The 57,671-nt window shown below is 52.6% G+C and carries 52 protein-coding genes and 1 pseudogene (1 of these 53 running past the window's edge); 21 read left to right on the top strand and 32 right to left on the bottom strand.

Annotated elements, in window-relative coordinates:
• The 7 genes in view from BCF46_RS18990 to BCF46_RS18960 are tightly spaced (at most 46 nt apart) and all read right to left on the bottom strand, a layout consistent with a single transcriptional unit that may run on beyond the window.
• Positions 1-176, bottom strand: the 5' portion of a protein-coding gene (locus tag BCF46_RS18990; RefSeq protein WP_121028237.1) for a lytic transglycosylase domain-containing protein. It extends 970 nt beyond the left edge of the window; the window shows 176 of its 1,146 coding nt (coding positions 1-176); its start codon is at positions 174-176; its stop codon lies beyond the left edge, outside the window.
• Positions 176-427, bottom strand: coding sequence for a hypothetical protein (locus tag BCF46_RS18985; protein ID WP_121028235.1), 252 nt, complete (start codon positions 425-427; stop codon positions 176-178). Before BCF46_RS18985 ends, BCF46_RS18990 begins: the two co-directional genes overlap by 1 nt.
• Entirely contained in the window at positions 424-2,787 is a 2,364-nt protein-coding gene (locus BCF46_RS18980; protein WP_121028233.1) for a VirB4 family type IV secretion/conjugal transfer ATPase, read from the bottom strand. Before BCF46_RS18980 ends, BCF46_RS18985 begins: the two co-directional genes overlap by 4 nt.
• A complete protein-coding gene (locus tag BCF46_RS18975) occupies positions 2,777-3,055 on the bottom strand; it encodes a VirB3 family type IV secretion system protein (RefSeq protein WP_121028231.1) in 279 nt (92 codons plus the stop codon). The genes BCF46_RS18980 and BCF46_RS18975 overlap by 11 nt, the downstream gene beginning before the upstream one ends.
• A 12-nt stretch (positions 3,056-3,067) precedes the next feature.
• The gene (locus tag BCF46_RS18970) at positions 3,068-3,358 is read right to left on the bottom strand and encodes a TrbC/VirB2 family protein (protein WP_121028229.1); all 291 of its coding nucleotides are present in this window, start codon (positions 3,356-3,358) and stop codon (positions 3,068-3,070) included.
• On the bottom strand, positions 3,355-3,987 hold the full coding sequence (locus BCF46_RS18965) for a lytic transglycosylase domain-containing protein (protein ID WP_121028227.1): 633 nt from the start codon (positions 3,985-3,987) through the stop codon (positions 3,355-3,357). Before BCF46_RS18965 ends, BCF46_RS18970 begins: the two co-directional genes overlap by 4 nt.
• A 46-nt stretch (positions 3,988-4,033) precedes the next feature.
• The gene (locus BCF46_RS18960; protein WP_121028225.1) at positions 4,034-4,402 is read right to left on the bottom strand and encodes a hypothetical protein; all 369 of its coding nucleotides are present in this window, start codon (positions 4,400-4,402) and stop codon (positions 4,034-4,036) included.
• 172 nt (positions 4,403-4,574) lie between these two features.
• Here BCF46_RS18960 and BCF46_RS18955 point away from each other — a divergent pair, with 172 nt between their 5' ends.
• Positions 4,575-4,859 (top strand): hypothetical protein, encoded by a 285-nt coding sequence (locus BCF46_RS18955; RefSeq protein WP_245990285.1) that lies wholly within the window; start codon positions 4,575-4,577, stop codon positions 4,857-4,859.
• A gap of 525 nt (positions 4,860-5,384) precedes the next feature.
• On the opposite strand, the gene BCF46_RS18950 is transcribed toward BCF46_RS18955, so the two are convergent.
• The 9 genes from BCF46_RS18950 to BCF46_RS18910 all read right to left on the bottom strand — a co-directional run bounded on the left by BCF46_RS18950 (position 5,385) and on the right by BCF46_RS18910 (position 14,893).
• On the bottom strand, positions 5,385-6,677 hold the full coding sequence (locus BCF46_RS18950; protein WP_121028223.1) for an MgtC/SapB family protein: 1,293 nt from the start codon (positions 6,675-6,677) through the stop codon (positions 5,385-5,387).
• A 325-nt stretch (positions 6,678-7,002) separates the two neighbouring features.
• A complete protein-coding gene (gene mnhG / locus BCF46_RS18945; protein WP_121028221.1) occupies positions 7,003-7,392 on the bottom strand; it encodes a monovalent cation/H(+) antiporter subunit G in 390 nt (129 codons plus the stop codon).
• A complete protein-coding gene (locus tag BCF46_RS18940; RefSeq protein ID WP_121028219.1) occupies positions 7,389-7,676 on the bottom strand; it encodes a K+/H+ antiporter subunit F in 288 nt (95 codons plus the stop codon). Before BCF46_RS18940 ends, mnhG begins: the two co-directional genes overlap by 4 nt.
• On the bottom strand, positions 7,673-8,173 hold the full coding sequence (locus BCF46_RS18935) for a Na+/H+ antiporter subunit E (RefSeq protein ID WP_121028217.1): 501 nt from the start codon (positions 8,171-8,173) through the stop codon (positions 7,673-7,675). The genes BCF46_RS18940 and BCF46_RS18935 overlap by 4 nt, the downstream gene beginning before the upstream one ends.
• A gap of 1 nt (position 8,174) precedes the next feature.
• Complete coding sequence (locus BCF46_RS18930; protein WP_121028215.1) at positions 8,175-9,719, bottom strand: monovalent cation/H+ antiporter subunit D; 1,545 nt, start codon at positions 9,717-9,719, stop codon at positions 8,175-8,177.
• Entirely contained in the window at positions 9,716-10,072 is a 357-nt protein-coding gene (locus tag BCF46_RS18925) for a Na+/H+ antiporter subunit C (protein WP_121028213.1), read from the bottom strand. The genes BCF46_RS18930 and BCF46_RS18925 overlap by 4 nt, the downstream gene beginning before the upstream one ends.
• Position 10,073: 1 nt before the next feature.
• On the bottom strand, positions 10,074-12,953 hold the full coding sequence (locus BCF46_RS18920; RefSeq protein ID WP_121028211.1) for a monovalent cation/H+ antiporter subunit A: 2,880 nt from the start codon (positions 12,951-12,953) through the stop codon (positions 10,074-10,076).
• Positions 12,954-13,188: 235 nt separating this feature from the next.
• Positions 13,189-14,285, bottom strand: a protein-coding gene (locus BCF46_RS18915; protein ID WP_121028209.1) for an IS3 family transposase whose coding sequence is annotated in 2 segments (ribosomal slippage) — positions 13,189-14,039 and positions 14,039-14,285 — 1,098 coding nt in all. Because the reading frame shifts where the segments join, the coding sequence is not laid out codon by codon here.
• Between the two features lie 383 nt (positions 14,286-14,668).
• A complete protein-coding gene (locus tag BCF46_RS18910) occupies positions 14,669-14,893 on the bottom strand; it encodes a hypothetical protein (RefSeq protein ID WP_121028207.1) in 225 nt (74 codons plus the stop codon).
• A 151-nt stretch (positions 14,894-15,044) separates the two neighbouring features.
• On the opposite strand from BCF46_RS18910, the gene BCF46_RS18905 reads away from it, so the two are divergent.
• Together BCF46_RS18905 and BCF46_RS18900 are read left to right on the top strand one after the other, a co-directional pair.
• The gene (locus BCF46_RS18905; protein ID WP_245990280.1) at positions 15,045-16,607 is read left to right on the top strand and encodes an RcgA family putative transporter; all 1,563 of its coding nucleotides are present in this window, start codon (positions 15,045-15,047) and stop codon (positions 16,605-16,607) included.
• Positions 16,597-17,604: an RcgR family putative quorum lactone hydrolase gene (locus tag BCF46_RS18900; RefSeq protein WP_121028205.1), complete on the top strand. Its 1,008-nt coding sequence runs from the start codon at positions 16,597-16,599 to the stop codon at positions 17,602-17,604. Before BCF46_RS18905 ends, BCF46_RS18900 begins: the two co-directional genes overlap by 11 nt.
• 330 nt (positions 17,605-17,934) lie before the next feature.
• Here the strand turns inward: BCF46_RS18900 and BCF46_RS18895 are convergent, their stop codons facing one another.
• Genes BCF46_RS18895 through BCF46_RS18880 form a run of 4 tightly spaced genes read right to left on the bottom strand, consistent with a single transcriptional unit; the run spans position 17,935 to position 27,361 of the window.
• The gene (locus BCF46_RS18895; protein WP_121028203.1) at positions 17,935-20,721 is read right to left on the bottom strand and encodes a phospholipase D-like domain-containing anti-phage protein; all 2,787 of its coding nucleotides are present in this window, start codon (positions 20,719-20,721) and stop codon (positions 17,935-17,937) included.
• A gap of 16 nt (positions 20,722-20,737) precedes the next feature.
• A complete protein-coding gene (locus BCF46_RS18890; RefSeq protein WP_121028201.1) occupies positions 20,738-23,674 on the bottom strand; it encodes an anti-phage-associated DUF1156 domain-containing protein in 2,937 nt (978 codons plus the stop codon).
• Positions 23,675-23,684: 10 nt separating this feature from the next.
• Positions 23,685-24,257, bottom strand: coding sequence for an anti-phage-associated DUF3780 domain-containing protein (locus BCF46_RS18885; RefSeq protein WP_121028199.1), 573 nt, complete (start codon positions 24,255-24,257; stop codon positions 23,685-23,687).
• A complete protein-coding gene (locus tag BCF46_RS18880; protein WP_121028197.1) occupies positions 24,257-27,361 on the bottom strand; it encodes an anti-phage-associated DUF499 domain-containing protein in 3,105 nt (1,034 codons plus the stop codon). The genes BCF46_RS18885 and BCF46_RS18880 overlap by 1 nt, the downstream gene beginning before the upstream one ends.
• A 321-nt stretch (positions 27,362-27,682) precedes the next feature.
• Here BCF46_RS18880 and BCF46_RS19645 point away from each other — a divergent pair, with 321 nt between their 5' ends.
• The 12 genes from BCF46_RS19645 to BCF46_RS18810 all read left to right on the top strand — a co-directional run bounded on the left by BCF46_RS19645 (position 27,683) and on the right by BCF46_RS18810 (position 38,617).
• On the top strand, positions 27,683-28,990 hold the full coding sequence (locus BCF46_RS19645) for a hypothetical protein (RefSeq protein ID WP_170157990.1): 1,308 nt from the start codon (positions 27,683-27,685) through the stop codon (positions 28,988-28,990).
• 586 nt (positions 28,991-29,576) lie between these two features.
• Positions 29,577-30,302 carry a hypothetical protein gene (locus BCF46_RS18865; RefSeq protein WP_425454436.1) on the top strand — a complete coding sequence of 242 codons (726 nt, stop codon included), beginning with the start codon at positions 29,577-29,579 and terminating at the stop codon, positions 30,300-30,302.
• Between the two features lie 609 nt (positions 30,303-30,911).
• The gene (repC, locus tag BCF46_RS18860) at positions 30,912-32,150 is read left to right on the top strand and encodes a replication initiation protein RepC (protein WP_170157989.1); all 1,239 of its coding nucleotides are present in this window, start codon (positions 30,912-30,914) and stop codon (positions 32,148-32,150) included.
• A 1,262-nt stretch (positions 32,151-33,412) separates the two neighbouring features.
• Entirely contained in the window at positions 33,413-33,619 is a 207-nt protein-coding gene (locus BCF46_RS18850) for a hypothetical protein (RefSeq protein WP_121028185.1), read from the top strand.
• A 72-nt stretch (positions 33,620-33,691) separates the two neighbouring features.
• Positions 33,692-34,090, top strand: a complete 399-nt coding sequence (locus tag BCF46_RS18845; RefSeq protein ID WP_121028182.1) for a DUF3768 domain-containing protein — start codon at positions 33,692-33,694, stop codon at positions 34,088-34,090.
• A 61-nt stretch (positions 34,091-34,151) separates the two neighbouring features.
• The gene (locus BCF46_RS18840) at positions 34,152-35,990 is read left to right on the top strand and encodes a ParB/RepB/Spo0J family partition protein (protein ID WP_121028180.1); all 1,839 of its coding nucleotides are present in this window, start codon (positions 34,152-34,154) and stop codon (positions 35,988-35,990) included.
• Between the two features lie 149 nt (positions 35,991-36,139).
• On the top strand, positions 36,140-36,694 hold the full coding sequence (locus BCF46_RS18835) for a YcbK family protein (RefSeq protein ID WP_121028179.1): 555 nt from the start codon (positions 36,140-36,142) through the stop codon (positions 36,692-36,694).
• Positions 36,695-36,705: 11 nt separating this feature from the next.
• The gene (locus tag BCF46_RS18830) at positions 36,706-36,981 is read left to right on the top strand and encodes a hypothetical protein (RefSeq protein ID WP_121028177.1); all 276 of its coding nucleotides are present in this window, start codon (positions 36,706-36,708) and stop codon (positions 36,979-36,981) included.
• 136 nt (positions 36,982-37,117) lie between these two features.
• Positions 37,118-37,507: a type II toxin-antitoxin system RelE/ParE family toxin gene (locus BCF46_RS18825; RefSeq protein WP_121028175.1), complete on the top strand. Its 390-nt coding sequence runs from the start codon at positions 37,118-37,120 to the stop codon at positions 37,505-37,507.
• Complete coding sequence (nadS, locus tag BCF46_RS18820) at positions 37,504-37,791, top strand: NadS family protein (protein WP_121028173.1); 288 nt, start codon at positions 37,504-37,506, stop codon at positions 37,789-37,791. The genes BCF46_RS18825 and nadS overlap by 4 nt, the downstream gene beginning before the upstream one ends.
• 131 nt (positions 37,792-37,922) lie before the next feature.
• A complete protein-coding gene (locus tag BCF46_RS18815) occupies positions 37,923-38,294 on the top strand; it encodes a hypothetical protein (protein ID WP_121028171.1) in 372 nt (123 codons plus the stop codon).
• An 11-nt stretch (positions 38,295-38,305) separates the two neighbouring features.
• The gene (locus BCF46_RS18810; protein ID WP_121028169.1) at positions 38,306-38,617 is read left to right on the top strand and encodes a hypothetical protein; all 312 of its coding nucleotides are present in this window, start codon (positions 38,306-38,308) and stop codon (positions 38,615-38,617) included.
• A gap of 78 nt (positions 38,618-38,695) precedes the next feature.
• Here BCF46_RS18810 and BCF46_RS18805 read toward each other — a convergent pair whose 3' ends face one another.
• Positions 38,696-39,166 (bottom strand): thermonuclease family protein, encoded by a 471-nt coding sequence (locus tag BCF46_RS18805; RefSeq protein WP_211332849.1) that lies wholly within the window; start codon positions 39,164-39,166, stop codon positions 38,696-38,698.
• 469 nt (positions 39,167-39,635) lie between these two features.
• Here BCF46_RS18805 and BCF46_RS18800 point away from each other — a divergent pair, with 469 nt between their 5' ends.
• Positions 39,636-39,989 (top strand): single-stranded DNA-binding protein, encoded by a 354-nt coding sequence (locus BCF46_RS18800; RefSeq protein WP_121028165.1) that lies wholly within the window; start codon positions 39,636-39,638, stop codon positions 39,987-39,989.
• Between the two features lie 240 nt (positions 39,990-40,229).
• Here BCF46_RS18800 and BCF46_RS18795 read toward each other — a convergent pair whose 3' ends face one another.
• The 5 genes from BCF46_RS18795 to BCF46_RS18775 all read right to left on the bottom strand — a co-directional run bounded on the left by BCF46_RS18795 (position 40,230) and on the right by BCF46_RS18775 (position 46,352).
• The gene (locus BCF46_RS18795; RefSeq protein ID WP_121028163.1) at positions 40,230-41,690 is read right to left on the bottom strand and encodes an argonaute/piwi family protein; all 1,461 of its coding nucleotides are present in this window, start codon (positions 41,688-41,690) and stop codon (positions 40,230-40,232) included.
• A complete protein-coding gene (locus BCF46_RS18790) occupies positions 41,687-43,150 on the bottom strand; it encodes a DUF4365 domain-containing protein (RefSeq protein WP_211332848.1) in 1,464 nt (487 codons plus the stop codon). Before BCF46_RS18790 ends, BCF46_RS18795 begins: the two co-directional genes overlap by 4 nt.
• Positions 43,048-44,103, bottom strand: coding sequence for a replication initiator protein A (locus BCF46_RS18785; RefSeq protein WP_121028159.1), 1,056 nt, complete (start codon positions 44,101-44,103; stop codon positions 43,048-43,050). The genes BCF46_RS18790 and BCF46_RS18785 overlap by 103 nt, the downstream gene beginning before the upstream one ends.
• A 546-nt stretch (positions 44,104-44,649) precedes the next feature.
• Positions 44,650-45,921, bottom strand: a complete 1,272-nt coding sequence (locus BCF46_RS18780) for a Y-family DNA polymerase (protein WP_121028157.1) — start codon at positions 45,919-45,921, stop codon at positions 44,650-44,652.
• On the bottom strand, positions 45,918-46,352 hold the full coding sequence (locus BCF46_RS18775; protein WP_121028155.1) for a LexA family protein: 435 nt from the start codon (positions 46,350-46,352) through the stop codon (positions 45,918-45,920). Before BCF46_RS18775 ends, BCF46_RS18780 begins: the two co-directional genes overlap by 4 nt.
• A gap of 271 nt (positions 46,353-46,623) precedes the next feature.
• On the opposite strand from BCF46_RS18775, the gene BCF46_RS19640 reads away from it, so the two are divergent.
• A complete protein-coding gene (locus BCF46_RS19640) occupies positions 46,624-46,956 on the top strand; it encodes a hypothetical protein (protein WP_147436024.1) in 333 nt (110 codons plus the stop codon).
• Between the two features lie 650 nt (positions 46,957-47,606).
• The gene (locus BCF46_RS18770; protein WP_121028153.1) at positions 47,607-48,515 is read left to right on the top strand and encodes an ArdC family protein; all 909 of its coding nucleotides are present in this window, start codon (positions 47,607-47,609) and stop codon (positions 48,513-48,515) included.
• Positions 48,516-48,681: 166 nt separating this feature from the next.
• Here the strand turns inward: BCF46_RS18770 and BCF46_RS18765 are convergent, their stop codons facing one another.
• The 5 genes from BCF46_RS18765 to BCF46_RS18750 all read right to left on the bottom strand — a co-directional run bounded on the left by BCF46_RS18765 (position 48,682) and on the right by BCF46_RS18750 (position 51,126).
• On the bottom strand, positions 48,682-49,098 hold the full coding sequence (locus BCF46_RS18765) for a hypothetical protein (protein ID WP_147436023.1): 417 nt from the start codon (positions 49,096-49,098) through the stop codon (positions 48,682-48,684).
• A 53-nt stretch (positions 49,099-49,151) separates the two neighbouring features.
• The gene (locus BCF46_RS18760; RefSeq protein ID WP_121028149.1) at positions 49,152-49,361 is read right to left on the bottom strand and encodes a hypothetical protein; all 210 of its coding nucleotides are present in this window, start codon (positions 49,359-49,361) and stop codon (positions 49,152-49,154) included.
• A 4-nt stretch (positions 49,362-49,365) separates the two neighbouring features.
• Complete coding sequence (locus BCF46_RS19845; protein WP_170157987.1) at positions 49,366-49,518, bottom strand: hypothetical protein; 153 nt, start codon at positions 49,516-49,518, stop codon at positions 49,366-49,368.
• A gap of 253 nt (positions 49,519-49,771) precedes the next feature.
• Positions 49,772-50,374, bottom strand: a complete 603-nt coding sequence (locus BCF46_RS18755; protein WP_121028147.1) for a hypothetical protein — start codon at positions 50,372-50,374, stop codon at positions 49,772-49,774.
• Positions 50,374-51,126 carry a ParA family protein gene (locus BCF46_RS18750; RefSeq protein ID WP_121028145.1) on the bottom strand — a complete coding sequence of 251 codons (753 nt, stop codon included), beginning with the start codon at positions 51,124-51,126 and terminating at the stop codon, positions 50,374-50,376. The genes BCF46_RS18755 and BCF46_RS18750 overlap by 1 nt, the downstream gene beginning before the upstream one ends.
• A gap of 645 nt (positions 51,127-51,771) precedes the next feature.
• Between BCF46_RS18750 and BCF46_RS18745 the strand changes: the two genes are divergently transcribed.
• Genes BCF46_RS18745 through BCF46_RS18735 form a run of 3 tightly spaced genes read left to right on the top strand, consistent with a single transcriptional unit; the run spans position 51,772 to position 57,194 of the window.
• Positions 51,772-52,347: a helix-turn-helix domain-containing protein gene (locus tag BCF46_RS18745; protein ID WP_121028143.1), complete on the top strand. Its 576-nt coding sequence runs from the start codon at positions 51,772-51,774 to the stop codon at positions 52,345-52,347.
• Positions 52,334-55,063, top strand: a complete 2,730-nt coding sequence (locus BCF46_RS18740; protein ID WP_121028141.1) for a relaxase/mobilization nuclease domain-containing protein — start codon at positions 52,334-52,336, stop codon at positions 55,061-55,063. Before BCF46_RS18745 ends, BCF46_RS18740 begins: the two co-directional genes overlap by 14 nt.
• Entirely contained in the window at positions 55,056-57,194 is a 2,139-nt protein-coding gene (locus tag BCF46_RS18735; RefSeq protein ID WP_121028139.1) for a type IV secretory system conjugative DNA transfer family protein, read from the top strand. Before BCF46_RS18740 ends, BCF46_RS18735 begins: the two co-directional genes overlap by 8 nt.
• A gap of 56 nt (positions 57,195-57,250) precedes the next feature.
• Here the strand turns inward: BCF46_RS18735 and BCF46_RS18730 are convergent.
• Positions 57,251-57,671 (bottom strand): annotated as a pseudogene (locus BCF46_RS18730) (TrbL/VirB6 family protein); the annotation flags it as partial.

Raw genomic sequence — 57,671 nt, 5'->3', positions numbered from 1 at the left:
GCGATAGCTTCCGCCGTCGATAGTCTTTGTGCCTGTTGCGCTAAGTCAGCTTCACGGCGGAGGTTTGCGGCTTCATTCCTAATTATCAGGCCCCTGTCCACCGTTGGCACACCTTGGCCGAGCGACGACGTTGCCCAGATCAAGCCAATCGCCGTCAATGAAAGGGTTGAGCGCATTATTCGCCCCCCGCGCCACCGGGACCGCCAAGAGCGGTGAACGTGCAGTCAGAGACAGGCGCAGTGGACGTTGAAACCCGATCACCGCTCTGCGGGAGGAAATTTAAGCTGTTGTTTGCCGAACGGGTAACGACATCTGTGTTGTTTGAGGCGTTATTCCCACCGTCAAAACAATTCGCTTGCAGCCCTTGATAGTCGCCGCAGGCAGTAAGGCCGAGCGCGGCCAAGAACATTAATGAAGTCAGTTTCATTCTACTCTCCAAAAATCTGGGCGTTGGCGGTAATCGGCACCCACCAACTGTTCACCTTTATCCATCCCACCGAGGATGGTTAGTAATGACCCAAGGGCGCTTAGGTCGGCGTTGACGACAACGGACCCTTGATCGTCCCGCACAAGTCCCAGACGTGAGTTGGTGGCGGTATTCAGCAGCACGTCGAGTTCTTTATCTTGCAGGTTGAGCATGTCGAAATCCGATGCTTTGGCCTTGATGTTAGGCAGCAAGACTTGTGTCGGGACGGCTTCAACAATCGTCTTGCCTGTCCGCGTTTTCTCAAGCTGACTTGCAAATTGCGTCATCATAACAACGACTGCATTTTGCTTACGGACTGAGAACAACCAACTTGCGAGTTTGGCCTCGAAATAGTGATTGTCCAAAGCTTTCCACGTCTCATCAACGATGATCAGTGTGGGCTTTCTGTCTTCGAGAACCCGCTCAATCCGGCGGAACAGATACGACAGGACGGCCATGCGCTCAGTCTCGCCTGCGTTGTCCAAAATGCCCGTCAGATCAAAGCCAATGAAATCACCTTCAAGCGAGAACGAGTCTTCGAGCGTTTGGCCGAAAATCCATCCATAACGGCCATCCGCCGCCCATTCGAGCGCACGTTGCTGCAAGTCGCCGTCATCATCCGTAGAGGCAAAGAGGGATGCGACACTTTTCCAATTCCGCAAGGAAGGGTCAGCCGCTTCACTATTCTGGCGAATGACGTCTTGCAGTTTTGAACGTTGAAGGGGTGTTAGCGGTTTGTCTGGACGAAGAAATAGCGATTCAATCCATTCATTGAGCCATGCTTGCCCTGAGACGTCAGTTTCCGTCCATAGCGGGTTCAGACCCGTTGGCTCACCCGCTTTGATGGATGAATATGACCCACCGTTGGCTCGCACAGCCATTTCCATCCCAAGACGGTAGTCAAGGCAAAATACCCGAACACCGGCGCGACGGGCTTGGGTTGCGAAAAATGCTGATATAACTGATTTACCAGAACCTTGACGGCCCAAGAGCAAAGTGTGTCCATTGGTTGGCTCCGCATCTGGTGACCCTTGTTCGTGATAATTGAACAAGAAGCCGGAGCGTTCAGGTGTTGGCAACATAGTGATCGGCTTGCCCCATGGAACTTGATGCCCGCGCTTACCCATAGGTGTCCGATGGAACGCCGCGAAGTCAGCGAAGTTGATGTTGGTAACAGCGGCCTTTCGGCTTCGTTTTGGAGCATTGCCGGGGTGCTGTGCAAAGTAGTGAGTGCGGGCAGCAAAGCCTTCGTTCACCAGCTTGACGCCCTGTGTAGCCGCGCTGTTACGAATTTCACCCGATAGATCATCTAAGTCAGCAGCGGTGTTTGCAAACACCGTCACGGTCATATGATGATCACCAAAGCTAAGGCGTCGGCTTTCAAGATCATCGCGAGCAAACGCAAGGTTTTCCAACAATGAAATTGCGCCATCGTCAGCAGCACGCATTAGACGTTGTTGCTTTTTGATGCGCTCCGACATGATGTTGCTGTTGATCGGTGTGAACGAGTGCGTAATGACCATATCAACCGGCAAGTTGAGCTCATCGAACATCGTGCATGTTGTCTTCTCTGGGTAGTTCTTTACTGCAAAGGTCGTACCGAGACGCTTGCCCGCATTCCCATCAGAAAGTTCGAAATTTGCCCCTTTGAATGTGACGCGGGTATTGGCGACGTCCTGCGACAGATAACCATATTTTGAGCCTTGATAGAGCGGCAATTCTTGACCGGTGTTAAGACCGCCGAGGAAGCCCAAGAGTTCGCCACTGGACGCTTCAAGCAATCGTGGCGACATATCCGCAAACGTCGATTTGATAAATCCAACGACTTCACCGAGCGCACGAAGGCGCTTTTCTGTTCGCTTTGCCAGTTGTTCGATAGATTTTTTCCGCTTGAAAGGAATTTTAGAACCAGCAGGAGGACGGTTGATGACAGTCAAGGTGAGGGTTTTATCCCGCATCCCATATCCCTCAAGTGAAGCTCTCCATTTTGCATCGACAGCGGCGGCGAAGTCGTCCCCCTCCACAGGTGGCAAATTGTGGTTAATCGCCTTAGAAACCTTGTGGACATAGAACGCAAAGTCTTGCCCGATCTGAGCTACAATCGCAGCAAACAGACGGCGCACCTTGTCGAGTTCTTCATCATCCTTGGTAAAGCTGTTGATGCCACCAAGACGGATACACTGGAACAACTCATTGCCCCGTGTCCGTATCGTCTGGTCATTTACAAGACTGACATATGGCAGCATGTGTGCGAGGTCTTTTTCTTTCGCGACCCATGTTGGCAGCAGTGAAAGCGGATCAAGGCCATTTTCAAGAGGCATAGCTATCACCCCCATGAATTTTGCGGTTCGCTGTTGGCGGTGTCTCTTGGAGTGTGGTCGCTACAACGTCGAGAAAATTCGGGTCCCAATCGGCGGCTTTCCACAGCATTGGGTAGGCGATCACGCCAGCGAGCGCGATCGCCCAATGTTGCACCCATAGGAACACCAGAACAGTGCCAAATAACCAGACCATCGCATACATGATGGGCAAGCCCAGCAGTTTGGGAGGTCGTATGAGGCCCAGAAAAAGTGGTGACTGTTCTGACATTCGTAGAGTTCCTTACGTGGTCCAGATTGCAGCTACGATTGTTGGTGCAGCAGCGATGCCCGCGATCCCGATAATGACCCAAAGGGCCTGACGGAAATCGAGGATGCCAAAGAGCCACGACAGAAACACGCCGATCAAAGCGAGTGTGCCGATCACGATGCCGAGCGGGCCGGTAATCGCGTCAACGATGCCTTGGAGGACGTTTTGTACTGGCGACAGGTCGATGGATTGTGCCAACGCCGGTTGTGCCAGCATCAGGAACACACCGCAGAGTGTCACCGTATTGGTCGTTGTTGGCTTCATGAGTTTTCTCCCTCTAGCCTGTTGAAAACAGCCAGCACACGGCTGACGTGGTTTTGGGTTTCCCTGTAGGGAGGAATACCCGCGTACTGCTCCACGGCATTGGGGCCAGCGTTGTAAGCTGCCAATGCAAGTTGAGCATCCCCGAACTGGACCAGCATCATCAGAAGATACCGAGCCGAGCCGTCGAGATTTTGTTGCCAGTTGTGGGGATCAACATTCAGATCACGCGCTGTTTCTGGCATAAGCTGCCCCAACCCAATCGCACCGACAGAACTGCGGACGTTGGTGTTGTAACCACTTTCAATTTCAATGTTTGAGCGGAACAACAGCCGCCATTCTGTAACCGAAAGACCAGCCCGCCGGAGGGCAGGGTGGCTTGCATACCGCATGGCGGTTGCGTCGATTGCTTGGAGAATTTCAGGGCGAGGAACGGCACCTCTTGGGGCAACAGTCGCTACACGAAAACCATCGGCGTTTGAGGCCTGATCCGGTTCATCTACCTGTTGGCCGAAGAGCTGCAACCCGTCGGCAGCAGAGCCTTGCCCCACGCCATCGTTGTAGTTTCGAGTGAAATTTTCTTGGGAAGCCGATTCTGAAAGTGAACCGTCGCCATTCATTACCAGCACCATACTTTGCGAGAAGGCTGGGGTGCTGGCGAGGGTTAGAGCAGCAACACTAGCTGTTGCGACCCTCCAAAAGCTCGTCCGGTAAGACGTGTGTAGTTCGACCGCCTTCAACCATCGGAATGTTGATTTGCGGGAAGCCCATGCTCTCAAGGAAGGAGATAAGGCCGTTAGCTGTCTTGAAGGTACGAACGGCAATTTCGTCGTCGTCACCCAATTTCTTACGGGCGGGAACAAGCAGCTTTTCGTAGGTTCGTTCTTTGTTAACGACGCGGATAATCCAAATGCCGTACCACACCGCTGCCTTCTTGGTTGCGGTTGTCCTGCAAACAACCTCCGCTTGATACCCACTGTGCATGAGGGTCTTGAAGTGAATTTCTGTGACCACATTCGGAGCTTCTTTGGTTATATCTTTCTCCACTTCTGCGGCCTTCCTTAGATAGCAGCAGCGGAACCCTTCTCAGGCTCCACTGCATTACAATATTATAAAGAGTGCATCAAGTTATAATATTGTAACCTGACGAACTTCTTTGTATAAAACATCAATACGCATTGAATTGGATTTTTCCAAGCTGCTTAGGGGTGCTAGCATCATGTCAACGTCACGGAACATCAGATACGTTCTTATAGTATGGTTTGTTTTTGTGGCGTCATCGGTGCAGGCAGAGACCTGTTTGGCACCATCCAGACCTTTTGTTCCAAGCGATTCAGCCGCTGCGAAAGAGTACGAAGACCTGATCCGCCAAGATTTTGAAACATACATTTCTGATGTTCAGGACTATTTCCGTTGCATGGAAGGTGAGCGCGCGCGAGCGTTCACCGAGGCCCAAGAGGTCAGTCAGGAGTACGGTCGTTTCGTTCAGCAAATGGCAAATTGAAGAAATAACCGCTCGTTGATACTGTGATTACTCAGGGTAGATTGATCTATTCACCGCATTGCGCCGATGGGGCGCTCGAAAAAACGCGCCACGCGCAAGTATCCGATGTACCAAAATTTTCAATGTCGAAGTCCTTAAATGATGAAACTGGGGCAAGGGCCATAGCCGACCTTCGCTGCGGCACGCCTGAACTCACACAACGCTGGACGAAACGGACTTGTGCAGTTGCGGCTAGTGCTGACGCAGCATTTCTTCGCATTTGCAGCGCGTACAACGCCACGATGCAGCTTCTGTCGTCGAATCGGCCATTCAAAGCTACTGATCTCGACGAACTTCAAACCGACCTTTCGTTGCGTCGTGTTCGAAATCAACAAACTCAAGACTAAGTGAGCTTTCGCTGCGTTTGCGACGATGATCGTTATGAGTGTTCTTGAGGCGGGTTTGTGATTGATTGCAGTTTCCTGGTAAGCGGATACTGAGCTTTGCGAGACGACTGACTTTTGGATGTCCACTTTGGGGCATCTATTAGGAAATGATCGCGGACAAATCAGCAAACCATTCGCGAAGGAATTCAGCCAGCCTCCAGACCAACCAAATTGTTGCCAGCTGGAGTAAGAGGCCAAGTGCGACGATTCTTTTAAAAGTCACGTTCTTTCCGCGCCATGCGATCACGAGCCGAATGAGTGTGTTAGTGGTCAACGCAGCAGCCAGCGGAAGCACTCCGTCTACGGCCGAGATTTGTCCGGCTGCTACGAGCGATGCAAGAGCGACCGATGCGGAATTCGTGCTGACCAGACCAGCGAGCGCAACGGTCGCGAGTACAGCTGTGTTCCCGAACACGTCATTGAGCGTTGCAGAGATCAACATGACAATCGCAACGACGAGCGCGAAACTAAGTGCCCCTTTGACCGAAAAGACCTGCGATGGCAGCTCCAGTTCCGCGGGCTCCACTTTGTGGCGCAACGCCAAAAAGAAGATTGCAGCCCCGTGCAATGCGGCTGCGAGGCCTGCGGCAAACAGGATGGGAAGGCCCGCGGTGAACATGGCAGGGCTCAATGCCAGCAGGATGATTCCGATTTGGACGAGTGAAGACACCGAGGAAAGTGTCGCCCCGGCAGCGGCGCTTTTTGCGTCTTCTGGCTTTTCGGCGGCGCGCTGACCAAGTGCTAGAATTGTTGACGTACTCGACACAAAGCCAGACAAAAAACCACTTATAGGCAATCCAAATCGCGCGCCGATGATCCTTGTTGCTATATGACCCGCTGCACTGATCAACATGATAACCACAACGATGATAAAGAGGGCCCGCGGATTCAGCGCTCCGCCAGGACCGACCTCTAGGTTTGGAAGAATAGGTAGGATCACCAGGATCGAAACACCAAGGATAAGGCCGTCGCGTAGCTCCACTGCTGTCAGAACCGAACGGCTGAACCCGTGCAGCATTTCCCGCGCGGCAAGCAACGACGCGATGACCACAGCGACGCCAGCCGCAAGCAAGGCAGTTTCCGTCGCCAAGCCACCCAGGAGTACGACTGAAACGAGCGCCAGACTGGTTGTAAGGCCAATATTTGGATCGGTCTGTTGCGCAACGGAAACGATCCGGGCGATTGCAACCACAACAACTGCAACCATTAACAACGGAACGCCACCAGTCATCACGCTGATAGCGCCAATCAGCGACGCCAAAGTAAAGGTGCGGATACCCGATGATGCACCCTCGCTTGGCGTGTGCGTGCTACGTTCGCGTTCAATCCCGATCAGGAGCCCAATCCCAAGGGCCTCAATCAATGCGTAGAATGCTTCCGGTTCTGTTTCCATCCAGCGACCCTAATTGTTGTTTCCCTGAGCTACAATTCTTGCAGCGATCGTTTTCTGACGGCAAATGAGTTTCCTGAAGTGTTTGTACGTCAGCACTAGAATACTAAATATACGACCACAACAGACAGCCCTTGGTTCGGTGATTTCCTTGTGGTGCAACGATGGTCCGCTCACGCAATGTATGCACTTCGCCAATCCTGTTTTAAGGGCGCTTCAGTCGGAGTTAACTTACCGAGCATCTTGCAAGCAGACATTCGCAGCAATATGGCAAATTGGTTAGATGCGCCCTAAGCGGCCTGCCGATCTGAGCAAAATCGCCGCTATCCTATTCTTGGACGGTGCTTTCGCTCTTCCGGTCTGCCTCTGGTGCACTGAGGGTTGACCATGTGTCATCGCGAGGTGGCGCTGGTGGTGTATCGCAGGAGCGGCGGTGAATGCTGACTTTTGCAATAAAATGTGCTGATATCGGTGCAGTTACAAACAAAAACGCCATGATTAGAATCTCGTGCACCGATGTTTCGCCCAAGACGAATGAATGGATCATTGAGGCCAGCAGCAACATACCGATGCCAATGGTCCCCACCTTTGTCGGCGCATGCAAACGAGTCATGGGATCATTGAACTTCAAAAGGCCGATGACGCCCACGATTATGAACCCTGAACCGATCAGCAAACACAATGCAGTCGCAACGGTTCCGAGGATTTCGCCACTCATTCGATGATGTCCCCCCGCAACAAGAACCGCGCCAACGCGACGGTTGAGACAAATCCCAACATCGCGATCAGCAGGGAAACTTCGAAGTAAATTTGCACACCCTGATAAATGCCAAGAACGACGACCAGGCCCAATGCGTTGATCACCATCGTATCAAGGGCAAGGATCCGGTCGCCCTGGGTCGGGCCCAATACCAAACGCACCATCGACAGTATCTGACCCAATGCCAGGACAACGAAAGCGACAACCAAGGCGATATCCATAAATCCAGAAGCGAACGTCATAGAAAAATCTCCTTCAGTCGGCGCTGGTAGCGGATGATGATCTCGTCGCGCACAGCATCAGGGTCGTCGGTGTGCAGCACGTGCACAAGAAGGCTGTGCCCTTCATCAGACAAGTCCGCAGAAACCGTGCCGGGTGTCAGCGTAATCGTACCGGCAAGCACGGTAATTGCCTCGGGCTGGCTCAATTCCAGTGGCACCACGATCCACGCCGGTTTCAGTTTCGAATTTGGGACGGTCAAGACGATCCACGCCACTTGCAGATTGGCGACTAATATATCCCACATCACCATGATGCTGTATGTTATCATCTTCCCCAGCTGAAAACTCTTGGGCGTGTCCGGCCACCAGACCGACGTCACCCATGGGATGATGGTCCCAAGGATGAGGCCAAAGACCATCATTCCTGCGGAAAACTCGTTCTGTAAAAGCGTCCAGACCACCGCCAACAGAAGCGTCAGCAGCGGATGGGGCAGCAGCCAATAGAATGCGCGCGCCATATCAATGATCCTTCTTTGTCGGTTTGCTCATCTTGCCGGGTGTGTCCACCACGGTCGAAATATAGGGTTCGGGCGTAAATAACTGCGCTGCCATGGATGTGGTGTAGGCATGCATCTGACCCGCAAAGACGGTGTGCGCTACCAAAAGCGAGATCAGCCCACCCACTGCAACATATGACAAGGGTGCAGGACGCGACATGACGACGGCATCCTCGGGCAGTGTAATGCTGTGGGCTTTCCAGAACAGAGTGCTGCCCGCCCGCGCGAAACCAACGATGCTGATCAGGCTGGAACCCAGCACAATGACCCAGATCCAGACCATGAGGTCTGAGGTATAGGCAGCATCCAGAACCAGCATTTTACCAAGGAAGCCCGACAGTGGTGGCAGGCCTGCCATCGCAATTGCACCAGCAAAGAACAGCGCGGCAGTCAGCGCCGTGCCCGCGACGGGTGGCTGTGCCGTTAGCTCCAGATTGGCCCGCCCAGTACGCACCAGATCAGAGATCAGGAACAATGCCGCACCGGCCAGCGTTGAGTGAACAATGTAGTAGAGCGCCGCCGCGATGCCTGCTGGTGTAAAGAGCGAGATTGACACCATCACCATGCCCATAGAACCAATAACCGAAAAAGCCACAAGCCGGTCCAGCCGTTTGGCAGCCAGCACACCAACCATCCCGACAGCCAACGACAGCAAGGCGGCAGGCAGCAGCCATAGGTCGTGCAGGCCCGCAGTGACCGCGAGGTCCGGTGGAAAGATCATCGTATAGACCCGGATGATCGCGTAGGCCCCCACCTTTGTCATGATCGCAAACAGGGCGGCAACGGGGGCGGGGGCCTCAGCGTAGCTGGAGGGCAGCCAGAAATGCAGCGGCACAACGGCGGCCTTGATCGCAAAGACCAGCAGCAACAGCACCGCCGCGACGCGGATGCCAACCGTATCTTCGGGTGCAATCAATGCAACCCGATTGGCCAGATCGGCCATGTTCAGCGTGCCCGTTTCAGCATAGATCGACCCGAGCGCAAACAGGAAGAGCGTTGAACCGATGAGGTTGAACAGCACGTATTGCACACCTGCCCGCAGCCGCGCATTGCCGCCTGCATGGATCATCAGCCCGTAGGAGGCGATCAGCAGCACTTCGAAAAAGACAAAGAGGTTGAACAGGTCGCCGGTCAGGAACGCGCCCATGATCCCCATCAGTTGGAATTGGAACAGCGCATGGAAATGCCGCCCGCGATTGTCCCAGCCGGAGCCAATAGCATACAGCAGCACAAACAGCGCCAGTACCGCCGTGAGCAGAACCATCAGTGTCGAAAGCCTGTCCCCGACAAGGACGATGCCAAAGGGGGCTGCCCAATCGCTGAGCTGATAGAGCACGATATCGCCGCCCGACACCTGCACGGCCAGTCCCGCCGCAATGCCGACCAGCATCAGGACCCCAGCAACCGAGAAGGCGCGCTGGATACCAATGTGATACCGTGCGGCCAGAACAATGAACGGCGCAAGAAGGGCAGGCAGTACAATAGGGGCGATGATCCAATGGTTCATGATTTGCCCCGCGCTTCTTCGTTTTCGTCATCGAGCTGATCGTCGACATGATCGTCATCCGACCCCAGAAACGCACCGAGGCCGATCATCACCACCACGGCCGTCATGCCGAATGAAATGACGATGGCGGTCAGCACCAGCGCCTGTGGCAGTGGATCAGTATAAACGCTCACACCGTCGCTCAGGATTGGCGGAGCACCGGTGGTCAGACGGCCTGACGCAAACAGGAACACGTTGACGGCATAGGTTAGCAGCGACATGCCCAAAATCACCGGGAACGTCCGCAGCCGAAACATCAAGTAAAGTCCACCGGCAGTCATGACTCCAACGGCAGAGGCGACGAGAAATTCCATATCAGCCTCCTTCCTTTGCCGGTTTGGCACCAATTTGCAGCGGATCATCGCGCGATGGGTCGATGTCCATCGGATGTTCGTTGTCGGGCACATGCGCACGGCGTGCAAGGCGCGAGAAGCTTTCCAGCGAGAGCATAACAGCCCCGACAACTGCCAGAAATACCCCCAGATCAAACAGTGCTGCTGTCGCCAGTTCGAACTTTTCAAAAGGCGGGATGCGGACATAGGTAAAATCAGACGTCAGGAACGGTTTGCCGACAAACCATGAGCCGATACCAGTTAATCCGGCAATCAGGACACCCGCACCGATCACGCCGTGGTAGGGATACCTCAGCCGTGCCGACGTCCAGACAAATCCGCTTGCCATGTACTGCATCACAACACCGATTGAGACGATTAAACCTGCGATGAAACCACCGCCAGGTTCATTGTGACCGCGCCAAAAGATGTAGAACCCGACCAGCAGGATCACCGGCATCAGAACCCGTGTCAGGACAACCATCATCATCGGGTGGACGTCCCCGGCCCGCTCCTGATCCGGCTGGCGGTTCAAAAGCCGTGCGCGCACCGGGCCGCCCAGCAATGTTTCCGTCAGTGCGTAGATCAGCAAGGCTGCGATCCCCAGCACAATGATTTCGCCATAGGTGTCAAAACCCCGAAAATCGACAAGGATCACATTGACCACATTGGTGCCGCCGCCGCCCTTGTAGGAATTGGCCAGATGGAATTCAGAAATCGGCGTGCCAACCGCATCGCGCAACAGATAGTAATAGGCCAGTGCAAAGGTCGCCAGCCCGCCCGCCACCGCCACACCGGTATCACGCACACGCCGCAGAACCGTGCTTTCTATGGGCGTGCGGTTTGGCAGGAAATTGAGGGCAAGCAGCAGCAGGATGATCGTCACCACTTCGACGGTGAATTGCGTCATTGCCAGATCGGGCGCGCTGAAAAACACAAACCCGACGGATACCATAAGGCCTACGATACCGATCAGTATCAGCGACAAAAGGCGATTACGGTGCAGCAAAACCATCCCAGCTGTTGCGGCCACCAGCATCAACCAACCCGCGATGGGCACCGGGCCGGCGGCCTGCATCACGCGTGTGGCGGCCCCGACCGTTCCAGTGTTCCACGCATGAAAGCCCGCCGCAATGATCGCCACCGATGCGATCGCCGCATAGCGTGTGAAGGCACCATTGTGCAGCGGCAGAATGATTTGCCGGGCAAGGGCCACGATGGTCGCGACGATGGCGTCCAGTATTGTCTTGGCTTCGGGGCGCGGCGTCGCGTCCCACAAGCGCAGTGCAGGCGTGAAGATGGCAAGCATCAGCAAACCGCCGACAACGGCGATGATCGACATGTAAAGGGCGGGCACCAGCCCATGCCAAATCTTGAAGTATGCTTTTGGCACCTCGGCGGCATCACCCAGGACCGATGCTGTCACCAGCTTTACAAACGGTTCGGCCAAAAACGGAGCAACACCGATCATAACGACCAGCACCACCAGAATGGCAGGCGGCACCCACAGACCCGCTCCGGGATCATGCGGCTTGGCAGGGTAATCATCGCGCACCGGACCAAGGAACACATGCCCGATCAGTCGGAAACAATATGCGGCGGACAACAGCGATCCAAACGTCGCCAGCGCCGGGACCAGCCAAGGCATACCAAAGAGCTTGGTATGAAGGGCTTCCTCCAGCATCATTTCCTTGGACAGGAATCCGTTCAGCAGTGGTATCCCCGCCATCGACAATGCGGCAAGCGATGCGATCATGAAGGTCACGGGCATCAGTTTGCGCAAACCGCCCAAACGGCGAATATCGCGGGTATGTGCCTCGTGATCGATGATCCCGGCGGACATGAATAGGGCCGCCTTGAATGTCGCGTGATTGAGAATGTGAAACACCGCAGCCATCGCGCCAAACGCCGTACCCGTGCCCAAAAGCATGGTGATCAAACCCAGATGGCTGACCGTCGAAAAGGCCAGCAGTGCCTTGAGATCATGTTTGAACAGCGCGATCAACGCCCCCAGCACCATCGTGACCAGACCGGCGATGGTGACAATCATGAACCATTCAGGCGTACCGGATAGAACCGGCCACATGCGCGCCATCAGAAAGATGCCCGCCTTTACCATCGTGGCCGAGTGCAGATAGGCCGATACCGGCGTCGGGGCCGCCATGGCGTGGGGCAACCAGAAATGGAACGGAAACTGGGCGGACTTGGTGAAACAGCCCAGCAGGATCAGGATAAGCGCCGGAACATAGAGCGGATCAGCCTGAATAAGCTCGCGGTTCTGCAAGATCACGCTCAGGTCGTAGCTGCCGACAATCTGGCCCAAGATCAGCATGCCACCAATCATCGCCAGACCGCCCATGCCCGTGACCATCAAGGCCATCCGCGCACCCTGCCGGCCCTCGGGCAGGTGCTTCCAATAACCGATGAGCAGGAACGAGGAAAGTGAAGTCAGCTCCCAAAAAACCAGCAGAAGCAGGATGTTATCGCTTAAAACGATGCCTACCATCGCGCCTTGGAAGAGCAGCAAATAGGTGAAAAACTCACCCATGTTGTCATCACGGCTAAGGTAGTGACGCGCGTAGGCGATGATCAGCAAGCCAATGCCCAGAATCAACAGGGCAAAGAAAAAGCCCAGACCGTCCAGCATCAGCGTGAAGTTCAAGCCGAGCGAAGGCATCCAATCAACCCGTGCCATTACGACTTCGCCCGCCAGAACCATTGGCAGATTAGTCAGAATACCAATGAAGGCAGCCAAAGAGACAGCAAAAGTCACGCCAGCGCAGGCAGAACGGCCGGCCGAATTCATCAAGCCTGGCAGAAGTGCGCCAAAGAACGGCAATGCAACGACAAAGATGAGGGACATGGAAACTCCAGAATGGTCAGGATGTGATCTTGCACAAATCTAGGCGGAGTCAGCAATACCACAAATGAAACCTTTTACACGGCAGTGCCTGTCACATGTCTGCTTTTCGCTATGAGTTTTTCGGCGTTCCGCGGGTTCAGCGAATGGTTGGTCTCTACCTTCACTGTCAGAACGTGACCTGAGCCCCAAGTTCCCTCCAGCTTTACGCGGAGTCCTTGGAGTTAAATCTTTGGCGTTAGGCCGCCATCTTGTCCATCGCCTTTCTCTGCAAAAATTCTATCGGTGTCAGATTGCCTAATGCTGAATGTGGTCTGCGCCAGTTGTAGTCTTCCTGCCATTCTTCCAGCGTGGTCCGCGCATCGCCCAATGTGGCGAACAGCGTTTCGTTGAGGCATTCGTCTCGCAGTTTGCCGTTGAAGCTTTCAATGAAACCGTTCTGTTGGGGCTTCCCAGGTGCGATGTAGTGCCAGTCGATGCCCGTATCCTGAACCCATTTGAGGATGGCCATGCTGGTGAACTCAGTGCCGTTGTCCGACACGATTGTCTTTGGCATACCGCGTTCCGCGATGATCCGATCCAACTCGCGGGAAACGCGGTGGCCAGTCAACGAAGTATCAGCCACCAGCATCAAGTTCTCACGGCTGAAGTCATCAACGACGGCAAGAATACGAAACCTTCGACCATCCGTCAGCGCATCTGACACAAAGTCTAAGCTCCAGCGTCGGTTCGGGCCTTCAGGCAGCGCCATCGGCTTCCTCGTGCCCAAAGCGCGCTTTCTGCCGCCTCTACGACGCACCTGCAGCTTCTCTTCGCGGTAGATGCGCCTGACTTTCTTGTGGTTCACCACAAAACCTTCCCGCGCGATCATCACGTGGATACGACGGCACCCAAATCGTCGCCGTTCCCGCGAAACGCGCTTGATGGCATCTCGCAGTGCCGCATCATCACCACGACGCGACAGATACCGCACCGAAGACCGATCACCTTGCAGCACATCGCACGCCCGTCGCTGGCTGACCTGATGAACCTCCATCAAATGCACCACAGCTTTCCGCTTCCCAACGGGCGTCACCATTTTTTTGAATTGATGTCTCGCAACATAGAGTTGTCCAACATCTGTTCTGCCAAAAGCTTCTTCAGCTTGCCGTTCTCGTCTTCCAACGCTCGCAACCACTTCGCGTCAGATGGCTCCTTGCCGCCATACTTCGATTTGTATTTATAGAACGTCGCTGAGCTGATCCCGTGCCGCCGACATACATCGGCAGTCTTCTCGCCAGCTTCCTGTTCTTTGATCATCGCAACGATCTGTTCATCCGTAAATCGTGCCTTCATTTGTCCGTCCTTTTGTTGGGCGGACTCTACACAAATTTGGAGGAGTTTTAGGGGCGCAGGTCAATCCCTGCTGCACTTTGCACGAATGGCTGGTTCTCTCGCCGCGTGGCAGCACCGAATTTTACGCTAACGCAGCATTCTCCGCGCTGCGAGCGCGCGCGGCGAGAAAAGCAAATTCACACAATGGGCTCGTTCGACACCTTCGCTGCGTGCTGCACGAACGGCGGCTAATGGTTCTGAACCTCATTATTTCAGTCCCATTATATACGAATTCCATTAGGAAATTTTGCCGCCTGATAAAAATCGCATAAGAACTGTTATGTTAAATAAGTCAGTATTGCTGACCTAAAATAATCACGATTCAATCCTCCCGACAGCCCACATCATTCATAAATGACGTTCTGACAGGCACCATCTTTCCACATTGGGACAAGTGCGCCCGTGTTCCATTTATAGAGCCACCCGACAACATCCCGCGTGTCCTTATCAAGGATGAATTTGATTGGTTCTGCGTGCTGACGTTGTTTTACTTCCTGGCGAGCGGTCTTCGTAGTGGTTGATAAACTAGGTCGGGTCGATTTGGTCAACGCATTGATAGCAGTTGTCATGATGAAGGCCCCTGAATTTGCGGCGAAGAAATGCCTAAAAATTTGGTTTTTGACTTCTGCATTTGGCAGCAGGAAGTACCCGTACTAGTTGTGAATAGAATTTCTGCATAAGCACGAAAAAGAACGCACAGTTGCGCAGGGGAACGAAAAAGTGCCTCATAACAGCCTGATAAAGAACGGTAAGTATTTTGTTGCACCGCAGAATTTCTCCGGAAACTTCAAAGCGCTTTTTTCCCGCTTGGCGGCGGAAGGTGCTGGACGTCCTGTAGATCAGCATGGCTTGGCTGACGGCCCTTGGACTGCGGACCTACTCGTCGAAGCAATTTCGGCCATTGATGTAAATCGTGACGGTATAGATCTGCGGACCGTGCAAGTCTGGTTTCAAGATAATGATCATGGCATCAGTTCCACCAATATCCGTTGGCTGGCACGTATCTTTGGGTGCAACGATCCCGAAGCCGCAAGCCTATGGCAAGCTGAACTGACAGCGGCAAAAGAAAGGCTGACGAACGAGAGAAAAGCGGCAAAGAGGAAGCTGGCAACCAAAGCGTTGGTGGAAGAGACCGAAAACCTCAATGTTCTTACTTTTCCGATACAAGGATTTAGCCTTGCAAGGCGTTCAGAAGCAATTTTTTCTGGGTCTCCGCTAGACTTACCTTCTTCTATTTTTGCAGGGGCTGTCGCGCTTGGATTTTCGTCATATTTTCTGGGTATTCACAACGTCACCTATGGCGATACGGATGCGACCTTGAAGCAAGTTGGTTTCCTCTGGGCACCAAATTGGACGTTCTTGTTTATGGTCTTCCTGCCGTTGTTTTGTGCGTTCGTCATTGAGCTGCTTGTTTTCTGGAAAAATGAAGGCCGTTTGACGTTTTTAACGGAAGCTGAACGAACGAGCAGTGCGGGTGATTGGGCACGTAGGATTAAAGGTTCATCCTACACGTATTGGTCTGTTTTTCTGATATGTATTGGGTTTGCTGGCCTTTTTCAGTGGATAGGTGTTCGCTTTGTGTCGTTATCGAGCGGAGGGGGCGACTACGCTATAGACTGGGGAACATTGGCGCTTGTACGTCCAGACGTCATATCAGTGCCGCAAGCCTTCGCATTCACTGGTTTCGCTTACCTATACATGTGTATTTGTTTCTATCTGCTATTTGCAGGTCTCATTTTGCTCTACACGCTAGCCTACGACCTTTGGGACATTGCCAGCCACTCTAACGTTGCCTCAGAAGAAGACGCTCATGAAGTCAGCCTGAGAGTAATGCGTGGTATATTCCGCTGCACTCTTTTAGGGATCATGGTTGCAACCTGTATGAAGTTACAAAGCTTCTATTTAACGTCGAGCGGAACAAGTATCCTACGTTGGCTGGTTGAGGACATGCTTTCAGTGTTGAGGGGATCAGAGGTGTTGAACCCTGAGAATACATTCCGCAGACCAACACACTACACCAGCTTGTTGGTTACTTTGGCGACATGTACCCCGTTTTTTTATGGTTCCATCAGAATTGGTCTCGGTAGCTCGTTTCATGAGGCTTCGGTGAAAATGACGGCAATCGTTGCACTACTCACCATTGGCTATTTGATGATTGGTGCTTTCGCTGGTTTTTCGATCCTACTTTGTGTCGGATTATTGGTCGCTGTGTACGGCCTCTTCGATCCAGCTTTAGGAAAACGGACAGAGAGCAAACGGAAGGACAATCAGGTTGTATCATAAATGGTTGGATAATTGGGACGAACGGCGGGCGCAGCGCGGCGATGACGTGAAGCATACAGCGGATTTCGAACTTGATGCGGAGGTTGGGTTTTCAGTGGCGACAAATGCAACAGGTATCGCAGAATTTTGCGATCTTGCCGACGCAGCCGTCGCCAATACGACCTTCTACGATGATCCTTGTGGAGACACGCTGGGTTTTGAAATGAATGAAGATTGGATAAAGTTCCCATCGGGCATTTCAACAGACGTCGAAGTAAACAACGTGGTTTGGGCGAAGGTGACAGACAGCGGTTCCCTTGACCACGCTCTAGTGGTTTTTCATCATTGGAACGCGAGTACACGAAACCGCCAAATTGCCAACTTTTTCTCAAAGCGAGGCATCACGGTTGTTGAGATCGCTTTGCCCTACCATTTCGAGCGGAGCCGCCCTAACTCTACTCACGCAGACTACATCCTTAGTCCAAATCTTGGTCGTACAATTCAATCAATGAGACAGGCAGTATGGGATGGGCGAAAGCTCATACGTTGGTTGAAATCAGAAGGATATGGCGAGATTTCGGTTCTTGGTATGAGTTTGGGTTCGTGGGTTGCGGGTCTGGTCGCGGCACACGAAAAATCTGTCCGAAAGGCATCGCTATTTCTCACGGCGGGAAGCTTCGCGGATTTTGTATGGACGGGTCGCGCAACCCAAAAGATACGCAAGAGCCTTGAGCTTGAGATTGACTTAGCTAATCTCAGGAGGGCGTGGGGTCCAATCAACTTGGAGAATTACGTGGACAGGCTTGCACGGCCTGATCTCGATCTTCATGTTGTTTTGGCTAAGAGAGATACGGTTGTACTGCCAGAGGTATCGAAGCAGTTCATGGATAGGCTAATAGAAGCTGGAGCAAAACCAAGCATTTTGGAGCTGAATTGCGGTCATTATTCGTTAGCATTACCTCCCCACATCCTCGTTGCTGGATGGGGTTTGAAACGGTTACTTAAGCGCAACCATTGAGTGATTTTCTGAATCTTATCAATGAGCCGCGTCAACCAAAATTGGCCCAAACGTCACCTCGCGATATTTTTTCGCAATCAAGTTGGCCCAACTGGACCGAACGTGCATATGGCGCGGTTACAAAACACTCTATGCGGCGTCAGAGCAGGCTTACGGTAAAGGAGCGCGACTCGATCTTTTGGTGATCTCACATATGCATGCGGATCATGTGAACGGCATAGAAACACTAGTGACTGACGGCAACACGCAACCAAAACTTCAGACAGCACTCACGATAAATATAGAAAATATATCAGCATCTTACAGAAATATTCGTTCCATGAAGTGCGGCTAAATCGCTTCTGGGTTTTGGTCTCGCTTCTTCCAGGGACGCATCAGCTTCTCTTCAATATCACGCCGCGCGACAACTTTGGTCCAGACTTCCCATCCCCGATCATCTCCATCTACGCTGAGAAAGTCACCATATCGAAGACTAAAAACATCAGCAGGACTATCTGGCTTCGTGAATGTCTTAAGCTCCGCCTCAAGGCGCTCAATGTCCTCAATCCAGTCATCCTCAATCGTATCGGGTAGCGAGCCCAGTATATCATACCGATCCTGCATCCGTTCAGATAGGCGTTGATATACGGTTTCGTCGATAGTTCCTGCATAAACTAAATTCGCCATATCCACTTCACGGCGTTGCTGGCCATACCGTTTAATCCGCCCAATTCGCTGCTCAAGCCGAGAAGGGTTCCATGGTAGGTCGACGTTAATCAAAGAACCCAATGTCTGCAGGTTTAATCCCTCGCAAGCCGCGTCAGTGGCACAGACGACCCTAAGCTTACGCTCTTTGACTCCCTTTTTGATGTCCTCGCGATCCACGCTCCGCCACTCTCCTCCAAGAAGTACACCGGACTTCCCAACCCCAGCATAGACGGCTACCGGCTCGGTTGGATGTTTTTCGCTAACCATCTCTCCGACCCAACGGACCGTATCATAGTATTGTGAAAATATTATGCATCCGAGCGCCAACCATCCCTCTTGATCAAGGTAATGCATCACAGCGCGCCCTTTGGGATCTTCTTGGCGTGCAGATGTGAGGACATCAAGGACACGCTCGAGGTGTTGTGCTTCTACATCAACGGCAGCGGAATAGGCTTCCAGTCCCATATCCTCGATAGCTTCAAGAAGATCTGGATCGTCGGTCTGTTCTGACAATAGCCCCTCTCGCCTGCGTTCTAGCATCTTCGTTGCAGTCGAAATTCCGGCGGCAACGGACGAGCAGATACGCTGCATCATCAAGTTACCGAGGAACCCTGTCCCAGCTTGACGTGCTTTCATGGCGCGCGTGAATAAACGCACTTCGTCATAAGCGCGATCGTAGAAATGGGGCGTTCGGACTGCGTTTCTCTCGAATATGCCTGGTGCTGTCCCCGCTCGCGGGTGTATATTTACTGCAATTCTATCTAGAAGTCCTGCATCCTCCAACGTCTTACGACGCCGCAAAACCACATGACGACCGAGAGGATTGTGATAGCGCATAAACGGAAGCTTTCGGGCGATCTCACCGCTCTCCAATAGATCTTCAAGCTCTCCCCGAGTGAAATCGTCCAGATCCGCAACGCCCCTGTCGGTAAAGAATGAGCGATCCTCGACCATAAGGTCGTCACGGACATCCCGAAAAACTGAAGCTTCGCTTGAGTGAGGCAGCGGTGACCGGAGCCATGGCCAGGCGGTTGCTGGGTCAGGAAGAGTTTCCTTTCCGGAAATCAAGTCGAGCGATTGCTCTGCGTCCCACCATCGAGACACACTTGGCCGACCGAGAACGTGATCCTGCCCATAAGCCAGGAGTTTTATCAGATCCCAGATTTCGTCCCGATTGGTCTGAATAGGGGTTGCAGTGCCGATAACTAAATGGCGCGTCCGACCAGCAAGTCGTTCCATTGCCTGATAGAGTTTTCCCGGCTCAGGCTCTTCGATACCAATACCACGGCGCACACGTGCCTTATGACCTTCATCAAGGGCAATCATGCCATAGTTGCCGCGCATCAGGGCCTGCGCTTCTGGCCCTCCTTTTACCAGAAGTCCCGTCGAGACAATGCCGATCTGAGATGGACAGCGCAAAACGTCTTCAGGGTCACGAGACCGATAAAGATGCCCTTGATGATCTAGCCATCCTTTCTGTGGTGCACGCCCCCATACGCACGCAGGAAGACCGAGCTTATCCCAAAGTTCCATTTGCCATTGAAGAGTGAGAGTTGCTGGGCAGAGGATTAGAAATGGACCTTGCCCCATTAACACCGTTAGAGCGCCCGCCGCAGCCATCGACAAGGTCTTTCCAACTCCGACCTCATCGGCGAGCAAAAGGCGGGCTGCACCATAATTCTGGTCGTGCTCAACGAAGATCTTAACAAACGCTTTTTGCCATGGAGCCAAGCCCTCTCCGCGGCGCACGAGCGGACTCTCCACCGTAACAGACTTAGCCAACCCTATCGGGTCATCGCGCATTTCTTCTACATGCACTTCGACCTTCTCGGCAGTACGGCCAATTTCGTCGATCACTGCTTGTGAAAGCGGAACACCTTTTTTCCAAAGCCATTCAAACTCATCTTGAACCCAAGTCGCCGCTTCGGGCGCGGGATCTTCCCAGATCATCTCATAGGATTGAGCCCAACCGTTTGCAGTCTCATTGATGGATCCGATGAAACTTGACGTCGTGCCGTCAGGCCTTGTGATCACGCCAGCCTTCCCGTGTAAGAATGGAGCATTGTCTCGGGAAACAACCCTAATCTCAACATTCCCAGCGGTCAGGATTTGATAGAGGCGTCGCCAGCGTGGACGCTCCAACAAGGCATCAAGTTCGTCACCTTGTTCATGCCAGCGCTCGACCTGCGCTTGGTCACGCGCCTTTTGACTAAGGGTGGCTGCAGTTAAATCACGAGGGTCTAGATCTGCATTACAAACAATTCGGACACGACCAATGGTGCTGATTTCCTCATGAATTAAGTCGAAAACCGATGAGCGAAAGTACCCTGCGATCCGGTCATAGGTCTCAGCTCCCTGAAGCCGATCTTTCAAAAAGACGTGGCTCAAACGTTGATTGCGTGAAGAGAAGCGAGAGATCAGATCTGCCATCTTGCGACCTCTCGCATCAAATTCGTTCCGTCTGGATTGCTGTACCAAGGATCCGAGCCGCGCTAGCCTCTTCAGGCTCAGACTCCCCTCGTTTAGAAGCCATATACGTGCAAAGTTGGACTAGAACGTCGCGTTTTCGCACATAGTCTGGAATAAGGTCGCGCAGTTCTTCTAAAACATCTTCTACCTCATCCTCCTTTCCAACACGCCATATTGCGCGCAAAGTAAGGCGAACGATGCTATCCCGACCAAACGGAACCCCTTCTGCCATTGAGGTTTTGCCAAGTTTGGTCCCTGTTTTGAGCTTAGCGCCGTTTGGACTATTCGATGCCATCATTTCATCATAGTCCCCAACTCGGAACGCCTTAGCGAAGTTTTGGAATTGGTCCAACTTTGCCTCACCGGCTTCCTCAATATCCATCATCTTGAGGTAAAAGCGCTCCGATCCGTTGAAATCAAGCCAGAGCTCTCTTTCAAGCCCTTCAGGGACGAGAAACTCGTTGGCGGTCTGAACGGCGAATTCGGTTAGCTCGTCGACGAGGGTCTTCTCACCTTTCTTACGGGGGCGCAGCGCCTCGCGCGTCATGTCGTTGCCATCGATCTTAGTATAGGCGGTTAAAACTCGCAGCGCGGCTGCGTAGCCTGCCATCTGCAAGTCAGCGTCGTTGAAAATATTCTCTCCTCTGGCGGCGTCCATCTGATCGTTAAGGCCGATCATGTCTTTAATCTGGCGCTCTACCTCGTCACGAATTTCGTGTACGATTTCGTCTGTATACCCAGATAGCGCGCCTTGACGTTTCTTTAAGACAATCATGTGCGTGCCCTGAACGTAGCCGCCTTTCTTCAGTTCTGTCATAGTTTCTGTTGAAACGTACCAGTCCTGAACAACTTGAAGCCCAGCACCCCAGAAAATTTGAGCCATATCAGACCAAGTCTTCGCGTCCTGATGGGTGAACTGGACAATCTGAATTCCATTGTCGGCCATATGCTCAGTCATTGCCCTGTAGGCGTCGATCATCGCTACTTTAAACGATTGCCCCTCCCCTTTGATCGCAAGGTTTCGGCGAGAGTCCCAAATCCATTCGTTAAATGGCGCAGGTGAATTCTTCCTAAGCCATGCAATGAAAAACTCAGTAATCTCATCGTACTGGACCGCGTCAGCATAAGGAGGGTCAGTGATGTACATATCCACCTTTGCAACAACGTCTTTTGCGGAGGCGTTCTTGATTTGGGCATTTCCTCCAACAGGTGCATTTCCAGGGACGCCGTCAAGAAATGAACGCGCAAAGCCATACGATCTCACCCCATAATTTGGGAAAGTGTTGAGTGCTTGGTTGTAAAATGTTTGAGCTGTTGACTCCCGAGCTGCTCCGGTACCGTAATGACACAGCTTTGAGTTCCAGTTTATGTATCTCGCAAGTAGTGCGCGCGTCTCTGGAGATTTTTGACCATTTTGCAGGACTAATGCTCCAGCAATTAGCTGGCGTGCACAGAAAAGCTGGTGCCAATGGGTCCACCCTCTTTCGCGCAACAGACGAGCAGTCTCTTGCCCTGTTTCAATCTCCATATCAGGCGCACATCCTTCGCGTCGCCATTTCTCCAGATTTTGCGCTGCGTAATCGTTAGCTGCTGATTCTCGTGACAAGTCGTCAGGCGTAACAGACGCGAACCAGTTACGTGGGTTAGCCTTTCCATTCTTGATGTCCTCAGCATCCATCCACTGGATCGCATAAAGGCGCTCTTGAAAAATATCTTCTGGACGGGGAGAAACATCGTTCTGTTGCCAAGGACGAAGCCGGTTTCCGTTCACTCCGCTGTCAGTTCGGAAATCGCCTCTAATCTCCTTGATAGAGATGCCAAGGTCGTCATCGAGCATAGGATGGAGCATACGACCTTTCTGAAGTGTACCGGTCTCAGAGGCTTTCACCTCTGCGTCCGTGACCCCAGTAAGGATATCAATGTCGTAGCGCTTGTTGGCATGGTCTGGGACCAAACGCGCAATCGTGTTCCGCTTTTTCGAGATCATCCAAGTTGGTGATAGGGGGACCATCCAACCAGTTCGGGGGCACTTGGTCTCAATGCAATACAAGTAGAGTTTTGCGCGATTACCCTTCTCATCGTGCTCAATCCCCAAATCGCTGATCTTTCGATCGACGCGATCAGCGATATCCTGCATCTCGCGCTCGATCTGCCGGTGACGTTCAGGGCTGGCCCCCACGATATTAAAGGAGGCCCAGCTAAGCATACACGCCACAGGGTTCAAATCCGACGCAAGGACATCGCAACCGACCCGTGCAGCCTCATACGGAATTGACCCAGACCCCGAGAAGGTATCAGCCAGAAGAGGCCGTCGACCAAACCGCATTATTCCGAGTTGCTCCACCAACTCAGCAATCGTTCGCGCACTTGTGCCGAGGTGATCATTCACCTCCTGCCATATGCCACTCAGAAGGTCTCGTTCCGCCAGCTCCTCTGGCCGTTTCACATGCGCAAGCCTTTGTGCATAAGGCATGTCCATAAAGGCACGCGCGATCCGTTTCTGACGCTCGCGCGGGTCAAGATCATCCCGCCAGTTCCAACGTCCGGTGTCATCAGCAACTTCGTAGGCGTGTTCTGGAAATAGTTTTGCGAATGCGGTCGGACCGCCTTCAAAACGCCGCCCGAATGTCTCATCCGACATGCCCATAAGCTTCTCGAAAATTTCGACATCGCGCTCTAAGTCGTCCGTCGCTGGAAGCAACGTGGCGAGCACACAAGCACGCGTCAAGATCAAGGGCTTACGCCCTTTCCAATAGGACCCGAGGCCTGTCAGGGTCTGGCCCTGAACAGCCTTTCGCTCCTTCTGTGTCTCCGCCGATATTTTAGCAGTCGGCCATGCCTTCTCAATTAAAGAAGGTTCATCACGCAGGCTGAACGGCACGACTTCTGAGGCCTCGTTGGCGGTAAGTGTCATTATTAATTCCTCAAAGGTCTTTAAATAAATCTGGGGTCTTTTCGGCGGTGGATTGGGGCCGTGGTCGACGGGTAGCAGCTGCAACCTCATCCCCCTCTCGGATCAACGCATGACGGATAGCTGCGCGCCAACCACTTTTTGGACTGTCCCACTCACCTCCATCCTTGTCGATCTGCTGAAACAGCCACCAGAGCTCTTCCGGGCGATGAGACGACCAACGTGTGAATGCGATAGCTGCCTCGTCGGATGTTGCATCCTCGATGGTCCAAGCAAGTACGCAGAGTTCACGCCCTAGGATTCGTTCGATACGGTTTTCGCCGGTGGCGAAACGGGACGACTTTAGGTCTTTCTCTTTCAGGCGTCGATTTAGATGCCCTTTCACCCCCTCCGACACCTGCCTCCAAGCATCTCGGGGGATCGCAACTCTACACAGCTTTTGTGCCGAGGTTCCCAAGGCTGCCGCACCGAAGTCTTCCCATACCTCGACCGGATCAGTGCGGCCTGTTGGGATCTTTACGAGAAACTGATGTGGAAGCGGGTCATTCGGCACTCCAAATCCGTGCGTGATTGCTTTTTCAGACATCACGTTCCTTCCTGCTCAACATCCTCAACTGAGATATCGATGCCGACTTGGGTCGCGAAATCCTTCATTGTATGCCCATCGGGAAAGTCAGCCTCTCGGAACCGGAGTTGCACTTCGGCGTCGGCCTGTCCGAGTGCTGCTCGCAAGCCCTCGATTATCGTCTCAATTTCTTGGCCGTTCAGAGCAACATCTCCGCCGCTGCGAACTCGGAGGCTTTTCTCTCCTTCACCGACCGTAACGCTGACCCCGTGGAACACGATGGTTTCTCGTCCCTTAGATGCACGAACAACCCGGAGCACTTCGCCCTTTGTTGCAAACTGAAAGTCCCGCTTCGCTTTTGCAGGACGGTCATTGTCTATCGTTTTCTTCGCACCGACAGCATCAAAAGTGAAGCGACGTTCGGCCGAGACCCCCCCTTTGACAGCATAGACGTAGAGGGTTGTTTTCTGGGTCCCATCGATCTCAATCGGAGTACCATCATAGACGGCTCCATCCTTTGGGTTGATCCCAGTTATGTTCCAGCGCAATTCAGCTTCCGGCTTAGCTTCAAGGGCTACCTGCCACATCCCCGCGTTGTCTCGTCTGTCGTGCGTAATGTTGATTGAACCTGTCCAACGATATGGCTCGGAAGAATCCCCTGAATCCAAATTGCGTATTTGGAACCACAGTTCCACTTCAGTTGTACGATACGTCCTATCTATAATTAGATCGCCAGAGCTTAGCCCCTCTTTCGCTGTAGCGACGAGCACCTCAGGAGTTTTGCCAGCATTTGAAACCGCTATTTCAAGTTCACTTTCCCCGATCGCATCATCACCACCGATGCGTGTTACTCTGATCGTGGGATGAGGCGGCGGTGGATTCTTGTCGACATATCCGTTTTCTTCAACCCAACGGCCTTCTGCTAAGGCCGCCGCTTTAATCTCTTCCATACCCTTAGGGGGAAGCCAGATCCATCGAGCATTTGACGCAGCCCGCTCCAGCACATCTGACCATCGCGTTCGAGAAGTAGCGTCAGGAAATAGCTGATCCTCACAGCGTTGAATCAAACCATCCATCCGGTCGGGGTCCAATTCCACGAGCTTTTTTGCTCCTCCCCCGGAGAGAGCAGCCTCCACCGCTTTTTCCCCTTGGATAACGCCCTTTTCCTGGTAGTGGCTCAGATCGATACGTGCGCTCTTCAGGTCCTTGGTCTGCGGATACCAAACTGCGTTGAAGAGGCTCTTTATGGTAGAATTAAACCCGATCTCGGTGGTTTCCTGCTCCGCTTCGATCTCCCGTTGGTGACGAGGCGTGTCGGCCACAATCGACTTCACGGCGGCAATGGCAAGAAGTCGACGAACGCTGTCTTCCGCACTAGCCATCTTCGATCCATCGCCTGCAACGACGCAGAAAGCATTTTTATAGACAACATCATTGAAGAAGCGAGCAGCCGCCGCTGGCGGGGATTTCGCATCAGGGGAGAGAACTAGACAGGTCCGCTTTGAAGGGGTCAAGTTCACTTCGTCAACTCTGGGCAGAACTACCAAATCCGCGTAAGCGAGTTTAGTTACAGGCCTGAAGATGTCAGTCAGGCGACGGCGCATTTCTTCGTCGACACGGTCCTGCGGAACCTTTCCAACCTTATCTTCAATCTGCTTTCGGACGTTGGCGATGTCTGAGAAATACCACCTGTTTCCATCCCTATTGTGTAAATACCAGCATCGGTCACGCAGTTGATCAAAAGCTTCGATGAAGCGCGTCGCTTCTTTTCCAGGGGCGACCAAGTACTCGACCAACGTGTCGCGTGGCAAGCCGCGAATGCCGTCTGTGTTGTCCGACAATGAAGTTATAAACAGAAGGGTCGCGACCTGGGAAGCGGCCCTATCGTTTCGATCCCCATCGATCCCCTGCGCGTGCGCTGATCCGTCTGTGTCGTAGATATCGCTCGCGAGAGCGGACTCAAGTGACCGCTCAATCTCCTTGACTTGGTCTCGTGTTTCCTGGTCCGCAAAGTCTAGATACTGAGCCCCAACCAGAAACACCTCTTCTTCCTTGTTCGCCCAAACCCCGCGTAAAAGGTTCGCAGTGAATTGGATCAGACCTCTGGTTTGACGGAACTTCTCATTCTCTTTGAAAAGAGACAGGATGTCCTTGTAACTCGGGTGAAACGGGTAAGAACCAACTATTTCATCTGCCATCTGTTCTGCAGATTTGGCGAGGGCGCGGCCCCGAATGGCTTCTTGGTACGTGGCAAGGTAAGCTTGCGATACCCGCTCAACTTCATCCCCACCTGAATCCGGTAGCTTGGTGAACAAGCGTTTTCTTAGGATATCGTAAATTTCCCCAGTGTTTAAGTCGACTGGCGTGATCGACTTTGCCCCGCGACTGGTTTCCTTTTGAAGGTCAGCAAGTTGCCCCCCAAGAATCCTGCGCGCTTCGTCGTAGGCCGCGTCAAGAGATGCAACCACCACAACACAGCGCTTAAGCTTCATGGCCGCAGAAAAAAGGTTCGCAAGGGAATATTTAAGTAGATCCAGCAAGGTGCCTTGTCCTACAGACTTCGTGTGAGCCATCGCAAGATACGTAGGTAACTCATCAAGCATGATGAGAGTAGGACGATCGCCGATCAGCCGCATCCAATCACCTTCGGTCATCTCCCTTGGCCCATTAATCCAGTGATCCCTAAACGTATCAGCCTGACCGAGCTGTTCAGCGATATCCCCCCAAATGAAATTTTGTACATCCCGACCGTTAACCGTGGCGATGACAGCTGGCTCGTCATCCATGCCAGAAGTAATCGTGTCCGGGAGCAAATCTTTCAACTCAGGGAAGCGAGCCAAAAGGCCCAATGCGATCATGTTGTGAGTCTTACCTCCGCCCATGGCCTGTCTGAGCTCGAAAATAGCTTGCTGACTTTGGCCGCTAAGGCGCTTCAGAGCGCCACGAAGAAATTCCGACATGCCGCTAGTTACGTGGTTTCGCGCGTAGAATGCCTTAGCAGAAGCGAGGTCCGCCCCTGTAATCGAGGACAGGTGCTCCACTTGTTCAGACCTACTCATTGAGAAAGCGTCTGGGCTGAGCTCACAAATCGACGTCACCAGGGGAATGTTATAACCAGAACTCATCAATTTCTCTTTTCTGTATCTTTAAGTAATTTAAATCCGCGCCTAAACCCATCAACCTGCGTGATACCTCGCTCCGCGCACCAAACCTTGAACTCTCGCCTCTGGCGTTCAGTTATCTTAAAATTCAGACTCACGAGTTCTTCGAGAGGATCGTTCGTTTCAGGATCAGCCATGGGCACCTCAATCTTCAATATGCACTATCAATAAAGATACCTTTCTTTATTTCAAGTCATACCGTTAGTGAATTGACGGTCAGTGTCCTCTCCCAGGCCCAAACCAGACATTAGACAGGATGGAAGGTTACGTCGGCCTAATTTGCGGTTGGAATTTGATAGAAATTCGGGAGAGGGGACTAGCGAAAGGCGCATTTTTGATCCAATTTACTGTAATGAGTATTGGCACATTGGCGCTAAATTGACCGGTCACAATCATTACCCTGGGTGCAATTGCGGCTGGTGCCTTGGCGGCGGCAACCAAAACGGCGGAGGCGTCCCCGCCGCGCCAGTTACAAAGCCACTTCGGCCGGTTTATTCTGAGTATGAAAAGCACCAAGCGACGCAGACACTGAAAGGCTACGGCGCAACAAGTTACTCTCGCTGCTTCGTTAACCCGAATGCATCTTGCCCCGTCTGCGGTCAGCCCGTCTATTTCTATGCCAATCAACACGGCAGCCGCGTCTTCTTTGATGAACTCGGAAAGCCCTGGGCGAAGCACCCTTGCACGGACAACGGGGGCGCTGCCTCTGGCTCTGCGCGTCTTCGCCCCTCCAGCCGAAAACTGGCCGACATCAAAAAGATTCTCGGTGCCGAACAAAAGATCGACCAGCGAATACTACCTGTAGGCCGGAAAGCCAGAAGAAACTCTTGGAATCTTGCAGTGGTGGTTGAAGTCCAATTCGCCGACTTCGGCATGGAAGTTCAGGTTGAAGACCTTTCAACCGAAAATCATCAGAAATATCGTTTTTTCATTTACTGTGATCAACCGCTTCTAGCTGAAGGCGACCTCGTCAGTCGGCGTAGAGAGACGTTCTCATTTCTGCACCCATCGTCACTTGAAGAAATCGAAGTTGTCAACGGTGATCGGCTAGTCGACTTCGAAGCGCTGGAGAAGGATATAGACCCTAGCATTGTTCCCCTTGTGGTTTCAGAGCTCATGCCATCCGAGAGGAGGCATTTTGGGTCAGGAAGCGGCGGAACTGCCAAGATTTTGGGAACACTGCGCTCTGTCCTAAAAGATTTCGCCAAGAAGAGGATCGTGGGGGCCAAACTTGTTTCTCACTATTTGAATGAAACAGGCCGTGTGACCGCTGATGGTTCGCCTTGGACTCCTCGCCTTGCCTTTTTCCTGATTGCCCTGTCCGGCGTCTCTCAAGAAAAACCGGATAGGCAGAAGAAAAGAAACACAGGCGGCAAACTGCAAAAGGCTCGGAGGCCTCAACCACATGCACGCGCCAAGAAGCACCCACGTTCATCCGGACCCCTGTCAGGCAATTCGGTTTCGCAACCAGCCAACAAAACTCACAAGCGACGCTCCGAGCCCGCGCCTCGGCTCTCCACCGATGTAGATGAGTGGGCACGTATGCTCTCAAGGCTCGGGCGGGTTTCCAGAATGGACGACGAGGGCTTATGATAACGCAGAACTACGATTGATCGCTGCTATCGTTCGTCCCGTTTCGAAGGTCGAGTAATGTTAAAATGACGATTTCAGTCTTGTTGGCTTTGGTCCGTTCTCAGGTGACAGCGGTGCACAAAAAGCCACATTTGCTTTATGACCTTGCGTTCTCTCAAGTGGCAAACGCTCAGCGTCCGCTTCGCTGCACATATCTTCCATTGGTACAATCTGCAGCATCCGTTACCTTTGGCTTTTAAGACATTCGCTGCGGTAAGCACGAACATCTGTTAACCTAAACGATGCTTACATTGTCATTTCGCCCCCTTCCGCAAACGACCCCCATTTGTCAAAATGGGCTTTTTTTGAGCCGTTCGCTGCGGTCTGCATGAACGACGGTTACGCCGGATTTTCTTTTGGATCAGTTGATGACGTAAAGGTCAAAGTCATCTGACGTCCAACATTTCACCTCGATGTGCAACCACAAAGACTTGATTCAGCACCCCAACTTCGACTAAACAATATTATAACAAGATCACACGGTTATAATATCTAACAATCGAAGGAGTGACGCATGACAAACATTCTCCACTCAAGCGTACTGGCGATGGCAACAGCAATGGTCGGCATCATAGCGGCACCAGAGCGCGCACAAGCACAGACATACCAAATTGACTGCGCTATTCTGCTTTGCTTGTCAGGTGGTTGGCCTGCATCGGTGCCATGCGCCCGCGCCCGCGCAGAGTTCATCCGCAGGATCACACCTTGGCCTGTTGAGCCACCATTGCAAATTTGGCGTTGCCCGATGGGCGCAGCCTACACGGTCGATCCTGACACTCAAACAGCGGATCGCATCTATGAAATTCTCTTGGACATGAACGATGCACCGGCCCAGTCGTATCCAAGTGTCCCACTCACGGATACTTCGCTTATGGCGCAACCCGCCGTTGTCCGACGCAGCGGCGGGTCTGCCAACCCGCTTCCAGATGGCTTTGCCATGCAGCTCGTCCAAGATGGCGGTGCAGACATCGACATAAGCGGTGCAGAGTTCAATTTCGTTCGTTCGATCCGCGTTTACAACGTCACATACGCCAGACAGCATGAGAGCGGCCGAGATGGTGACTGCAACCACTCATTTTCGATGCGCGTTGGGACATATGGGACGCAAGGCGATTTCAGTTGGGCGGGATCAAGCGATTACCGCTCGCTGCCTGCGGCTCATACGGGTCTTGAGAACTATCCAAGTAACTGCCCGTCGATCTTTCATCGGTCGGTTTTCGTGGATTGGCGCGACTATGAGGGCAATTACGGGTTTGAGCAGGTCAACTACTAGGCGTGGTATGACGCCTAGTGCACGATACTATAATTGCGACAGGCACCCAGACGTTGTATGCCTGTCGTCATAAATAATAAGAATCAACAGGTAGAGGAGCAGTTCCCGCCGTACAACGAGAAACCCCCGCAGAGGGGTTAACCTGTACGGGGGGTTTTAGAACCAAGGGATTGGCGTCCCGAACGGCTACTCAATTTTTCAAGTCCGGTTCTAACACCCCACCAACATAGCAATCAAGCAAAAAACGCATCTGTGCGTCCGCTACATCTGCATCTTGGCCTAACCCTCTCATCAACCACAAGAGTTAGCCCAAGGCGCAGCATACAGTAGGTACTATGGCCGAAAGCCCAATACCCTGTATTCTGACAGCGCCTGAAACAAGAGAATCGAAAGGAGAAACCAGCCCTAAAAAGTAGAAACCCCCGCAAGGCGGAAACCTAACGGGGGGGGGTTCTGAAACCAAAGAACGCCAATTCTTTAGTAGATCACAAAAGCTGTTGATCTTGGTTTTATCACCCTCTCTCCAAGCTGGCAACAAAAAACGCATTTGTGCGAACGATGGAAATTTGCCCGCAGCCGTCTTGCTTAAAATCGAGCAAGGATAGAAAAATGAACAACATTTCCGCTCTAAGAGCGCACGACGATCTAGACACCCAAGGGTATCCGACCCTGCCCGAAGGCATGGAACGGGACGGCTTCATACGGCTGTTCGAGAACACCGCACCGACATTGTTCAATCTGACGGACGCAGAAATTTCCACTTTCGTTCGCATGGCGGAAGATCCCCGGCCTAGTGACTGGAAGAAGCCCGACCGTGAACCATGCTGTTGGCGTCGTCAGGGCGAGGTGGCAGCTCGTCGCAGCAAATCCCGCTATACAATCAACCGGCACGAAAAGCGGCTTGTGGCATTGGGTCTTATTGAGAAACGCACGATGGCGCACGGCGGAAGGTCCGGTTTTGCTGGCTGTGGCATCTTTTTCTCAAATGCCATTGCCTTGGTCCCTGCCATGTTGGGCCACAAGCATCAGCAAGAGGCTCTACAGGTAGAGCGCAACCTGCTGTGCAACACACGAAGCATTCACAAGGGCCATTTGAAGGCTGCGTTGAACGATCTTGCTGACATGCAGATCACCAATCAGAAGGTCGAAGACTACATATCAGAGTATGAGGACTGGCCTGACGCTCGTTTGCTTCGTCGCATGGATATGGACGAACTTCGCCAGCATGTTCTTGAGGCGGATAACTTGACCCAGAATGTGTTGATGATCTTGCAAGAGTCAGAGAATATGCAACACCAGAGCGGCACAGATGCTACCCCCTATATACAAGATACAACCCAAGAACTTAACTATGTCTGTAACGCAAGCGTTACCCAAAAGTGTGTGGACAAGTCCACACACGCTAAGGATTTAAGTTCCGAGCCTGCCGGCTCGAAAGATTGCAGAGAAAATAAGAATGAAGGGTCAGGGGAGTACCGCAAGGGCGAAATTCGCCTAAAGCTATCAGGACCGATCCTTTATGGCCTCTGCTCACCTGAAATGAAGTTCTACATCGATGCTCACGCTCAAGGGCGGCCACCGACCGAGCATGACGTATCATGTGCAGCGATTCAGATGTTGCGAGAATTGGGTATCAACCAATCAGCTTGGAACGATGCTTGCGATCTCATGGGGAAAGACGATGCGATCCTCGCCCTAATCATCACAGACGCAAACCGATACCATCCACAACTCCCCGTCAAATGCCCTGGTGGATACCTACGCGGCATGAACAATGCAGCTCGCGACGGTACACTGAATATCATCGCTAGTTTGAAAGGTTTGGATGCGCGTTTGCGGGAAGAATAGGACAGAATGTGCCAACCCTCCCAGCACTAACTATCGGCTGCGATCCCAGCTCTTGTAGACCACGAAGTCCTGGCCTGACGGCCACGACAATTTCATCTTAGACACCAACCTAATGCAACAGGCCGCTTTATGAATCTGATCAACCACGGCAGACATGATTTCCTTTTTTCGCAACCGGAACCACTCAGTTCCGCGCCGATCTCCGTGGCCAAAAAGCCGTTGCCGGTGTCTTCGCAAAACAAGTTATTCAGTGAAGTATGCGTTTGGCACCGACTAGGTGTAAAACACGTTCAATCTCCCGCCAACCTTGCCTTTCAGCTCAGACCGTCGATCCTTTCTCCGCCGCTTGGTGAATTCGGAACCAGACTCAAGGTTGAACAGCACCAGTATCAATACGAATTTCGTTTGCTTCCTCCATAAACATAAAAGGACCAAAACCTTGCGGTTCCGGCCCTTTCGGTAAATCCAACCGGAGTTTTTTTCACCTTCCACGAACCGTCGCATCCCTGCTAGGCCCGCAATAACGAACAATATTACAATATTGTTTTTAACACAATAATATTATGCCTCGGTCTTTGGCTTTGGTGGACTAGAATAGACGCTCTTTTCATCATTCATCTTCCCTCAAAAATCCTCGGGGGAGCGCCATCGGCGCGGGGGCAAACAGCCCCATCTTGTTCTTAGTTTTTCTGGAAAGCGGTGGGACACATTCGACGCATTGCCTGAATGCCAGCAGCCATAACCTGCGTGTCGATACGTTCGACCCCTTCGATGGTCACAGCAAAGCGCGACAGTGGTTCATGTTCTTCAGGGGTGGTGCTTTAAAGGTTGTCAAAAATTTGAGCTTATCGACGGAGAGTTGTAGCAGCGTTTCTTGGGTGCTCAGGTTTGTTTTTGCAAGATTTAGCATGGCGGCAACAGCTAGATCGCAGTCATTTTCTGCTTCTGTCTGCGCAATGGCGCCAGTGGTTGAAGATCCAATGGCAGCGAAAAAATTAAGAATTTGATCCGATTTCTTACCCTCATTTTTTCACTAAGTTCGAACGTTTGGTTTGATTTGTGGGTGTAGTGATGTTGGGCCCCTGACCCGGCCTTTGGCCGTGTCACCGCGCACTAATTCAGCCGGCACGCGGCTTCACCAGAACGTCACGTCCCGATACGAGCTGATCCAATAGTCAGTCGCCCGTCTCTCCGAGCCGTACCCCCTCCTTTGGTCATGCTCGCCCTGGGCCGCGCCGATCTGCCCTGCGGGTAACGATTGCATGGTGCATCCCTTGGGGTTCGGGCAAGCCGAACGCCGCTTCGGGCAGAAAGAATGGGGCCTGTTCCTGCCCCTTTTTACACAGAAAATAGACAAGGCCGAGTTGTCGGCTACGCCTTCTGCCCGCACCTACCTTGTTGATTTTCCGTTCCAAATTCCCCGACCCTGTTCGGCCACATGGCAGGTTTTAGAGACGACGCCCTTTTAGGGCTTTGCTCAAAACCAGCACCATTAAGAGGCACAAAGTCTCAGACGGTGGCACCACAAAGGAACCGATAAAATGGCTTTTGAACAGCTTTCAATTCCAGAAGAAGACTACACCGCAGCCGAGCGAGCAAAGACGATTGCGGAACATAATGACCGTTTTCGCAATACTTGGGGGGCGGATTTTACAATATCTGGCCAGATCGTCATGACGCAGGCCGTTGCAGCACTTAGCCCCGCTTGGATGGCGCAGATGATGCAGGCGATCCAGCACTTTGACGACTTCACCGAAGATAATGACCCATACGGCGATCACAGCTTTGGGGCAGTGGAAATCACCATCGCCAGTGACACAAAAACCATCTGGTTCAAGATCGACCTTTACGATTTGAACCTCGAATATGGTGCAGAAGACCCGACAGACTTGGACCAAACCAAGCGGGTTATGACCATCCTTTTCCCCTCTGACTACTGAAAATCAGGAGCGCCCGTGCAGGGCGTTCCCCTCAATTCATCACCACATCAAGGATAGAAAAATGACCGATCAAACAACAGTCCCGCAGATCACAGAAACCGTGGCCTTTGCTGATCTATACGTTTCCCCGTTTAACCCCCGCACAGTGGTTTCAGATGATGAAATCGCATCCCTTTCCGAGAACATCAAAATTGCTGGCTTAATCCACAACCTTGCAGGGTTCCGTCACGATGGGACCGAGGGGGTTGGCGTTGTTGCTGGTGGGCGGCGTTACCGCGCCCTTGCGCTGTTGCAGGACGATCCACGCTTTCAGAACGTGCAGGTGCAGCTTGCAGCCGACGAAGACACCGCGAAATTATGGGCGACCAGTGAAAACGCGCAGCGCCAAGACTTGCACCCCGCCGATGAAATTCGTGATTATGGCACCTTGTCAAAAACAGGCATGAACGCATGTCAGATTGCAGTGGCCTACGGTGTGACGGAGAAAAAAGTGTATCGCCGCTTGGCTCTTGCTGGCCTTGACGACGCAGTGCTGGACGCATTGAAAGCCACCGAAATCAGCCTGTCCCAAGCTAAGGCGTTCACTATCAGCAATGATGCAAAGCTGACCCTTGAAGTGCTGGAGGTCGTTAAATCCCGTGGCACCAAAGGCTGGGGGGCTATGTCCGATCACCAGATCAAGGAAGCGTTGAAACCTGACCATGTGAAAGGCACTGACCGTCGCGCCGTTTTCGTGGGTGTTGAGGAATATAAAGCCGCAGGGGGTCGCATCGGTGGCGACCTGTTCGAAAATGAAACGCTCTTTGATGATCCGACCATTTTGCAGGATTGTTTTGAAGCGAAACTAGCGGATACGGCGGCGCAGCTTGCAGAACACAACGGTTGGAAATGGGGCGAAGCGTTGATGGACGATGGCGTCTATTATGACACCATTGAGCGGATGAAGCTGGCGCGGCTCTACAAGGTCGAAGGCGTTTTGACCGAGGAAGAAAATGACCGCTTCAACGAATTGAGCGAATTGGTTGAGGGTGACGCTTGCGATGATGCTGGCATCGCTGAATATGCGGAGTTGAAGGCGAAGATCAAAGGCGCGTTCACAGACGAGCAAATGACCCATGCAGGCATGATCATGTATGTGGACTTCAACGGACGGGTTGAATTGATCGAAGGACTTGTGCGCGTTGAGGATCAAGCCGCCGCTATTGAGGCGGGTGTGTTGAAAAAATCCGCCCACAAAGAGACAGCGAAGAAGTCGCCGATTTCTGCCAAGTTGCAAGAAGACCTTACCCGTGTGGTTGTAGGCGCACGTCAAAACGCCCTACTGGACGACCCGACGCTTGCCCTTGATCTACTGGCCTACCAATTGACGCAATCGCAGGGATACCGCCGCATTCATGCCTATGACGTGTCCCTGCCCTACCTGTCTAATGTGCCAGAGACGGAGACAGGATATGCCCAAGACAAACGATTGACCCTGCCCGATCCGATTGAGAGCAAAGGCAACGAGGCCGAGGACTTCGCAGCGTTCCGCAAACGTGGGCATAAGAAGTGCATGGATATGTTGGTGCGGAAAATTATCGGCCAGCTATCAATTTCCGACGCTGATCTTGCAGACATGATCGACCAGAAGACCAAGAAGGTCACACGGGATCACTTCACACCAACAGCAGAGAACTTTTTCATGCGGGTTGGTGGTCCCTACATGATCGAGTTGTGGAACGACCTGTTGAACCTGTCCGAGAACCACGACGCAGCCAAATCGTTCGCGACTTTGAAAAAAGGCGAGAAGGCTGCAAAGTTAGAAAAGCTGTTCGGCGACGAGGCAACACGTAAGGCCCTTGGCGTCACGGAGACGCAAGAGTCTCGCATCGCAGCTTGGTTGCCCGAAGGTATGGTTTGATGTGTTGGGCGGGGCGCACAAGCGCCCTGCCCTCCCCGTCACTTTCATTGATTAGAGTAGAAAACCATTTTAGCGCCTGTGAGACAATATTGTAATATTGTTAAGGGGGCGCTACACAGTTGAACCCGCCGATTTTTCCGCATGAGGATATGACAATGCAAACCAAGAGGCATTTTCTAAAGACCGTCAGCATGGCGACGATGTTGCTAGCAGCCCCAGAAATTTGCACGGCGCAGGATACCCCTTGGTCTGACATTGGCTTTGATCGTCTCCTGGTCGCGAACACAGACGGAGACAGTTTGGCCGTCAGGTTCAGAAATGGTCAGCGATACGATGCAAGTAATCTTCAACGTCTGAATTGGCTGTGGCGTGATTGGCGCGATGCAGATGCGCAGAGTCCAATAGACCCTCTGTTGTTTGTTGACTTGGCTCTGATCCAGACGCGCATGTCACTGGATTTTGGTCAGCCCAAGGCGATCTTGATTAACTCTGGTTTTCGCACGGCGAGACGGAATGCAACCATCCCGAACGCTGCCCGAAATTCTCAACACGTTGCAGGCAGGGCATGTGATTTCAATATTGTAGGTGTCAGCCCACCGTTGGTTGTTGGCTACGCTGAATCTTACGGAATACACGGCTTGGGCCGGTACGCGGATTTTACACATATCGACGTTGGCCCATCAGGGCGGCGTTGGACAGGATGAGAGGAAGGACAATGACTGAGAAATCTAAAGTGTTGCTGTTGAGCGGAGGTGTGATCCTTTGCGCCGCAATGATTGTCGTGGTGACTTATTCTATTGCGGTGAAGCAGCACCGCGACCAATTCTTTGAACCCGTGATGACACTCGCCAAAGAGCTTTGCATTGAGAGCGGCGGCGTCATCGTGATTGTTCCAATGTCCGAAGATGGCCCAGCCCAATGCCTCACGACCGCCCAAGCCGATGATCTGGGACTTGATGTGGCAGCTTTGATTAGTGGCGGCGACGAATGAAAGATTTTGGGCCGCGAGGCCCGCGAGTTTCCTTGTGGTGAGGATTCAACTGGTCCCGCTTCGGCGGGGCCTCTTTTTATACGGCAATGCCGTATTTTCCACTTGACCCAATTACGGCATTGCCGTATGTTGTGGTATGCACACTGTAATCTGGACAGCCACTTTTCTAACTCAAGCCAAACGCCACGGACTGTCCGAGGCGGACATGGATGCAATTGTGAATACTTTGGCCGATAATCCGGTTGCTGGTGATCTTATGGCCCGAACTGGCGGGGCGCGTAAACTACGCCATGCTGGTCGTGGTGGTGGCAAGAGTGGTGGGTATCGGACGATACATTATTTTGGCGGTGATGATGTGCCTATATTCCTGCTTGCCGTGTACGGGAAGGGAGCGAAAGCAAACCTTACCGACGCCGAGAAGAATGAACTGGCGAAGATACTGCCCTCGCTTGCGGACGCATACCGAGCGAACGTGAAGAAAGTAACGGCCCAACTGGGCCAGAGCAAGAAGTGGAAAAACAAATGAATTTTGGAGAAGAACTGATCCAAAGCGCAAACGAAGCGCTGGCAATTGCTAAAGGCGAAGTTGAACCCGCTGGCGTGTTCGTGCCGGAAACTGTTGATGTGGCTGCGATCCGCAAACGTCTAAAGCTATCACAGGTCGCATTCGCCGAACGCTTTTGTTTGCCTGTCGGCACCGTCAGAGATTGGGAGCAAGAACGGCGCTCACCAGATCGTGCAGCGGTTGTCCTTCTTTCGATTATTGACCGTAATCCCGAAGGAGTTGCCAAAACCCTTGCGGCTGGATGAGGTTTGGGAAGGCCGCTAAATGCCGCTGTGCACAGTGTGCCCAGATGATTGATAGCCATTGTTGGCGGGTTCGGTCTTGCCGGGCTGCTTACTGGCAGTTTCTTGGCCTTTAAACGTGGAAAGAGATTCCAATGACAGACGCCCCAAAAGATGATGATTTCGTTTTTGTTGAAGTCACCAAGACTTTCATGATGTCGAAAGCACAAGCGCGTAAAATGGTGAGTGTTTCGAGATTGATCCACTCCGATAGGACGTTTTTTTCACGGGATGATGATGGAACGGAGATTAGAACGACTGGCGAGGACTTCCTAACAGAGGACATGGATCACGATTACGCCGAAGCCGCTGGCGAGCTTGCCGATCCAGAAGGTCTGTTGGGCCTTGAGCTAGTATCGACATCGAGCAAAAACCTTGATGCAAATGCGGTTGACGAACTCGTGCGGTTTTGGCCTGATAACTGGCGTTCGGATGCACTCAAGCGGCTCGATGATCTTGATGACTAGGGGCAAGCGCAATGCTTGAACAGGTTCAGTATCGCATGGCCGAAGTAATTTTCCGACCCATCCGCGTGCTACGGGCTTGCTGGGTAGCAGGTCGCAAGACAAGCAATCAATACATGCTGGCGGGATGGACCGTTTTTCTACCTACGCTTGGTTTTGGTATCATGCTTGGCAAGGGGTTATCGTCCGATGCGTTCCGCTTTGATGCCGAACCTAGCCTGATCGGAAACATCGGACTGTTCTTTGTTTTGATCTGGCTGATGTTTACGTTCTACGCTGGCCTAATGGCTGCGGTTACTGGCCTCATAGGCACGGTGCGCAACTAATCCCCTATTCTGCCCGCCGCCCCAGGGCGATGCCCTGCGACAACGGGCCTGCGCTATTCGCGCAGAAACGCTATCGCGTCACCCACACCAGCTTTGTCGTCGGCCCCCATCGTATCGTCGTGCCAAACCTTCGCTGGTCAAAATATCTGCAATATTTTCCCCACCTATGAAAAGCCTCGCTAAACCTCTGTTGTGCCGATCGCGCCCGGGCAGCGCGACCAGATCAACGCCGCGTCCCGACATGACCAGATCGCGAAGTCTTGCCGTCGCAGCTTGTCCAAGGGCCAGTTCGTAATCGCACTGCGGTCTGTAGGTCTCTGGCGTGTCCAGCCCAACCAAACGCCAACTATCGCCTGCGAACCGGATAGTATCGCCATCGACAACGTAGATTGCTGACGGCTGCACTCTTTCTGCTTTGACCGGCCCAGCCAGAAGGACAACAACGGCCATCAAACCCGTAAGAAACCACATCGAGGCATGGGTGGGCCGCGAGATTGGCCGCGTGTTGCCTTGTGCGTGAATCCCCGTAGGTTCGTGTGCCGTTGCCACTGTCAGTCGTCCCATCATGCCCACGGACCACCCGTGTTTTCCCTTTGGCAAATCATGCCATAATCGAGAACCAATCGTGAAGCGTTCTTTCACCCATTTCTGTTCTGCAGGAGGATCCTCACTACGGTCTGCGTTTGCGCGCACCTCAGTCGTATTTGCTACCCACGGCAGCTTAAGCATGACGCTGCTTGCCAACAATCTTGATCCTATCCGGCCCTCTAAAAACTGAGCGCGTCGGTTCTCACGTGTCCCCTTGGCGTTGTTTCTCAAACGGACCATCACTTAGTCTTCTCTTAGCGACTGGCTCAGGCTAACGCCCTCCCCTTCAATCAAAAAAACGGTTTCCACCCGAATTAGAATATTATACAATATTATAATATCGTTCGGACCCTCCGCTTTTTGGTTTGATCGCATCGAATACACGCTTGACCGTTTTTTATCGAAACAACTTCACCAAGGAGACACCACAATGAGAACCTTTGCAGAATTTCAGATCATGGGCCGCGTAGGCAAAATCAAGACAGTCGGCAGCACACTTCGCGTCAGCATCGCAGCCGAGTATGGCCGCAAAGACGACCGAGGCGACTTTCAAGCAAACGCCTACTGGAACGAAGTGACGATCTTCAACGAGAACGTCATTAAGTGGGTGAAAGACAACACGCTCCCCGGCGATTTGGTGCACGCTCGCGGCACGCTTCGCCAAACAAGCTGGGAAAACAGCTCAGGTGGCACCGAGTACGGCATGACGCTGGCAGCAGACGATTTCGACAACGCCAGCCAAGACGAACGCCGCCGCGTCGCGAAACAGCAAGAAGGCTCCTAAGCCTTCGGCGGGCCTCATGGCCCGCCCATCCCGCAAAGGTTCCTTTCCGGTCATAAAAACCCAAGAGGTTTTTCCAATCGGACAGGCGACACGTGTCACATCTGGTTTTCAGGAATAACATCAGTTTTTGACGTGACGTTCAACGCTTTGGTGTGGAACGTCGCGCATCTTTGGCTCGATGCAGCCGGTTTTCTGAATCCTATCAATGGGCCCGGAGAAGGTTATCACTTCATCTTGCCATCAAATATATTTTCTGTAGTCACTGCTGACCGTTTGGCCTTCGGGAAGGTACTTCAACACCTCACCAACCTTACGAGACGCGCGTATCGGAATCGGTAGTTTTTGGTTCATCTGCGTAGAATTCCAGTTGATCTTGGTGAGAGAGAACACTTCACGCGCAATTTCGGCAATCGTGCTCTCGCTGCTTTTGTGGGGGCACAGGAAGAGCGGGTTTGGGACATACAACCCTGGATACGTCCCGTAGTAAGGAATGCTCCCGTTTGTATAGAGCAATCCTTTGCCATCCAGATCAATGAATGTGCCTCGCAAAACGGGGTAGTCTCCATCGCGAAGAATTTTTGCCGCGTAATGCTCCTGGACCCAAACGAGGTCGCGAAGCTCCGTGCCCTGTTCATCCAGCGCCTCTAAGAACCCATCAGCTTCCTCATCTCGGAATCGAGAAGTCTTCATGATGATGACCCTCGCCGGATAGTGCTTGTGGTGCGCTCGATAGGCTTCGAGGACGTTCTTGACCAATTCGTATGCGTCTTCTTGGGTCATATAAGGATGGCGACCGCGCGTTTCTGTCTGCGCACGACCACCCTTCAAAATGAACCCTTTTCCACGCTCATCAAACATCTGCGCAGCACTGGTCCAGAGCTGTTGGCCTTCAACGTCTCTGTAAAAACTGATCCCGATGAAACAAGCTTTATACTCCCCGTCTTGAGGCAGGCGACGCCACGGAACACGCCCACTGCCTTTGTAGTATAGCGTCGTCAACAGGTTCCAAGTTCGGCTTGCGACGTCTTGAATTTTGCGGTCGGAGGACTCTTTGATCTTTCGCGGAATTTTTGCTTTTTCATCCAAAACATCCTCCCAAACGATCTGGATAGCAAAACTCAGATCCATCGCTCGCGCTTTCAACAAGCCACGAAAGTTTGGCGCGTCCGAACCGCCGCTGTCGTCTTTTTCTCGGGTTCCACGGGCTTCAACTTTTGCGCCCCAAACTCGTTCAATCAGTTGAACGGGCAACGCGATCATCGCCACATCCGGCCGGTTTCCGCTATCCTCAAGAACTTGAAGCCGTTCGCACACAGCATCGACCGCCATTTCTACGGCCCGTGCATGATCAGGTTCTTTTGAAATCTTATCCATAAGGGATTTTGGAAGGGTCTCCGTACCCCCCTCTTCAATCTCAAAGTTACAGCGGAACGGATTCTGGTTCTGCAATCCGGGGAAGTCTGGGTGGAGATTTGGGTGTTTTTCCGACGCGCCGTCAAAACCCTCTGTCGCGGCAGCCATGAAGGCTTTAGCATCTTCGACGGTTTTGGAACTTCCAACAACACCGACCTTGATCACTTCACCAAGATGCGTTTGAAGCGGCCCTGCCTCACGTAAACCAAGACGCGGGTCAGCATGACTGTGTTTGTCGCCAAACTCCAGCAGGGGCTCGTCGAAGATCTTTCCTTTGAAACCTGTCACAGGCCCAACCCTTCTTGTTTGCTCTCTTCTGCATCGTCGTCATCATCGACAACAATTGGTTTTGGTGAACTCCAAGCCTTTTCAGGCACCGTCGTGGGTAGTTCCACGCTCGGTGGAGGTCCAAATTTTAGCACTTTTGCCGTGCTTGGTTCGGGCGCGAAGAGGTCTAGATCCCCGTCTTCACTTCCAGACAAGAACCGGTGCCACATAATGACCTGCCCGCGTAGAGAGGCGTTGTTGTCGAGGCGTTTTTTCCCCGCCAGCAATGCGCTTGGGTAAGAGTGCGGCGAAAATCCATTGTTCGTGAAGTGGTATGTCGGACTAAGTATCAGATACCATTGGTCAAGCATCAGCTCAAAACGCGGCGTGAATGCGTGATGGCGAACAAATGAGATTTGACCCGGCTCTTTCTTGTTCTCGGAAGCTTTCACAACATCGGTTTCTGTGCGGTTCTTCGTCGCCACATACTTGAAGCTGCGTGGCGTATTTTCCGCCTGAGCGAGGAAATAGAAGATCTTGGTCTCTTTAAACCATCCAAGGTCATCTCTAAACTGGTGCCGCATCAGTTGCTTTAACAAGAACGCGAAATTGTTCTGCTCGTCGCGGTCTTCATGCAGTGCAATGTCCGCGGTATCGATGACATCTACCTGATCTTCATCGATGATGTGGCGCGTGCATTCCTTTCGTGGGTCGTGGAATGACCAAAACGTGCGCCCCTTGATTGACCAATCAAATCGAGGCTCCTCGTCCCGATCAAATAAGATCGCCATCGCTTGGCTTGCAGAATACGGGGTTGACGCCACATAGATTTCATCCGGTAGCTCGATAGGAAGCATGTTGACCAGTGCTTCTTCGCCTCCCCCCAGCGGGGGGACGTAATACCCATGCCCTGTCTTTGGGACGGTGAGCTGCGCGATCGCATCCGCAGCGTCTATGTTGAGCACATCATTCGCCTTGTTGAAGCGCAGTTTTCGTTGCTCAACGCTAAAATCGCGCGGGATTTCCTTCCAATAGAAGCTTTCGTCCGAGCGACGGTAGAGCACCAAGATTATCGGGATGTTTGATATGCGCCAGTATTCGAGGTCGACTGTTCTTAACAGATACGTAAAACCGTCCTCATCTTCATTGGCATACTTGCCAATGTCTGTGGCCTTAACCTGCACCCCGATCATCTGTGCAAGTGGAACACCATCCACCATGACCTCGGCGAGACCATCAATGCCTGCTTCTAGTCGCCCCCGCCCGTCAAACTGGAAACCCATGTTGAGGAATCGTCCCTTCGCCGCGACCTCCCCGATCTCGCCAATAAGCTGGCTATTCGTAATTTGCTTTGCCATCGTAGTCCAATCTTGCCTAGCTACGGCCTGCCGCGCTTTTCGAACCAGCTTTGGCAAAACTTGATAAAATGACGCGTCGGATGCTTGGGCTCGATTTCTTCCTTGCCGCACCATGCCCGCCATTCCTGCTCGAGCATTCGAATATCCCAGCCAGGGGCAGCAGTGCGCGCATCGTGATACGCCTCAGGATCGAGCCTACCCTCGTACATCTCGACGACGGGCATAGGGACGGTTCCCTTGCTGCGAAACACAACGATGTTGCCTTCAAGAGCGGGGTCATAATCGGGGAAATGGTCGTGCTGGTCACTGTCGGCGATGATGTTGCTGATCAGGCGCTTGAACTCCTTGGCTGAAGAGTGTGAGCCGCACTTCAACCGCAACTTTTCAAGCCCAATCCGCCACTCGGAAGACTTTCCGCAGTGTTTGCGCGCGATTTCATACATCCTGCGCTCTAGAGGCTTTTTCAGTCGGAAATAGTCCCGGCTGATCGTCAAAACCTCTTTGGCTTGAATCGCATTAAACACCCAATCCGACAGCGTCACCTGTACTTCTTGAAGCACGCCGTCATTGTCGCGCCGTATCGTCTTTGCACTTTCAACAAGGCCAAAGACCTGCCACTGCCGCTCTTCACCGGTATGGATGTTTGTTTTGATGGACGTTCCACGCAACCGCTCCAAAGCATCTTCAGCCCGACCATATGCGCTACCTCCCGCAGGCTTCCCAGTAGCGACAATGTAGTCGCTGACTTTGAAGCTCACGGTTTTTGAAATTTCTTTTTTATCATTCAAAGCTGCGATCAATTGCGAGATGCAGAAGATCAGTATGTCGCGATCAAAGACTGTCGCCAGTCCCTTTGTTGAGGGTGAAATTTCGATGTAATTGTTGCCATTTTCATAGCGACGGGTTTGATGATCCGGCTTCTTGGAAATCGAAAATACGGGGTGTTCCATACCAGCCATATCGCTCTTAGGCGCGGCATCGAAGATGTCACAAATAAACAGATCCGGTTGTTGGAACCGGTCTGGGAGTAGCGGGTTTGCTAACCGCTTCACTGGCTTATCACCCACCGTCGTCATTGCACTGGCCTATCACCCACCGATTCTATACTTCACTGGCTTATCACACGCTAGTGGCTTATCGCCCACCAAGTCAATCCATTGGCTTATCACCCACCTTTTTGTCAATTTTTGCTGGCTTATCACCCACCTCAAGGCATGAGAGAACCAGTTTCTCTTTAGAAGCAAGGCACTGGCTTGTGACACACTAAATGCTGGCTTATCACCCACCATTTAGTGGCTTATCACCCACCACCTATTTTGCAAGGGTTTGATAAGAATAGCTGAATCCCAATTTTTTAGAACGTAACCCATATATTAACACATATATAACACACACCGTTTTCAGAATTCCCGAAGAACATAGCAGTCCATTAGGCCAACAAACGCTACCGTGTCCACGAAGATAACCTTAGGCAATACCTCACCACATTCACCCGCAATGATCACACGATTGGTCTTGAGGATAGGTTTTCGCCGTTGTTGCCACTGGCGCAAAAACACAATGCACGCATTGTCCTATTGCTGCTATTTCATCCTTCCAACCAACGAAGGGCTTTGCCTTTGTCACCGGACAATCGGTAGGTCTGACAGCCGCGTTGTGTAGCGCGGGCTGCGATGATCCGCCCTGAGCTGCCAAGGCCGCTTCATGCCCTCACTCGCCAACACCATGGTCTTTTTCCCAAACCGATCATTGATCAGATCGAGCGCCCGCATCGCGTCACCGTTTTTGCTGCGTGGGGCATCAAAGAGTGTTCGCGGGCGGTCCTCGATGGGCAGTAGATCATCGAGCATGACACCTGCTTTGGTGAACCCGTATTTCGCCGTCTTCCCTTTCGGCCAGGCGGCGTCTGCACACCGCCGCGCCGCTCGCACCAACTCGAATGTATCGCAGGACATTGGCATGATCCGCGTGGACCGACTGCCCGCGTATTGAGGCCGGTCCTTGCGATGCCGGTTGGTATGGAAAAATACGGTCAGCGCTCCCGCGACGAGCCCATGCTGGCGCAGTTTTTCCGCTGCGCGGGTCACATGCGCCGACACCGCCTGAAACACCGTGTCGAAATCCGTCATAGGCTGACCCGCCGAGCGGGTGACAGCCATACCTTTGCGCTGCGGTTCTACATCATCGAAAGCAAGACAAGGCTCGCCTTGCAGTTCCAGAACCGTGCGCTCCAACACCACTGTCCCGACCGCCCGCGCCTGCCTTAACGGCATGGCGCGAAGGTCTGACGCTGTTCGGATACCAAGCTGACGCAGTTTCGCGTCAGTTTTGCGCCCAATCCCCCAAATGTCGCCAACAGGCACCATTGGCAGAAGCCAATCGGCCAATGTGTCGTCCATCATATCCAGAACCCCAGCGAATATCGGATTCTTCTTTGCAATGTCATTTGCGCACTTCGCCAACGTCTTTGTCGGCGCGATCCCGACGCGCACTGGCACGCCGATGCGCTTCAATACCTCGCGCCGCATTGCGCGGGCATGTTCGGTGCGATCCTTGAACCCGCCAAAGTCCAAGAAACATTCATCTATTGAGTAAATTTCCACATTGGGCGTGAAGTCTTCGTAAACCTCGACCACGCGACGGCTAATGTCGCCATAGAGCGTATAGTTCGAGCTAAAGACCTTCACGCCATGCGCTTTGATCTTGTCGCGCAACAGATGCAGCGGCTCGCCCATCTTGATCCCTAGCGCCTTCGCTTCATCGGATCGAGCGACGGCACACCCGTCATTGTTAGACAAGACGATCACCGGCACGTTTTTCAACGCCGGGTCAAAGATCCTTTCGGCAGAGACGTAGAAATTGGCGCTATCGGAAATTGCGATAGGACGCTTCATTCCAGATCATACCGCCGCACCACACCTGCAATGACACCCCAAATCTCGCTATCCTCGGTCAGCTCAATATCAGGGAATTTTTCGCGGCCATTTGCCGGGGCCAGAAAATATTGCCCATCCCGTTTACGCAGGATTTTGGCAGTCACTGCCCCTTCCACAACGGCAAGGACCGCCCGTCCGATCCTGCGCTTTCCAGCGCGATCAACGGCGATCAGATCACCGTCACGGATTCCAGCGTCCCAAAGGCAATCACCTTCGACACGCCACCAAAACGTCGATGAAGGGTGCCGAACGACCCATGAAATGGGGTCTATTTCGTCTTCCAAATCATCCCCCGCAGGGGATGGAAATCCTGCACTCGCTGGTGTTGTGACCATACGAAGGGGCATACCATTTGCAACGACAGGTGTTTCCACCGGAAAAACAGGCATCCAACATCCCCTATGTTCTTGTATTGTTCTTTTCTTCTTTCCGCTGAATTGCACCAGCCTGTCAAGGTTGCTTACACTTGACGTTGCAGCTTGATTGCGTTGATCACATAGGATTTTCGGTCAATCATTTGATCTTTCCCATTCATCTTCCCCCAAAAATCCTCGGGGGAGCGCCATCGGCGCGGGGGCAGACAGCCCCCTTTGCATCTTGTCGATGGGATGAGACTTGATACAATAACATATTACTGTCTGTTTTGTATTGGATTGCATTATGCGCGAAACATCAATCACGACGCCCAACGTGTTAACGGAAGTCGCATTAAAACAGCGCCTTGAAACAGGTTCGACTCTGATGATCAAATGTTGTCAGTCGCCAACACGTAAGGCGTCAGTTTGGTACGGGCTTTGGACGATGGAGGCTCATCATCCAGACGGGTCTTCACAAATGCTGGTGACTGCCCGTTCACGGCTTGTAGGACAAATTTCCGTCCGCGAGTTCAAGACGGTGACGGGCATCGTTTCGTTCTTGAAAGATTGTGGTTTCACCAAAGTCACCTTTCCAATGATTGAAGGTGATTTCGTCAGCCTTCCAATGGATTCCTAAAGTAAAGCAGACTCAGGATTGATCTTGATGGCCCATGCCCCGCCCTATGGGCAGGGCACCGCGCCCTAGTTCCAGCCGCAAGTGGCTTCCACCAGAACACCGCGTCCCGATGCGAGCTGTTCCAATAGTCGTCGGGCCGTCTCTCCGAGCCGCCCCGTTTCCTTTGTCTCATGCCCGCCCTGGGCCTCGGCGATCTGCCCTGCGGGTGACGGTCGTTCGCTTCGCCTTGTGCAGGCCGCGTTACCCACAATCCCGACACTTCGATGTGTGGTGTCTTCGTTTACGGGAATGCTGGGGTTTGGGATTCAGGCGGTCATAGCCGCCCTAACCGGCACTGGATAACCCCCTGCCCTACGAGCCTTTGGCCCTAAGTTTTCATTGGCTACTTGGGGTTCGGGCAAGCCGAACGCCACTGCGTTGCGTCAGGGTGGAGGCGCGGCCTCCCCCCTCGGACAAGACAAACAGACAGGGCCGTGTCCTCGCTACGCTGCGGGCCGCACCAACCCTATCAGTTTATCTTGTCTCGCCCCCCACCGCGTTCGCCACGTGGCAAGTTTTAGAGCCGACGCCCTTTTAGGGCTTTGGTCAAAAACCCGCACAATTAAGGGGCGCGAAGCCTCAAATGTGCCACCACAAAGGAAATTCAGATCATGGCTAAGATTGATATTCACCAGCACGTCACAGACACAATCATCGCGCAGATTGAAGCAGGCACCCCACCTTGGCGTAAGCCGTGGACAGGTGGCGCAGGTAGCGCTGCCCTGCCCTTGCGTCATAACGGCGAACCATATCGCGGCGTTAACATCTTGATGCTTTGGGCATCGGCACACATGAGCGATTTTTCATCAGAGAGGTGGATGACTTTCAAACAGGCGGTTGACCTTGGTGGTAGCGTCAAAAAGGGATCAAAATGCGCCCGTTCTGTCTTTTATGGCACGTTCGAGAAGGAAGGCGACCAGACCGAAAGCGCAGCCGAAACAGGCGAAGGCAAAACCCGCATCCCGTTTGCAAAATGCAACAACGTTTTTAACGCCGACCAGATCGAAGGCTTGCCAGCCGAGTTTTACGTTTTGCCCGATCCGCCCCGCGATCTTGGAACTGAAACAGACCCAGAACTTGAAGCGTTTTTCGCCAGTACCGGAGCCGATATTGTGACCAGCTGCGAACCCCGCGCATATTATCGCCCGTCAACAGATCAGATTCACATGCCGCCGATAGCCACCTTCTTTGATGCTGCTCGATATTTTGGAGTTTTAGGCCATGAATTGACCCACTGGACAGGCAGCACGAAGCGGTTGGACCGTCTTGGCAAATTCAACGACCGCAAAGCCTATGCGTTTGAAGAACTGGTGGCCGAAATCGGCGCTTGCATCCTTGGCGTGAAACTTGGGATCGAGCCAGATTTTGACCAAAGCGCGGCCTATGTTGAGGGATGGCTTGAAGCCCTGAAAAACGACAAAGGTTTGATTTTCAAAGCAGCGTCAGAAGCGCAGAAGGCAGTAGATTTTATCATGGACGCCGCCGAGGTCACAAAATCCCAAGAGCAGGCGGCAGCGTAAGGAATCCCCCTACCCCGCAATTCAGCCAAAGAATTTTCTATGTCTAGTGCCCCTGCCTGATTAGGTGGGGGTTTTTTGCTCTGGGGTATTGGTGACGCGGCAGTGGACGAGCTGCGCCCGCCCCCTGCCCCGCCGTGCGCTTCGCGCCCTGGCCCTTTGGGCCAGATCAGGTGCAGCTAAACGGCATCGGATCACCGAGGCTGACGGTATGCGACACATCATCAACGGAAATTTCTACGGTGTTATGCGACCTAAATCCCGCCAACAGTGGTTCCCACGCGCCACCTTCGTTTGTGGATTTTGAGATGCGACCATAATCAAGCGTTGCTTGGATTGTTATGAGATCGGGAAAACGGAAAGTCGCAACCGCGTTCATTTCCAAGTCAGAGCCAACACCGACCATCACAGCGCTGACGGTTGTGCCGTAAACTGAATTGGGGTCACAAACGAGGGAAAGCACCATGACAGGATCAGCTGTTTGGTAGAGGTCCACACCCCGCTCCATTTCATGTTCCCAAGCTGAAACTGAAAACGGAACTACCGCGAGTGTAGCACTAAAAACTAGGGGTGTGATGATACGCATAAACTGCCTCCTTAGCGCAGACAGTCTAACACTTTCAGTTTGCAAACCCAAGATCATGCGTTGATCGCACCGGCCTCTTTCCACTCATTTGTCCACACATCATAGGTGGCAATCACATCGCCAGTTGAGCGAAAAAGTGTCAGTGATCCGATTGTTTTTGGATCATTCATGTAGGCCGATCCGAACGCCCTCAACGTCGCCTCATCATCAGAGTAAACGGTGCCAAGATTATGCACCGCGTCCTCTGCTTTGAGACGCAACATTCCATTACTCATAGATCACGTCGGTTCGTTTGCCGTCTTTCCACATTGGCACCTCAGCGCCAGTGTTCCATCTGTAGAGCCAGCCTACAACCACCCGCGTTTTCCGGTCTAAGATTCGTTTGATAGGTTCTGCATGAAGTCTCTTTTTGCGTGCCATGGTTTTCCCTTTGCATTGATTGAGAACAGCACTTTCCCGGCCTGATCTGAAAACCATTGAGGAAGGGCAAGCGACTGCTTTCCCTGAGTATGCGCGGAGCTTGAGAGGATGGGGGTGAAGCCAAATCGACAGGGTTGGTGCGGCCCGCAGCGTAGCGAGGACACGGCCCTGTCTATTTTGCTTCAGGGGGAAGGAAGTCGAAACTCCTTCCCCCTCTTAACGATATTGCGGAGCGGCTTTGCCGATCCTTCTATCAATACTTGCTGTTTAGTTCTTCAATGACAGCATCGAGGCAGGACCAAAACAGAGGTTCAAACTGACCGCGCATCATTGCACCGTCAGATGACAGGCCAAGAGGGTCATGCTCTTGGCGGAGTTGATCCAGCATCGCAGCTGGTATGCGTTTTGTGCTTTTGTAGCCTTGGCGCATTGGCATCCGTTCCGTGTCGGTTTTTTCTACGAAAGCTGCCTTCGGTTCAAATTGTTCTACGGCCCGTCTGCCTGCCAATGTTATGGCGTCCTTGGCTGAAATTCCTTTGGCTTCCAAAGCGGTCAGCTTTTCGTTTTGCTCGACCTTTACCGCCGCAGACAACGCTATTTCGCGCTTTTCGCCTACGTCTGGTTTCGCCGCTGGTTGAGCGGCTTTGACGATAGGCTTGGGGGTAGGTTTTGATGCAGGTTCAGCTTTTGCCTTTGGTTCTGATTTTTGCGGTTTGACTGGCTGGGTTGAAGGCACTTTTGGTGAAGGTATCGGTTCTGCTTGCTCTGCAACCTTGTGTGTCGGTAAAGGCTGCGAAAAATCCGATGTGTACGCCGGATCTGAGCCTTTGATGGCGGTTCTCTTTTTACGCGGCATTAGCTCGCCTCCGTCAGCGCATCCAAGATGGACGTTGCTTCTTCAAGGGCCTCATCAAAGTGTTTTGCATGGACACGCATCAAGGGCTTTTCACTGTTGCGACGGTCTATTGCGATTTGATGGATAAATCCCTCAGCTGACGCGTCCTTGTGTTGTTTCCGTTGCATAAAATAATCTTCCATGACCGGAAATTGTGATACTGCTTGGCGTTCGACTTCTAGTTCGGCCTTGCTTTGTTTTGCTGGCACGTTTGACAGCACAACATGAAATGATGGTAGCGCATCGGGGTCTTCGGCTCGTTCCCGCAATCCAACGTACCAGTTGAACGTGTCGGTAGTGATTTCAAGATCGTCATCACTGAGCATCATCGGGACTACGACGGCATCACTTTCAGCGGCCAGATCATCCGCCCAAGCGCCCGCCGCCCCGATTGTGTCGATGAAGATGTAATCGGCAGTATCGTTTTCATATGCGGCGTCCGTTTTCTCGGACAAGTCTTTTACAACAGTTAAAGGTTCGATTGAGAACAAAGGGTCACTGATCTTTAGCTTGTTCGCCCAACGTGCCAATGCTTGTTGCGGGTCGGCGTCAAACACAAGGCAGCGTTTTCCACGTGACATTGCGGCGCTGACCAATGCGCGGGTCAGGGTGGTTTTTCCTGCCCCACCTTTCCGCGTCATGATCGCTATCACCTTCATATTTTCGTTTGGCATGTATCCTGTTCCCTGTATCTTGTCCGGCGTTCTTTGCATTTGGTTCGTTGTCGCTTGTCATAGGTATTGTGTCAAGTGTTCCTTGTCTAGTGTGCGGTGTTGTGTCGTGTGTGGCGTGTATCGTGTGCGGTGTTTTGTATCGGGTATTGTGTCGCTTGTAGTGGGTATTTTGAGTGTTGTTACGTGTTCGGTGTCTTTGGTTGAGTGTCGCTTGTGACTTGCGCAGTGTTTCTTGTATTGTGTCGAGTGCGCCTTGTTGCTTGTGTCTTGAGAATTAGAATAATTACGTATCGTGTTGCTTGTTCTGTGTTTCGTGTGCTGTTGGAACGCAAAGCCCAAATAATGCCGACGAGGTGCAATCGAGGGCGCGCAATGTGCTGATATACGGCGCGAGGGGGCAGGAGCGCGGCCACAGCAGGCATTCTCGGTGATTTTGGTAGGGCAGGGGCCTAAAGTGCTTATGGGCCGCGAGGCGGCGCATTTTCGGCTTGGGCCGACACCTACGGTTCTGGGCCGGTCTCGCCTTTGGCTCGACACGACCTCACCCAAGGGTTCGGTCTGAAATTGAATACAATTCACTTTTAACGACTTCGACAATATTATGATAGCGGTGCAACTTTATAATTGTGTCGAAGTCTAAGTGATTGTATGGAAGGTGGCAGGAAATAGGGAGTGTATGTTCGCATGGCTGGCCGCCGACGCTTATCTGATTTGGAGCGATTGGAAATCGTCCGTGAAACGCGCAAAGGCGTTTCGGCTCAGGTCCTTGGGAAGCGTTTCGGCGTTACGCCGAGAACAATCCAGTACACCGTCCGCCGCGAAAAGTTGCGAAAACGCGATAGCGGCATACGAACCGCTCAGATTGGAACAACAGTCACACCCGAGGAATTGCGCGACTTTGAGGCGTTGCTTGGACGGCACGGCATCACCAGCCGATCTGACGGTATGCGGCGTTTGATCCAAGCTGCGAATGGCGTTTTTCAGCCTGACGAACATCTTGCCGATGAGCTCAAAGCCTTTCGCGCAGCCCTAAATCGCGTCGGCAACAACGTGACGCAGATCGCAAAAAGGATGAACGAGGCGAACAACAAGGGAATGAGGCCGTCATTTGGTCCATCAAGTTTGGGTCAGATGCGTAGCCTCGCTGGGTTCGTGTTGGACTTCGCAGACCAAGTTGATCTTTTGACCCGCCGCAGAACTGACGGGATCAGTATTTTGGTCAACGAAGCCATGAAGGAGTTGGTCGATGGCGAGGAATGATGCAGTCAGCGCCGTTACTGGTGAGATTTTCCGCGAGGGATGGAGCAAGGTCCGTGGGTCGATGCAGGGCCTTGGTCAAAAGCGGCCACAAATGGTCCGCGCAGCCAAGGGCCACAGATCAGCGGTTTTCAAGCCAGTCCGGTCAGGTGGATGCCAGACAAAGAAAGAGCTGACCAATCAACTCGAATACCTGACAACGAAATCCTCTCATATCGTAGATGGCCGAGGAGTTCTTGACGGTAAACGGCAGTTGAATGCTGATGAAATCAAGAGCGTTGTTGATCGCTTTTCTGGACGTTGGAGTGAAGGTTTCCGGCCAAAGATGGGTCATACAACACATTTGCTCATGTCTTATCCAAAAGGGACTACAGGCGAAGATGTGCGGGACATATCCGCAGCGGTAAGCGAACGGTTTTTCGCGAATGACGAGCGCAATTTTGACTACATCATCGCGATCCACGAAGACCGGGATCATCCACACGCCCACATAGTCATTAACCGCAAGTCCCAAGAGGGCGAGTTCTTCTATCTGGGGCGGGACCACCACTTTAACTACGACGACTTCCGTACAGCGATGGTTGAGGAAGCTGAAAAGGTTGGTGTGAGGCTTGAAGCTACCAAGCGCGTGGATCGTGGCGACACAACTTATGCCCCACGCACAAAAGAAATTTACGAAGCGAAAAAAGAGGACCGTGAGCCGGTTCAGCGTGAAAGGGTCGGTCGCGACCTGGACCGCGCGTTAGCCGAAATTGCGACCACAGCGAAAGCATATCGTTCATTGGCGGCTGAGGCCAACGACGAGAACCGCGAAGACATTGCAAACGCGTTGTTTCGCGCGGGTGAAATACTCGCGGCAGGCGGCAAACTTGAACAAGATGGAGAGATTTACATGGCGAACCAAGAATCCTTTGACGATCTTCGTGGCCGCTTTTCAGACCGGGCAGAGCGGGTTGAGCAGTTTGTGCGCGATGCGCCAGACAGCATGAAAGCGCTATACGAAAAGCAGTTGGATCAGATTTACCGGAATGTAGCCCACATGCAGCCCATGGGCGTGCGTTCACAGACGTTGAACGATGCGCCGTCTGATACTGGCGTCTACTCGGAAACCAACATCAACAAAGAGGGTGTTGGCGCAATGAAAGAACCGGAAACACGGGCACAGATTGAGACAGCATTGCGTGGAACCGGTATTTCGTCATCTGCGATCATTGCGAGGGTAGAGCAGGGGGCCAGCAATGCGTCACTTGAGCAGCGTTGGATTGCAGACGATTTATCCAAGATTGCCAAGGAAGACGGGTTGAATCTTGAACGGCAGGAGGACTTGGCTGTTGCCGCACAAAAACTGGACGCAGCACATGTTCGGTTGGGTGAGACACTTGAGAGGGCCGAAGTGCTTAAAGATGATGGGATTGTCTACAGCGATGATCAAGAGCGCCCATCTGACGAAGAATTTGCAAGCATGATGGAAAATGCAGCAGACGAAGACTATCGCAATGACATTGCCGACCAACTTAGGGCCGAAGCTGGGGCCGAGCGGGCCGAGATTGAAGGTATTGCGAAGGCTGGGCGTGAAGAAGCCGTATCGGACGCCTTCAAACAAAATATGAAGTCTATGGAACGTGCCGGTATGCCTGCCTCTGTCATTGGAGGCTACACCGTTGAAATGACGGATCGGGCCGAGCAGCGCATTGATGAAAACCCCGAATTGATCGGAATGAGCCGTCAGGATCGCCGAGAATTTGAAGCGTTGGAGAATGATCTTACCCAAACTGGCGAATTTCTGGATGGATCAGAGAACGACGCAAAATTGCAGCAAGACCGAGAGGTGCAGTTTGAAGCCTTCGCCGCAAAGTCATCAGCGCATGCGCAACTTGCGTCAAGGGCATGGGATAAACTTGGCACTGATTTGGACAAGCCGAACGGTTTTGTTGAAGGACAACGCGATACTGTTGCAGTTCGAAACGACAATGAAACTACCGCCCAGCAAATCGACCGTGGTGTCATTGAGCAGTACGAAAACCCGACGAGCGACTACGCACGATTTGAACGGCTTGGTTTCGAGCGCAATCAAGCAGGTGGAAAGATTGACGGCGTGGCAATGGGAGAGGCATTTACGACACTCGCCAAAGACCGAAACGATGGAGCAATGTCACTCGAAGAACGGCAGCGCACCGACGAATATCTAAAAGACACGGCGGATCAGTATGGCGACATGATGCGTTCTGCGCTTTTGCGTCAAGATACGCGCGAGTTTCGAGAACATGAGCATGAAGACCATGAAGCGTATAGCGAAGCCAGTCAGAAATTCGAGCTGGAGCGGCTTCGTGAGTTCGACAACGCAGTTAGGCCGTATCGTACCGATCAAGTCGAAAGCGCCGAAATGCGCCGCGTTATTGAACATGAGAAAGTCGAAAAGATCGACGGACCATTCGACCAATTTGGTGGCGAACATACCTTCCGTGACGATGTTGAACGCGAGTTGAATGATGAACAACTAGAAGCGCTCAAGAAAGGTGATGCAGACGCGCTTTCAGAGGTCATTGATAACCGTCTTGACCGTCTGTACGCCGCGAAAGCCTACCTGCAATCTGACGAGGCAACCGCCAATAGCGAAGCCACACGCGAGGTCATTTCTGAAATCAACGACGAGGAATATGACGCCATAAGGTTGAAGCAGGTTCACGCCAACACAGAGAAGGGTCAGACTCATGGATAAGGGCAAAATCGCGACAGGCATCGTCCTGCTGACCCTGCTGTTTCTCGCCATCGGCTACGTAATCGCTACAGCGTTTTTGACGTTCCGAGACTTTGGCATGAATGCCGATTTGGACTTCATGTGGTTGGCTCAAAACTACCGTGGCTTACAGCAATATCGACCAGATGATGTTCGCTTGGTGAACCTCATTGTCGGCGGTTTCGGACTTGCTGGTCTGCTATTGAGTGCCGTCTTGTCAGGGAACGCCTTGACCAAGTTTGGTAAGACTGTGTGGCAGACATCGACGCATATGAAGAAGAACGGGTTTTTCAATAAACCCGGCCAAGGCTTCATTATTGGCAAGCTGGGGAAGGCGAAGGGCAACGGTAAACTCATCAGCTCGAAAGTTTTTCCACATGCTTTGATCGTCGCCCCAACGGGTCGGGGTAAAACAACCGGCTTTGTAATCCCCAATCTACTGACTTTCAAAGGATCAGCCGTTGTGCTGGACGTTAAAGGCGAAAACTTTGAAGCAACTGCGCGGCATCGAGCGGCCCAGGGTGACGAGGTTTACCGTTTCGCACCGACAGACTGGCATGACCGACGCAGCCACAGATATAATCCCTTGCTGCGCATCGCGGAATTGGAAGATCCCGACCGTCAACAGATGGAGCTACAGTTACTTGCTACTCTTTTCTTGCAGGCTGATAGCGACCGCGTTCAAGGTCTGTTGAAGGGCGGTATTGATCTGTTCGTAGCAGCCGGCCTTTTGGCCTTCCAACGGGGCAATCCCACTTTGGGCGAGATTTACAGGATCACGGCCAGCGGCGGTAACAAGCAAAAAGAGTTCATGGACCGCAGGGATGAAGTCACGAACCGTGCAGCTAAATTGATCATGGAGCGGCTGGCCTCAACGAACAACGACACGCTGACGTCCTACGTATCGCTGCTTATGACGTCTGGTTTGGATCAGTGGAGCAACCCAGCGATCGACAAGGCAACACAGGTTTCAGACTTCGATTTTCGCACCATCCGAAAGAAACCGTTTTCTGTTTTTCTGGTTGTTTCGCCCAACATGGTGAAGCCTCTGGCGCCATTGATCCGCTTGTTCTTTTCAGACCTGATCTCATCCATGCAAGACAAAGAACCGGGCGCTGATGAACCGTGGCCGGTTATGATTATGCTCGATGAGTTCAATCGGCTTGGCAAAATGCCTATTGTCACTGACAGCATTGAGACGTTGCGGTCGTATCGAGGACACTTGGCTATCGTTACGCAGACGATCCCAGCTTTAGACGAGATATACGGCGAAAACACCAGACGCGCGTTACAGGGCAACGCAGGTGTGAAATTGTATCTGACCCCATCGGATGAAAAGACCGTCGAGGAATTGAGCAAAGCGGTAGGTAAAACAACGAAGCGGGTTGTCACACGGTCGCGTTCAATCGGGAAAAACCCGTTTGAAGGGCGCAGCATGTCCGAACGTACTGAAGAAACTTCATTGTTGCCGGAGGACGAAGCTCGACGCCTCCCGCTTGATGAAGTCATTATTGTTGTTGATGCTCAAATGCCAATCAGAGCCAAGCGCATCCAGTATTTCGATGATCCATTTTTCAAAGCGATCCACGGTGCACAGAAGGGCGACTTACCGTTTCCAGAAAAGGAGATTGCTTCAACGCCTTTGTCTGAGCAGGCGGCGGCGGGACCGGCTGCACCTGTTGCAACATCTGAAAGCCCAATGGATCGGCCTGTTGCAGGGCAAGAGCCAATGCCGGAAGGTGGATCCGCGGTTGGGCAACAGGACGAGCCAGAAGAGAGCAACGAAGGTAAAAGTCCCAATGAAACTGACAGTGTTGGGGCCAGCTTGGATACGGATGCTGCGTCTATTGGATTGGCTAACAACTTGCCAGAAAGGGCGCAGGTCAAGACTTCAAGTCGCAAAGCGAAGACGATTGCAAAAGCGACTAAAGACTTTGAGGATCGACAAGGCCAGCTTGATCTTGCGGAACAACAGAAGTTGCAGTTCCCCGATCAAGTCGAAGCTACGGAGGAAAACATGGTTGCCATGCAAGACGCTGACGATGCCTTATCGCTGATGGAATCCGAAATGGGTGGAGAAGGGCAGGGGGGTGTATCGGTTTCCGCCGCTTAGTGATCGAGGCACACGAACAGAAAAGTCCCGCTCGATTGAGCGGGACTTTTGTTTTTCTACTTACCTGCAAGTCTATCTGACCTGTCCTTGAGGCGTTGTTGTTGTGCGCCGGTTCCTGTTGGGTTGGGCGCGCGTTGGGAGTCGTTTGCAGGTTGGCGGGGAGTATCGTTGGGGTTTTTACCCCCCATCAATGATCTTGCCTTGAGTGCAACAACTTCGGCACCAGTCGCGTTACCAACGGATTGACGGTTGTATGCTTGTTGGCTTCCACCCAACGCGCGTCCAAACGCGTAGGTGCCACCCAAGCCGCTAGTCATAGCGGGCATGACAATGTTGCCTGAAATTGCTCTGACGATGAATGGAGTGGCGATAATGAAACCCTTTGCCATCAAGATCATCATGAAGAACGGGATCAAAGCACCAATATTCGAAGCACCTGCGGGATCACCGAGTTCAGTAATCAGCGCCCCTGCCACA

Origin of the sequence: Litoreibacter meonggei (genome assembly GCF_003663885.1) — a bacterium.
Taxonomy (GTDB): Bacteria; Pseudomonadota; Alphaproteobacteria; order Rhodobacterales; family Rhodobacteraceae; genus Litoreibacter; species Litoreibacter meonggei.
This window is presented reverse-complemented; position numbering and strand designations above follow the sequence as displayed.

Excerpts from the sequence above, each read along its gene's own strand:
- BCF46_RS18810 (WP_121028169.1), top strand. The coding sequence starts at position 38,306 with ATGCTTGAACAGGTTCAGTATCGCATGGCCGAAGTAATTTTCCGACCC.
- BCF46_RS18740 (WP_121028141.1), top strand. The coding sequence starts at position 52,334 with ATGGCGAGGAATGATGCAGTCAGCGCCGTTACTGGTGAGATTTTCCGC.
- BCF46_RS18955 (WP_245990285.1), top strand. The coding sequence starts at position 4,575 with ATGTCAACGTCACGGAACATCAGATACGTTCTTATAGTATGGTTTGTT.
- BCF46_RS18800 (WP_121028165.1), top strand. The coding sequence starts at position 39,636 with ATGAGAACCTTTGCAGAATTTCAGATCATGGGCCGCGTAGGCAAAATC.
- BCF46_RS18775 (WP_121028155.1), bottom strand. The coding sequence starts at position 46,352 with ATGCCTGTTTTTCCGGTGGAAACACCTGTCGTTGCAAATGGTATGCCC.
- BCF46_RS18755 (WP_121028147.1), bottom strand. The coding sequence starts at position 50,374 with ATGCCGCGTAAAAAGAGAACCGCCATCAAAGGCTCAGATCCGGCGTAC.
- nadS (WP_121028173.1), top strand. The coding sequence starts at position 37,504 with ATGAATTTTGGAGAAGAACTGATCCAAAGCGCAAACGAAGCGCTGGCA.
- BCF46_RS18975 (WP_121028231.1), bottom strand. The coding sequence starts at position 3,055 with ATGTCAGAACAGTCACCACTTTTTCTGGGCCTCATACGACCTCCCAAA.
- BCF46_RS18970 (WP_121028229.1), bottom strand. The coding sequence starts at position 3,358 with ATGAAGCCAACAACGACCAATACGGTGACACTCTGCGGTGTGTTCCTG.
- BCF46_RS18950 (WP_121028223.1), bottom strand. The coding sequence starts at position 6,677 with ATGGAAACAGAACCGGAAGCATTCTACGCATTGATTGAGGCCCTTGGG.
- BCF46_RS18770 (WP_121028153.1), top strand. The coding sequence starts at position 47,607 with ATGGCTAAGATTGATATTCACCAGCACGTCACAGACACAATCATCGCG.
- BCF46_RS18940 (WP_121028219.1), bottom strand. The coding sequence starts at position 7,676 with ATGACGTTCGCTTCTGGATTTATGGATATCGCCTTGGTTGTCGCTTTC.
- BCF46_RS18835 (WP_121028179.1), top strand. The coding sequence starts at position 36,140 with ATGACAATGCAAACCAAGAGGCATTTTCTAAAGACCGTCAGCATGGCG.
- BCF46_RS18735 (WP_121028139.1), top strand. The coding sequence starts at position 55,056 with ATGGATAAGGGCAAAATCGCGACAGGCATCGTCCTGCTGACCCTGCTG.
- BCF46_RS19845 (WP_170157987.1), bottom strand. The coding sequence starts at position 49,518 with ATGGCACGCAAAAAGAGACTTCATGCAGAACCTATCAAACGAATCTTA.
- BCF46_RS18885 (WP_121028199.1), bottom strand. The coding sequence starts at position 24,257 with ATGTCTGAAAAAGCAATCACGCACGGATTTGGAGTGCCGAATGACCCG.
- repC (WP_170157989.1), top strand. The coding sequence starts at position 30,912 with ATGAACAACATTTCCGCTCTAAGAGCGCACGACGATCTAGACACCCAA.
- mnhG (WP_121028221.1), bottom strand. The coding sequence starts at position 7,392 with ATGAGTGGCGAAATCCTCGGAACCGTTGCGACTGCATTGTGTTTGCTG.
- BCF46_RS18785 (WP_121028159.1), bottom strand. The coding sequence starts at position 44,103 with ATGACGACGGTGGGTGATAAGCCAGTGAAGCGGTTAGCAAACCCGCTA.
- BCF46_RS18845 (WP_121028182.1), top strand. The coding sequence starts at position 33,692 with ATGGCTTTTGAACAGCTTTCAATTCCAGAAGAAGACTACACCGCAGCC.
- BCF46_RS18935 (WP_121028217.1), bottom strand. The coding sequence starts at position 8,173 with ATGGCGCGCGCATTCTATTGGCTGCTGCCCCATCCGCTGCTGACGCTT.
- BCF46_RS19640 (WP_147436024.1), top strand. The coding sequence starts at position 46,624 with ATGCGCGAAACATCAATCACGACGCCCAACGTGTTAACGGAAGTCGCA.
- BCF46_RS18850 (WP_121028185.1), top strand. The coding sequence starts at position 33,413 with ATGGTGCATCCCTTGGGGTTCGGGCAAGCCGAACGCCGCTTCGGGCAG.
- BCF46_RS18920 (WP_121028211.1), bottom strand. The coding sequence starts at position 12,953 with ATGTCCCTCATCTTTGTCGTTGCATTGCCGTTCTTTGGCGCACTTCTG.
- BCF46_RS18910 (WP_121028207.1), bottom strand. The coding sequence starts at position 14,893 with ATGACAACTGCTATCAATGCGTTGACCAAATCGACCCGACCTAGTTTA.
- BCF46_RS18980 (WP_121028233.1), bottom strand. The coding sequence starts at position 2,787 with ATGCCTCTTGAAAATGGCCTTGATCCGCTTTCACTGCTGCCAACATGG.
- BCF46_RS18895 (WP_121028203.1), bottom strand. The coding sequence starts at position 20,721 with ATGGCAGATCTGATCTCTCGCTTCTCTTCACGCAATCAACGTTTGAGC.
- BCF46_RS18965 (WP_121028227.1), bottom strand. The coding sequence starts at position 3,987 with ATGGTGCTGGTAATGAATGGCGACGGTTCACTTTCAGAATCGGCTTCC.
- BCF46_RS18815 (WP_121028171.1), top strand. The coding sequence starts at position 37,923 with ATGACAGACGCCCCAAAAGATGATGATTTCGTTTTTGTTGAAGTCACC.
- BCF46_RS18985 (WP_121028235.1), bottom strand. The coding sequence starts at position 427 with ATGAAACTGACTTCATTAATGTTCTTGGCCGCGCTCGGCCTTACTGCC.
- BCF46_RS18825 (WP_121028175.1), top strand. The coding sequence starts at position 37,118 with ATGCACACTGTAATCTGGACAGCCACTTTTCTAACTCAAGCCAAACGC.
- BCF46_RS18840 (WP_121028180.1), top strand. The coding sequence starts at position 34,152 with ATGACCGATCAAACAACAGTCCCGCAGATCACAGAAACCGTGGCCTTT.
- BCF46_RS18865 (WP_425454436.1), top strand. The coding sequence starts at position 29,577 with ATGGCAACAGCAATGGTCGGCATCATAGCGGCACCAGAGCGCGCACAA.
- BCF46_RS18780 (WP_121028157.1), bottom strand. The coding sequence starts at position 45,921 with ATGAAGCGTCCTATCGCAATTTCCGATAGCGCCAATTTCTACGTCTCT.
- BCF46_RS18750 (WP_121028145.1), bottom strand. The coding sequence starts at position 51,126 with ATGCAAAGAACGCCGGACAAGATACAGGGAACAGGATACATGCCAAAC.
- BCF46_RS18890 (WP_121028201.1), bottom strand. The coding sequence starts at position 23,674 with ATGACACTTACCGCCAACGAGGCCTCAGAAGTCGTGCCGTTCAGCCTG.
- BCF46_RS18790 (WP_211332848.1), bottom strand. The coding sequence starts at position 43,150 with ATGGCGGGCATGGTGCGGCAAGGAAGAAATCGAGCCCAAGCATCCGAC.
- BCF46_RS18830 (WP_121028177.1), top strand. The coding sequence starts at position 36,706 with ATGACTGAGAAATCTAAAGTGTTGCTGTTGAGCGGAGGTGTGATCCTT.
- BCF46_RS18765 (WP_147436023.1), bottom strand. The coding sequence starts at position 49,098 with ATGCGTATCATCACACCCCTAGTTTTTAGTGCTACACTCGCGGTAGTT.
- BCF46_RS18760 (WP_121028149.1), bottom strand. The coding sequence starts at position 49,361 with ATGTTGCGTCTCAAAGCAGAGGACGCGGTGCATAATCTTGGCACCGTT.
- BCF46_RS18745 (WP_121028143.1), top strand. The coding sequence starts at position 51,772 with ATGGCTGGCCGCCGACGCTTATCTGATTTGGAGCGATTGGAAATCGTC.
- BCF46_RS18925 (WP_121028213.1), bottom strand. The coding sequence starts at position 10,072 with ATGGAATTTCTCGTCGCCTCTGCCGTTGGAGTCATGACTGCCGGTGGA.
- BCF46_RS18930 (WP_121028215.1), bottom strand. The coding sequence starts at position 9,719 with ATGAACCATTGGATCATCGCCCCTATTGTACTGCCTGCCCTTCTTGCG.
- BCF46_RS18880 (WP_121028197.1), bottom strand. The coding sequence starts at position 27,361 with ATGAGTTCTGGTTATAACATTCCCCTGGTGACGTCGATTTGTGAGCTC.